Below are 57,671 nucleotides of genomic sequence, written 5' to 3' on the forward strand. Positions count from 1 at the left end.
CGCCGCTTTCCAGCTCCGTACCCACACGGAATCCATTGCCGTCCAAACGTACAGCCTTTTCAAGCTCATCATTGTAAGCATACTGTGGAATCAGGCGCTTCTGCTGCTCATCGTTCAGATTAAATGCTGTATCGTTCATGCCAAGGGGTCCAGTAATTTCGTCCCGCAGATACGTACCAAAGCGTTTGCCACTTACCACTTCCACCAAGGCTCCTAGCACATCATGGCACATGCTGTAATTCCAGTGTGTCCCTGGTTCAAACAGCAACGGTTCTTTCGCAAGCGCTCTCGCGAAGTCACGTGTTGGCAATGTTCCGTCGGTGCTTTTTACAGCTTCTTGAATGCTTGGACTACCCACGTCATACGAGAACCCGGCAGTCATGGTGAACAAATCACGTACTGTAATGGCTCTTGTCGCCTTTTCCAGTCGGAGCTCCCCGTTCGGCATCGTTTTCTTTACCGTCATCTCAGCGTACTCTGGCAGATAATCAGACAAGGGATCGCTTAACAGCATTGCCCCTTTCTCCACCAGTTGCAATCCTGCCACGCAGGTCATGATTTTGGTCATGGAGTATAGATTGAAGATCGCTCCATCACCGATAGGTGTTTTCTCTTCCAGATTGGCGTATCCATTACGATAATGGAAAACGGTATCATTTCGATGCATCACCAGCACCTCTGCCCACGGTATACGCCAGGATGTAATGCGGTCGATAAATGAAGCAAGCGGTTTAAAGTCCATTTTTTCCCGTCCTTCTATGTAAAATCGTTTATCATTTTGCGATGTGGTCCATATTCAATCCCACAATCGACATATTATTAATATACGACCTTTTACAACGATTGACCACCACCTAAATGGCCTCAACCATCCATTTATTGACCGCCGAATTTGTATTTCACTTCGTTCATGATTTGGCAGCAGTGTGAGATAACGTTAATCAGAAACAGTTTGAACTCCTCAATGTCTGATATCCAATCAACATCGATATTCAATTATGCAAAAAAGCCGCTATGTTCGCGGCTTACAATGAGTTCGTTTCACAGCTCGGAACCGTATGAAGTATCACTACTACTGTACTTCCGCTCTTGCCGTGGAGACAAAGGTCATCAATTCTTCTACGGGTGTGCGAGGACGAGGTTTGGGAACCTTGTTTGTATCAAAATACCCCAGATGAAGTGTGCCAATGATTCTCTCCCCTGCTTTTACACCTGTCTTGGCGTAGAAATCAGGGTCAAAATTATATTCATTCGTCTTCCACACTACGCCGATATCCTGCTCCCATGCCAGAAGTTGAATATTTTGAATAAGGGCAGCACTAGCCCCCACAGCATCTTCCCATACCCGTTGTCTCGGATCAGCCTCAATCACAACCAGCAGATGGGCTTGGATAGATTCGCAATAGTCCTTTTGCAGCTTCTCTGTCCAGCGCTCCCGCTCATCTTTGGAAAACGTATGTAGCACCGCATCAGCAAATTGCTTCCGACCTTCTTCTACAAATAATATGAAGCGCCATGGCTCTTTACGGGAATGAACAGGTGCCCACACGGCCGCTTCCAGCAAGTGCATGATCGTTTCTTTCGCCAGCGGTTTGCCATTGAACTGACGAATGGTTCTTCGTTCACGAATAATCTTTTCCATTACAGACGTTTCCATAAGGGGGATCGTCCTCCTGTCTTGTTTTCTTATTGGGTAAGGAAACTCACCGCTTCTTCTATAATCTTGCTCTGTCCAATGGGTCCTCCCGGACCTTGGAACCACAAACCGTAGTCAACGATGTAGACATTGTTGTTTTTAACAGCATTCAGGCTCTTCCACACTGCTGTTTTTTGCAATTCTGTCGTTTCATTATCGTCTGATGACAACAGGAAAATATGATCCGGATTAATCGATGGTAACGACTCCATGGAGATTACTTTCATTGAATCTGTCGGGTCAGGTATGGATACAGGAGGTGTCAGGCCTAGATCGTCGTACAGAACCTCATAGTTTCTTTTACTGTAATAACGCACTTCTTTATCGGATAAACGCAGAAACATCACGGTCTCGTCTCCGATGGATTGCTTGATTTTCTCACGGGCTTCTGCAGCCTTCTTTTCGTATTCTTCAATGACCTGTTTGGCCTGATCCGTCTTCCCTAACATTTCTCCCATATGTAACAGGCTTGTCTTCATACGAATAATACCTTGCTCGTCCTGCAGCTTCTCTGCCAGCAAGGTAGGCGCAATTTTGCTGAGGCTGTCATAGGCATCACTCATGAAATCCTGACCGATAATCAGGTCTGGCTCTGCCGCCAATATGCTTTCGTAGTTGGGATCAACCTGCCAGCCCAGATTCTCTTTTCCTTGTAACTGATCAGAAAGATAGGTAGGAAACTGATCACTCCCCTCCTCATTACTGGATGCTGCTTGAGGTACAATACCGAGTGCTAACAAATAGTCAGTCGCAGCCGGGAACAACGAAATAATATGTTGTGGGTCACCTTGAATGACCGTTTCTCCCCATGGATGTTTAACAACGCGTTCTTTTGCTGCTGGGTCAGCTGATTGCGCCACTTCAGTAGACGGAGTATTATTACCGCTCGTTCCATTACTACTTGTTGCTGAACTGCCCTGAGAAGGGGAACAGGCAGATATCAATAATGTTAGGCTAAGCATCAGAAGCAATGCGACAGGTTTTCTTGATCTCATAGATGTAAGTGAGTCTCCTTTTGAGTTGTATTGATAATAATTATCATCATCAATAGGATCATAACCGCGAAGCACAGTACTGACAATGGACAATTCTGATTCTCGCATAGTATTATTCTGACTAGATGGCAGAGCGATACATTTTTGCTTGAAACGACCTGGTGCAAGCCCAACATGCTTTTTGAATAAACGACTAAAATAGATCACATCCGGAATGCCAATAGATTCGGCGATATTCTGGAGAGAAGCATCTGTTTGTAACAGTAGTTCCTTCGCTCTATCTAGCCGTATCCGAGTTAAATAGGTAATCAGACTGCTGCCTGTCTCTTTCTTGAACGTTCTCGATAGATGCCCGGCACTACAATCAAGAAGTTCTGCGAGCGGATCGACCATAACGGGCAACATGTAGTTCTCTTGAAGATAACGAACGGCTTGAGCTACCAGATCGGGCTTGGCAGTCTCAATCCCTTGTGCACTTAACTGCCTCATTAATTCATTAATAAATTGATAAAATAACGTCTTTACCTGAAATTTCGAGAACGCATCCGTCCGTTCCCATTGTTGCTCTATTCTTTGGACTTTATCATATAAGTCAATGGGATAGCTTGGAGCGAAAGCATATTGCACATGAAACGGGACATGTTGCCTGAGCAGAGCTTGATTCACACGAGTGTTGGATAATGGCATACTAGCCCGGTAGAATATCAAGTAATACTCGAATGGATCTTCGTTCAAGGAGATATTCATCCATACCCCTTTGCCTCCATGCAAGACTTGCATCTGATCAATCACGTACATCGTTTCGTCCAGCTTAATCGTTGCATTGCCTCTTACGGTGTATATAAAACCGCTAACCGGAAATCGGTAGGCATAGATTGGTTCGTCAGCGCGCACGACGACGTGACGCACATCCCATATTTTAATGGTGGCCAAATTCCATAACTTCACATGCTCTTCTACGTGCATTTCTTCCTTCACCTTCCACAACCCATTAAGTTAGCAAAAATCAGCAAAATCAGCGGATATTTTCACTTTTCTCCATTCTATCGATAATCATTCTCAACTACAACATATATCTTCCTGTTCGAGAAAATGCTACGCACGAATAAGCCGATCCATGAAAGGATCGGCTTATGTTGTAACGTTTTAGACTTCGCCGCGTCTGTTCTCAACCGATTTCATACGGTTTTGATCATCTGGTACCCGGTCAACACTGAACTCTTGACCAGCCTCAACCTCACCATGACCAGAAATATTTCGAGAAAAATTAGTGAACTGTCTTTTCTGCTCATCCAGTTCATGTTTTTGCTTCAAAAGCTCTTGCGGGTCCTGCTTTGTCACTATGCTAACCTCCCATAGAAATCATGCATTTATTCACACTACAGAAGTTTTCCATAATAGAGCTGTGCTTATGCATGAAGTACCGATTCCTTTCATAATATGAGTCCATACATTGTCCAAATATTATAAAGAACGTGTGACATAAAGGAGAGAACAACAGATGAAGCGGATCCTCTTGTCCTATCCTCTCAGTGTAAATACTCCCGTTTATAAAGATAACCCTCCTGTTGAGATTCAGCAGCAGTCTAGCATAGATCAAGGAGATCTGTATAACCAATTTATCATCACATCCCTCAACCATAATGGAACTCATATTGACGGGCCTTGGCATTTCAATCCGCAAGGTCTAAAAATAAGCGAGATTCCAATAGACTACTTTATCTTTACTCATCCAACAATCCTCGATATTCCCAAAGGTGATGATGAACTTATTACCAAAGCTGACCTGGAGCCGTATGAACATCAGATCGCTGGCTCTGATCTACTGCTCATACGTACAGGTTTTGGCAAGTTTCGGTCATCTGACCCTGTTCGTTATAGTAATCATAACCCAGGGTTTGCAGCGGATGCTGCAAGTTATCTGATGGTTTTTGATTCATTGCGAGCAGTTGGGATGGATATGATCTCTTCAGGCTCTGTGATTCATGTGGATGAAGCTATCGCTTTTCATCAAATTATACTCGGGAAAGGTCGGGTTGATGGCAAGTTCATTCTACTTATAGAGGATATGAATTTAAACCATGATTTATCTGGAATTGAAAAGGTCTATGCTGTGCCATTGTATATTGAAGGTGTTGACAGTAGCTTCAGTACAGTTTTTACGGAAGCTTGATTTATTTATATACACATGGTACACAAAAACGCGCTGACAAGAGTTTCCTCCTACCAGCGCATTTTTTGTTAGTGAATATCTTTCTTTTTGAAATTGCCGCCTCTTACTTCAGCTACATCGTATACAACTACAAAAGCAGTTGGGTCAATTTCGTGAATGATATCTTTAATTTTACTCTCTTCCATCCGGTTAATGACACAAGTAATTTCCTTGAATTGCTCATTAGAGTAGCCACCGTAAGCCTCGGTATACGTTGCTCCACGGCCTAAGCGGTCCCGAATGGTTTCAACCATAATCTCAGGTTGATTCGTAATAATTTTAAACGTTTTGGAGCCGCTCAAGCCCTCTTCAACAATATGTATTACTTTAGAAGCAATAAAATACGCAAGTCCTGACAAGATCGCGCCTTGCAGACCAAACACGGTAGAAACGACAATAAATACAAACATGTTGAGGAACAGGATGAGATCACTGGTTCCAAAAGGTACTTTTCGCGAAAGGAGTACAGCTAGCATATCTATGCCATCCAATGCCCCGCCATTACGTAATGCAAGTCCCATACCAAAACCGATGATAATCCCGCCGACAACCGTAACAAGCAAGGTATCACCTTCAATGATGGTTGGTATATGGTGCATCAGACTGGTGCTGATTGCGAGTGAAGCAATACCGATGATCGAATATAACGCAAAGCTTTTTCCGATTTGCTTGTACCCGAGCCACACAAATGGAATGTTAATAATCCCGATGAGCATCCCCAGTGGTAATCCGAACAGCTGTGATCCTACGATACTCAGACCTGTGACACCACCATCTGAGACATTATTCGGGATCAATATGGCTTCGAGGCCATATGCCGTTATAAATCCCCCAATGATAATCAATAATACTTTGGAGAGGATCTTTAACTTGTTTGACTTTTGTTTTCTGTTTTGATGCATTGCATTTCCCCCTTGATGAACAACCGATAAAAAACAGTCTATAATAAAAATCACCGTTTTGGCAATAGATCGTCATTTGTGTGTGTTACTTCATTGTCCGATGAGCGCCCGATACGACGAAATTTTATGCTCAAGCATCTCATCTGCTGTGTTAAGTATGTGCATCTGTTTTTGAATCGACTCTTTATGCTCCTCCAGCAGCTTCAAACGATCCGCCGCCGTATGCTCCCCTTCCTGAAACAAGGACGCATATTTCTTAATAATAGCAATGGGCATTTGAGTCTCTTTTAATTTGATCACAAATTGCAGCCACTTCAGGTGTGACTCGTTGTATCGCCTGTCTCCACTGGCATCTCGGAGAGGAGTTACAATCTGTTCCTTCTCATAATAACGCAACGTATGTGCACTGATATGGAGTAATTCTGCCACTTCACCAATGGTATGCATGGTTAACCTCCCCTCCATTTTCCCGCTTGACTTAGAGTAAGCTCTAATCAGTATAATCAACTCGTGGTCACATCACAATAAAAAATGAAATCAGATCCAGGAGGAATTCCCATGAAATATACAGTGATTACCGGTGCCAGTTCAGGCATTGGATATGAAGCGGCTTTAGCTTTTGCAGCTCGTGGCAAAAATATAATCCTGGCAGCACGCAGAACCGATGAATTGGACAAGTTAAAAGCAAAAGTAGCTGAAATCAATCCTGCTCTGGATGTTGTCATTCGTACAGTGGATCTGTCCATTGTCGCTAATGTGTATGAATTCTATGAGAGTCTTCAGGCTTACTCCATTGAGACGTGGATTAACAACGCCGGATTCGGAAATTTTGCTTCCGTGGGCGAACAACATCTGCCCAAGATTGAACAGATGCTTCATCTAAATATAGAAGCTCTTACGATTCTTTCTTCCCTGTATGTACGTGATTATGCAGATGTTGATGGCACACAGATCATTAATATCTCCTCTGGTGGTGGATATACGATTGTAGCCGATGCAGTAACCTACTGCGCAACCAAGTTCTATGTAAGTGCCTTTACGGAAGGACTTGCGCAAGAGTTAAAAGGTAAGAACGCAGCGATGCAAGCCAAAGTTCTCGCACCGGCTGCAACCGAGACCGAGTTTGCGAAACATTCCTTTAATGTAGACGAGTTTGAATATGAAGGCAGAGTTCCCAAATTCCATACGGCGGAACAAATGGCTGGATTTTTGCTGGAGTTGTATGACAGTGAAAGTGTAGTCGGCATTGTTGATGGGTTGACGTATGATTTTGAACTAAGAGAACCGATTTTTCCGTACGCTGCAAGACGTTAAACATCAGTTAACGTTAAAAAGGGAACCTGTCTCCAGGTTCCCTTCTTTGTATTTATTTTCAATTCTATAATATATTAATACTTACTATATAATGAAGTAATTATGCCAGCCTCATTTTGAAATCCTGATATCCGAATTCACGGACAACTTCGCAATCGCCGTCTTTTCTTTTGACTGCAATCGCTGGAAGCGGCATGCCGTTGAACGTGTTGGTTTTCACCATGGAGTAAATCGCCATGTCCTCGAATACCAGACGGTCGCCTTCTTGCAAAGGCTGATCGAATGAATAATCCCCAATCACGTCACCGGATAGACAGGTTTGTCCACCAAGACGATACAGATGCGCCTTCTCGCCCACTTCTCCCGAACCAATCAGCGGCGGGCGATATGGCATTTCCAGCACATCCGGCATATGGCATGTAGCTGAAGTATCCAGAATGGCAATGTCCATACCGTTCTTATGGAAGTCCAGTACAGAGGTCACCAGATAACCCGCATTCAACGCAACAGCTTCTCCCGGCTCCAGATATACTTCCAGGCCATAATCGTTCTGCATACGCTTGATGCATGCTTCCAGTCTTGGAATATCATAATCTTCACGTGTGATATGGTGTCCGCCGCCGAAGTTGATCCATTCCATCTGCGGCAACCATTGTCCGAATTTCTCGACCACTGCATTCAGCGTAGTCTCCAGATCATCGGAATTTTGCTGACACAGCGTGTGGAAGTGTAATCCGGAGACACCTTCCAACATATCTGCATCGAAATCCTCCAGTTTCGCGCCAAAACGCGAACCCGGAGAACACGGATCGTAGATCTCATGTCCTTCTTGGGTAGAGCATTCAGGGTTGACGCGTAAGCCGACCTTACGGCCAGCTTGAAGCGCCTTATCCTTGAATTTTGCAAGCTGCGAAAATGAATTGAAAATAATATGGTCGCAGATGGAGAGAATCTCGTCGATCTCTTCTGCGCGGTATGCTGGAGCAAAGACATGATTCTCTTTGCCCATTTCCTCATGGCCCAGACGCGCTTCATACAAACCGCTCGCCGTTGCACCGCTCAGGTATTCTCCAATCAGCGGATACATCGCAGTCATGGAGAATGCTTTTTGAGCCAGCACGATTTTGGCACCTGTACGCTGCATAACACCGTTCAGGATTTTCAGGTTTTTCTCAATAAGCGCCTCGTCAACAACAAAACATGGTGTCGGTAATTGCTCGAACCGCATTTTAACGAACAAGCTCCGATTCTTTAACTTCTTCTGGCAGCTCATCAACGAGTACCGGGTTGAAGTCTTCTACCCATGGGAGGCCCCATTTGTTCAACTCTTCCATGAATGGATCTGGGTTGAACTCTTCTACATTGTATACGCCTGGTTTGTTCCATTTTCCTGTCATGACCATTGCTGCACCGATCATAGCTGGAACGCCTGTTGTGTACGAGATGGCTTGGGAACCCACTTCTTTGTAGCACTCTTGGTGATCACAGATATTGTACACATAATATGTTTTGTCTTGGCCGTCTTTTTTACCTTTGAAAATACAACCAATGTTTGTTTTACCTACAGTACGTGGTCCAAGGGATGCTGGATCAGGCAGTACTGCTTTCAGGAATTGCAGTGGAATAATCTGTTTACCTTCATATTCAATAGGCTCGATTGAAGTCATGCCTACATTTTCAAGAGCTTTCAAGTGAGTCAGGTAGCTTTGACCAAATGTCATGAAGAAACGAATGCGTTTCAGACCTGGCATGTTTTTCGCCAAAGATTCCAGTTCCTCATGGTACAACAGGTACATGTCTTTCTCGCCAACTTCTTTGAAGTCATAGACACGTTTGATTTCCATCGGTTTCGTTTCGATCCATTCACCATTTTCCCAGTATCTTCCGTTCGCAGATACTTCGCGAATGTTGATCTCAGGGTTAAAGTTAGTTGCAAACGGATAGCCGTGGTCGCCGCCATTGCAATCCAGAATGTCGATGTACTCAATTTCGTCAAAGTAGTGCTTCAGGGCATAAGCGGAAAATACGCCAGTCACTCCTGGGTCAAATCCACTACCGAGCAATGCAGTGATGCCTGCTTGTTCAAAACGCTCTTTGTAATCCCATTGCCAGCTGTATTCAAACTTCGCTGTATCATGTGGCTCATAGTTAGCTGTGTCCATGTAATTTGTTTTAGTTGCAAGGCAAGCATCCATGATTGTCAGATCTTGATACGGCAAAGCAAGGTTCATAACGATATCCGGTTTAACTTCGTTGATCAAAGCGATCAGTTCGTCAACATTGTCAGCATCAACTTGTGCTGTTGTAATTTTTGTTTTTCCGCCGTCCAGCTTGGCTTTGAGTTCATCACATTTGGATTTCGTACGACTCGCGATGCAGATTTCCTCAAAAACTTCGCTGTTTTGAACGCATTTGTGTACTGCCACGGAAGCAACGCCGCCGGCGCCGATGATTAGTGCTTTTCCCATTTTACATTCTCCTATCCCAATATGTATTTTTTTTAATTGGTTTAATACAGTGACAACAACAAGACAACAAAAAAAGCAAGGTGAAAAATGCCCGCAATCGCGCATCATCACACTTGCTTATCGATATACATCATAAAAAAGACGTGAAGTCTCCATGACCAAAAAAGTTCGCAAAAACTCCTTTGGCGGAAAGCTCCTTCATGTATATCAATATTGGATCAGAGTCTATATAGCAAATAATTCGCCTTTACCACTCTTATTGACCGTTTCACAAGTTGATGTGCAATTGCACTGGTTGTAAAGTAACCAACTTATAAAATTTGAGCTTTGAACTCAATCAATAAAGCAACGTAAGTTGCCAATCGGCGTTTGACCCGGCTGTCCGTATGGCCTTAACTTCCTGGTGAAGTGGTCAAAATTATCTGCTGGAAAGCTCTAATTCATATTGATAAGTAAACTTCCCAAAATCACAGGTCTTACACTATCAGACGTTGAAAAAAAAATCAAGCAATTATCAAAAATTATTTTTTGAACGGATAACGACTAGGAATGAAATTGATATCCTTCGAAGACTTTTAAGCCTTCTGCGCCCAGTAATTTCCCTGTTACTTCAGGCTTTTGAGGACTTTTTTCGAATACTTCTTCACACGCGATCATGATGTTGCCTCCAGCAATTTCCGCTAATTGATCATGGGATACGCTATACACCAGCCTACCCAGATTCGACCAAACCATCGCACCGGAACACATCACACACGGTTCACAACTCGTATACAGAGTGTATTCGCTCAGGTCAAACACATGATGTTCGGAACAATACTTTCGGATAAGTCCAATTTCGGCATGATGCGTAGGGTCACTAAAAGTGTTGATTTTATTTTCCCCAATCATGACCACTTCTCCATTTTTCACCAGAATAGCTCCGAATGGTTCGTTTCCTTCTTTGCGAGCTTGCATAGCAATCTCAATGGCTTTATGCATAAAAAATTCATCTTTATTCATATGGTTACCTCCACAATAGAAATTATGTACCCATTTTATCTTTCACATTAAGCTTCGTTCAATCCCTTGACCTGTTTCTTATTCATTCCATTCTATCATCAATACAAATAAAGAGTATGACGAAAATTCGTCATACTCCAATGAGTCATAATAAGTTCATCTATTAAAATTTAACAGGCAACGATGCCAATCCTTGTGATGACAAAGCAGAGTGCCAATGAATCTCTTCCTGAGGAATACTGAGCTGAAGATCCGGTAGTCGACGTAAAAGCGTAGTAAACGCCACGTCCCCCTCCACACGAGCAAGAGGAGCGCCAAGACACATATGGATGCCGTGTCCAAAGGCTAAATGCCGTTTTATTTTCCGTGCAATATCCAATTCTTCCGGATCAGTGAATTGCTGCTCGTCCCGATTCGCTGATTTCAAAAGAGGAATCACAACATCTCCCTTTTGAATCGATTGTCCATCCAGTTCCGTATCCTCCGTTGCATAACGAGGACCTGAAGAAGTGGCGGGTCCGTTATATCGTAGCAACTCCTCCACCGCAGAAGGAACCAGATTCAGATCTTGTTTCAGTTGTTCCAGTTGTTCGGGATGGGTCAGAAGAAGATAAGAACCAGTTGCAATCAGATTGGAAGTTGTCTCATGTCCAGCAAATATCAATAACGTGATCATGGATATTAATTCATCTTCATTCAATCGATCACCCTCCTCCTCAATCGCAATTAATTGACTGATGAGGTCATCTGAAGGTTCCACTCGTTTGTTCGCTACAAGCTGTGCAGTGTACTCTGCGAATGATCGCAAGTGCTGCGCTACGGTAGGGTCCTGTTTACCGAAACCAAGACCTTTTGCAATGGCTTCAGACCATACATGAATCTGAGGTCGGTCTTCCTGAGGTATACCCAACATTTCGGAAATAACGTTGATTGGGAAAGGATAGGCATAGTCTTTTACAAGATCCATCTCTCCTTCTACTTCAAATTGGTCAATCAACTCATCGGCAATTTCCTGGACGCGTGGACGCAGGCTTTCTATATATCTTGGCGTGAACGCTTTGGAAACCAGGCTACGCAGTCTTCGGTGATCCGGTTCATCAACAAAGAGCATCGACTTTCCGGTAAAAAAGGTCTGGGGTTCAGATGACCCAAGCTCGCCTGAGAGATTCTTTCGAATATCATTGCCACTATCAATAGAGTTCATTTCTACCGTAAATCGAGAGTGGTCTTTCAACACTTCCATGGCAACGTCCATCCGAGTTACAATCCAGGTTTGCCCTGCTCCACCCATCGGATTAGGAATAGGGACAACGGAGCCTTTGACACGCATCTGTGCAAACATGGCAAATGGATCTTTGCTATTTTCTTCGCTAAATAAACTGAATTCTGCTTTTTCTGTTGTCTGGTTATTCGAGTTATTCATATAAATCTTCCTTTCGAAGTGAAGTTATTCAAATCTATGGAAATATATGTTCATTCCGATTATATACTACTCGTATATTTAATTTCAAACTCCATAGTTTAAACAGCATAAAAGAACTGTTATAACAACAATTAATGAATATACTAATAGTATATTAATAATAACTACCAGCATAAAAAAGCATAAAAAAGAGGTTGGCTTTGAGCCAACCCCATATTAATTACGTTGCTTCACCAGTTCCAAGTACCACCAACAAGCTTCGGTCAGTCTATTGGCTTCAGATTGAAACGCACTGGACTTGTACTCTTTGTGAAACGCTTGAAGCACCACTTCGATTACAGGAATATTTATATCCTCTTTATCCTGTAATAACGCTAAAAGCCCCTTCGAAAGTTGCTTCAATGATGCAGATTCCTTGGATTTTTGAACACGTTTGTTGAACTCATCAAATTCGATCAATACATTATCGATGTCCAGACCCATATCATGGTTACGCTCATCGGCATTCAGAAAATAGAGAGACTGAAAGTCGAAAATATGTTCATTTCTCTGGTGCATTGTTCTTAGGATCACTTCAATGTACGTTAGTACTTTTGGAACCACTTCGCTCCATACCGGTTTTGGTGTATTTAGACTTCTTGATGTGTTGGCAATCTGATGTAATATGCCATAGCACAATATTGCCCCTTCGTTGGCATATAAACTAATGTCGTTCCCGTACACCTGAATCAAGCGTGTGGACAGCCAGTTTAGGTGAACTGTAGCCAGTTTGGCTGAGTTGATCTCCCCGGAATAAAAACCCGTCCAATATAATTCCCATACTCGCTCTTTATTAGGTAAGGACATTGGAATCGCAATCTGATCTACGAGCAGGTCATAATCCGATGTATAGTGATTTTGTTCAAGCTCTTTGCGAATGAACACATCCTCTTGCATGCGCTGATCAATAATCGAATATAAACAGTCTTCTTTCGAACTGAAGAATTTGTAGAATGTGCCTTTGGATACACCTGATTGATCCAGGATCATCTGGATTGTTGTATTTGCATAGCTATGCTCTAAAAATAGTGCAAGTGCTGTTTCCAATAAACTTTGTTTACGACTACTCATATCTCGTTATCGCCCCAAGTTTTTCTATTGATTTTAACATTCATTCCTCAGGAGTTGAAGCATTGATTCGCAGTATAGCCGTCATATAAAATAATTGCACAATGAGTAAATTTGCACAATGAGCAACTTGTTGTTATGATAAACCTCACAAAGTGCATATTCAGTAAGTCTGCTCTTCTTAAAAAGAATTAAACCATAGTCATTGGTGTTGGAGGTGAACGCATAAGCGGAGAATAATGATCAAACGAAACTTGCGACATTTGAAAAAAGAAGCGACTGAAAAAGCGCTTGCTGGTGCTGCATTTGAACTTACCCTTGAACATGGGCTTGATGGCTTTACGGTCGAAGATATCGTACATCAGGTGGGTTGTTCACGTAGAACATTTGCAAACTACTTCACATGTAAGGAAGAAGCTGTAGCAAGAGGCGCAATATCCGTGCAGAATACAACGGAACTCGAAGAGTTACTTACCGAAATGCCTGATAATGCCTCCTTGCTTGACGTACTGTATAACCTGATCAAGATGCAACTTACAACAGAACTAATTGGAAGGCTTCATCAGCTACTCTCGCTATCCCAGACCTATCCCGTGCTTGAACCGCATTACCTTGGAGCCATGCACCGAATGCAGACGCAGGCACAAGAAACCTTATTAGACTTATCTAACGGAAAGCACGACGAGATTTATACTTATCTTCTAATTAATGCAATGTACGGCACCATACTGCCATTAATTGATGGAAGACTCAATGTGTTGCTGCCCGGACAAGTCATTACTGAAGATACCAAGCCCGGTGCTGTAACGTTCGATCAATTTTTAGAAACCATGTTTGGTCACTTGCGAACAGGATTCGAACAAGCTAACCATCCACATTCATCTTAGAGGGAGTGTAAAATAGAGAAATGTCTACATTATTATACAGAGTGGGGAAAACCGCTTTTAGCAAACCTGTAACCTTCATCATTGGCTGGGTTTTAATTCTGGGAATTGTCATCTCCATGATCAGCATCAATGGTATTCACATCAGTTCCGAAATGAAGATTGAAGGCACAGAGTCACAGAAGGTTCTGGATCAATTGGCAAAAGAACTGCCAGCCGCCTCCGGCGGTCAAGGAAGTGTTGTTTTCAAGGCACCGGACAACGAGCGTTTGGATACGCCTGAACGTTTGGCTGCCATGATGAAAGGTGTCAATGAAGTTTACGGATTAGACAAAGTCATTAACCCTGCGGACTATGCAGCTGAAGCGGGTAATTCGGGTGCTCAGGCGGAGATGGCTCAGAATGCTCAGGCTACTGATATGGCGCAATCCGCAACAACCACGCCTCCTCCCTATGGACCTTTGATGATTGATGGTGTTCCTGTACCTGGAATGCTGATCTCTTCGGACGGCAGCATTGCACTGTTCCAGTTCCAATTTACAATTGAACAGTCTGCCATAACACAGGATGTATTTGATTCCGTTATTCAGTCCGTTATGACGGTAGAGCAAGGAACCAATATTAAGGTGCTGCCGGGCGAAACGCTCAAAACGGTATCGATTGGAGTCGGCTCGGCAGAGATTGTCGGACTGGTCATTGCTGTCATTGTATTGCTGATCACCCTTGGCTCCGTTGTTGCAGCAGGTCTACCTCTGATCACCGCACTCCTCGGAGTTGCCATTGGAGTTGGTGGCGCGTTCTCCATCTCCAAATTCATCGAAATGCCTAGTGTTACTTCCGTCCTGGCTCTCATGGTTGGATTGGCTGTTGGAATCGATTACGCTCTCTTCATTGTCAATCGCCAACGTCGAATGATCATTGATCAAGGCTTGAGCGCAAAAGAAGCAACGGCCAGAGCCATTGGTACATCGGGCAGCGCAGTATTTTTTGCCGGATTAACCGTCATTATTGCACTGTGCGGTATGCTTGTCATTGGTCTAACATTCTTGTCTACGATGGCTTTGGTCGCAGCTGCCACCGTGCTCATCAACGTATTCGTTGCTTTAACCCTGTTGCCAGCTTTACTGGGATTGGTAGGCGAACGCATCTGTTCCTCCAAAGCTCGTGAGAAAAGCACGAAACATCCTAAATCCACTAGCCGCGGAGTCGCGGACAGATGGGTGAAATTCGTTATCAAAAATCGTTGGGCGACCATTATCGCCATCATCGTCATTCTTGGTTTTGCCGCGACACCTATTACGAAAATGGAAATGGGTATCCCTGGCGCTTCCTCAGCGAATCTCGATACGGACGCAAGACAAAGCTATGATGCTATCTCGGAAGGCTTCGGAGAAGGATTCAACGGGCCACTTATTCTGGTCGCAGAGCCTAATCAATCTTCCGCAAAAGTCACGCCGGAACTCTTGGGTGGTCTGGTGATGGAGCTCCAAGGTCAAAACAACGTTGCACAGGTTACACCGCTTGGTATGACAGAGGATTTGGCTATCTTTAGTCTCATTCCAAAAACAGGTCCTAACGATACTCTCACTAAAACACTGGTCAACGATCTGCGCTCGGCTGATTCCGGCATCGCACAGACCTATGATGTGAAGCTTGGGGTTACTGGACTTACAGCTGTTAACATCGATATGTCCGCCAAACTGGCGCAGGTGTTCCCTATTTATGTAGGCATCATAATCCTGCTCTCGCTGATTATCCTGTTACTCGTATTCCGTTCGATCATCGTTCCCATCAAAGCAACAATTGGCTTCCTGCTTAGTATCCTGGCTACATTCGGGATCACAACTGCTGTATTCCAATGGGGCTGGCTGCATTCGCTCTTTGGTTTTGATACCGGCGGCCCGCTGCTGAGCTTTATGCCGATTATCGTGACAGGTATCCTGTATGGCCTTGCGATGGACTATCAAGTCTTCCTTGTTAGCTCCATGCGGGAATCCTATGTGCATGGTCATCGCGGGACCGAATCCGTTGTTCATGGATACAATCAGGTAAGTCGCGTGGTTGTTGCCGCAGCAGTGATTATGGTCTCTGTATTTGCAGGATTTATATTCACTGACGATGTCATGATCAAGCAGATTGGTTTCACTTTGGCGGTAGGCATTCTGATTGATGCTTTCATCATCCGAATGGGCTTGGTCCCTGCCATCATGGCTATTTTCGGAGACAAAGCTTGGGCACTTCCAAAATGGCTGGATCGCATTCTGCCAAACCTGGATGTTGAAGGCGAGAAGCTGATTGCTTCCCTGAATGCTGAAGAGCATGCCAACACGAAGTCTGGATTAAAATAATCCTGACAATAGAATGGTGATACCACGATTACTATTACGACTGCATTCACCAATACTAAGACCTCCTCTGTTTTTATAAACAGGAGGTCTTTTTTTCTACTCCAAATTTATGCGGTGATGTCTTCAATATGGATAGTATAGGGCGGGGATTCAGAAGCATTAACAAACGCCGCAAATAACGTTTGACTATAGTCATCTACGTTGCAGCTGTACTCTGGATGCCACTGCACAGCCAAAACAAATGAACGGTTTGGCATGACCACGGATTCGACAAGTCCATCCCTGCTCCCTCTATGGCGTTCATATAGTCTGGAAGCATCCAGTAACTTTTTTTGTCTGTATCGTACAAAGGCAGAACACCGATCATCGGCTTTTTCATGGGTTCCCCGTCCTATCTTTTCATTCATTTTATCAGATCTCTTCATATACAAATTCACTGAATTATTGCATTTTCCTACCTTTTTAATCTGATCTGCGAACCCGTTTCGTCCGGAATAAAGGAAAACTAAAATACAAAAAAAGCCGCTAATATAGCGACTTGTTTTTGTGCTTTAATTTCTTTAATTGGACTAGAGCGTAAACCGACGAACCAATTCTTGCATATTCTCAGCTGTTTTGGATAGCTGTGCAGATGATGCGGATATCTCCTGCATCGCCGCCATTTGCTCTTGGGCTGCTGCTGAAGTCGTCTGGGCACTGTCAGCCGACACTTTAGAGATATGACTCATCGCGGCAACGGTAGCCGAGACTTCTTCCGTACTGGCTGACAACTGTTCGGAGACAGCGGAAATATCCTGAATTTGATCCACGATGTGAGTTGTATATTGTTCAATGTTGGATATGGTTGCAGAAGCTTCTTGGCTGATCCGCATTCCTTCACCGACTTGATTACGAACTTTATCATTCATAAGAGATGTGGATTTAGCAATCAGATCAAGCATTTTGCCAATGGTAGCGCCAATCTCGTCTGCACTTTGTTTGGATTGCATCGATAACGTTCGTACCTCACCAGCAACGACAGCAAAACCTTTTCCGTGTTCTCCTGCTCTTGATGCTTCAATAGAGGCATTCAGTGATAGAAGATTGGTTTGCCGAGAGATATCAGCAATCGCTTCATTCATTCGATTGGCTTCAGCGGATAGACTGGACAGCTCGTTAATCAATGCCGAGGTTTCTTCAACAGCTCCGAGAATGTGTTCCATTTGTTCTCCGACTTGATTTATCGTTTTCCCGCCATTAGCGACAGCGCGCTCCGTCTCTTCAGCCGAATCCACAATCGCACTCGCAGATTCTGCAATTGTACTGATGCCCCTAGCCATTTCTTCTACGGCATTCGCGGTTTGTTCCGAATTCTCCGCCCCAACGATAGCTGATTCGGCAGTCTGTTGCATGGTTTCAGCCACATGTTGAACCGATTGAGTCGTTTGTTCTGTGCTCTCCTGAATCATTTGTGAAGAGTGGCTCAACAACGATGATGTCTGATGAAGTTCAGCAACCACCGATTGAAGGGAACTGGTCATTTGATCAAAATCATTTGCCAATATACCAAATTCGTTTTCGGTTTTAAGATTAACCCGTTCAGACAGATTCCCTTCGCTTACGCTGCGGGTGGCCTTTCTCAGTTTTTGCATAGGTACAATAAAAGATCTCAGAATGAAGAAAATAATAACACCGGCAATCAATACAGATACAGCAATGACGGTTAGACTCGATACCATAATAGGCTTCGCTGCAGCGATAAAGTCTTCATGGCCCATCAAAGCAATGACATTCCAACCCGTCAAAGCATTAACACCGTTATACACCTCCAAATCATACGCCAGATCCGTTCTAACAAATTGGGAAAATGCCATCGGTTCATCGGAACTTGAAGCCGTATTCGGATGAACTGGAATTCCCTCGATGAGCGCTCCGCCGAGTTCTCCTCCCCCACCTTTTACAATGGCTCCGGACCAAGCTGCGATTGTTCGATTGGAGTCAACCACAATCAGGCTCCCATTACCTCCTACATCCACATAAGATATTTCTTTTGCTAATCGCTCCAGATCAAGTTTGATACTTGCTACACGTTGTTGATTTGAAAGAGCCTTTGAAATTTCTACATAAATCTTCCCGGATACTGGATCTGTCATAATACTCGAAAAATAGAGTGATCCATTGTTACTCATACCATTGGTGTACCATTCTGTGCTGCGTGGATCATATGTTGCATCCTCTATTGCTGGAGATGATATAACACCACCTTGGTCGCTGCCCACAGTTATGGCAAGAATATCAGGATATGTATCAGCTAATTGGTCGATTCCTACTTGTACTGCTTCGTTGTTCGCCTGACTGGGAGCGGAGCCATACATACTGTCGATATAACTCAATAATTCTGCTTTTTCCCCTACCAAATTGTTAATATGCTGCCCTGTCATCGTTAAAATGGTATTGATGGGATCTGTCATTTTTTGTTGCACCTGATCTTTGGCACTATCATATGAAAAATAACCGATAAGTGCTGTCGGGATAATAAGTACCGCAAGGAAAGCTGCAATGAGTCTAGTGCTCATCAATCGTAAAGCGGCTCCTCCTTTCTTATAAAATGACCTTTTTTTCTTTTCCTTTTTCAAGTTCATTCTTCCTCTCTTTATTCATTTTTGGTAGAATCAATCGGCAAGTAAACGCAAAAAAACCCATATATATGCACACCCAAAGAAACGTTGAGCGTGTATATACATAGGTATTGCCTGAATGAATTCAGTAACAAGCCGTATTTGTTTAGTATTATAACATAAATAAAAAGGGATTGTTAGCTATGATTGGGGCTTACTACCAGACATCTGTTGTTTATATTCCGTAGGACTTAACCCCGTATATTCCTTAAACACCTTCGAGAAATAGTGCTGGTCGCTAAATGACAGCAAATCGGATACTTCCTTAAACTTCATGTCCGGTTGACTTTCCATCAGCCTACAGGCCTCCTGAATGCGAAGCCGGGTGTAATACTGAACAAACGTAATTTGAGTTGCATTTTTGATCACTCTGCTGACATACGACGGGCTAACGTGAAACTTCATGGCAATGTCGTTGATAGACAATGAAGAGTATTTATTCAGTTTTACGTAATCGTCAATTTGTTCGAACAGGATCGCCTTGCTTTTTCGGACGTGGGATTGCAGCATATCGAAGCACTGCCCCGTCCATTCCGTCAGTTCCCGGCAAAAATCGGCATAGGACTGTGACTGAGCGAATTGTCTTGACCGAAGCTCCAGACCCAATCTCATTCCCGAACCCTGTTCCTCGTACAGATGAGCAAACGTGTCTACGACCAATCCGATAAACCGCTCCAATTCGGTCATATGTACATTTTCCTCTGCCCATCGATTCAGCAATTCGGATAATTTAAGAGTAAACCTTTCTTTCTGCCGAGCCTGTATCATGTGTACAAAAGCAGATTCCTGCACCGAATCCAGACAGCCTGACTCGGATCTGGCCATCGACACCGGATTCCCCGTATCCAACACTATTCCTTGTTTCAATCGTCGCTGCTCAGACAAAATGGACGACATGCGGTGATAGAGTTCAGGCAGATTACCAGACTCAGCGAATAGGAGTTGTCCTCCAATGATCGCATCGATGTCATACGCAACCAAATGCCGTCGCAACGATTCAAGACATTCATGTACGGAAGAGTACACCTCAAGTGCACTTTTGTTGACAAAAGCAATAATTTGATATGGAGTTTGACTGGTGTACACACGACATGGATGGAATGTAAAAAAATCCTGCAATATAGCCTCAAGTTCCACCTGCACCCATTGTTCATGTCCTGCGGTGAAGGGTTGTTTGCTCATAATGATCATCATCTGGCTGAATAAGGGTGGAAAATCCTCCCCTTGTTTCGGTGTAGTCTCACATTGGGGATGAATGATTTCCTGCAAATCCAGCAGTTCCTTGGACATCTGTTGATCAAGTTGGTCAATTACTCGACCCATAACTTCTTCAAGCGCCTCTCGCTCGACAGGTTTTAACAAATAATCAAACACTTGCAGGTTCAATGCTTTTCTTGTGTATTCAAAATCGCTGTACCCACTAATTAAAATGACCTTCATATCCGGGTTGGCAAGCTTGGCTTGCTCAATCAGGGACAGGCCATCCATTTTCGGCATTCGAATATCTGTCAACAGCAGATCAATCGGTGACTGCTTTATCGCTGCCAAAGCTTCCTCTCCATTCGTTGCCGTAGCCGCTACACGAATCGGGAAGTTGAGCGTCTCCAAGAGCATTTTAATATTACGTAATATCGGTTTGCTATCCTCAACGATCATCGCGTTATACATCACCTATGCCTACGCCTCCTAGTTAGTAAAAATCCTTCGTCAGTGAGCCGATGATCTGAATCGTTGCTCCATGTTGCTCTTCCGCATGATTGTTAAAGATATTAATAAAGAGCCGGTTGTTATACATTAGTTTGAGTCGATTGACACTGTTGATCATCCCCATGTTACCAAGGGCTGTGGCACGATCGGCAGTCTGGTTCATTCCGGTTCCGGATGTCTGAATATTGGTTAAAATCTCCTGGATCTTATCCGGTGGAAACCCCTCTCCGTTATCCTTGATCTCCAAAGCCCATAATCCGTTATATTGCTTCACGGTAATGCGGATATGCCAAGGTGGCGCGGTGTTTGCAAAGGCATGTTCAATGCAGTTTTCCACAAACGGCTGAATGACCAACCGTGGCAACCGGATTTCGTTCGCCAGTTCGTCAGCACAGATGTCCCACTCCAGATCCTCTTCGTACTTTTGTTGTACAAGGGACAGATAATGTCTCGTATGTTGAAGCTCCTCAGCCAAAGTCACATGCGCGTATGGTGAAGAGACAATATAACGCAGACTGTCCGAGAGATGTTTGCACATATCCGATACAACTTTGGTCTTCCCCTCTTGCGCGGCAATACTGATCAGATATAGAACATTATGAATAAAATGAGGTGCGATCTGGGCTTGCAGCGCTGAATTACGCGCCTTTACTTCTTCATGAAGCGCCGATTTTTCCCGGTCAATCGATTGCTGCAGCCTCTCCATCAGATCCTGAAAGGCTTCATTCAGCAATAAGAGATCGTTATTCTTCGGCGTTTCATCCACTTTCAGATTCATATTGCTGTAGTTCATGCGCCAGATCTGACCGCGTAGCTTGCGGATAGGCAGCAGCAGGTTACGTGTCGACAAGAAGATATACACAAACGAAACCAGCATCAGTGCTGTAATCAGCAGGATGGACATCGTCTGAACCGAATGGATCGAGCCTAGAACAGATTTTTTGGGCGTTATGATATACGTGATCCAACCTGTACTGGGTGAAGTGGAATGTGTGATATAATTGTCATCTTTGTCCATATCCAGTCCCTCGTCTGATGCAGGCTTTGTCCAATTGGCAAATGTCACACCCGCTTCCGAACCTGTCATCTGCTCCCCTTGTGTATTCAGAATATAGACATCGCCAGCGGTAATGCCCTCCGTCAGATTCTGTATATAGGCCTGTTCCATCTGGATGCTAAGATAACCGTACACCTTGCCGTTCTGATCATTGATCGTGCGCACAAAGGAGATCGTATCGTCTTGACGCAGCAGAACAAAACCACTTTCCGTCCAATCTCGTCCGATCTGACTACTCTCCATCATGGTGTTCAGGATTGCGGGAGGATTGCCCGAACCCAGATATGATGTCAGGAGAACACCGTGATTGTCGTAGATGGAAATGTCCTTGATATTCATACTCGGCCCGATGGCCTGAAACATAATGTCTTTGATGATCCGAATCTGTTTCAGCCTTTCATAATTACTATGCGCTGAGGAGCTCTTGTCCATGGCTACAAATATATTTTTGCTGGATAATATTCGCTGCGACATCTGGTTCTGTTGTTCTACGTATAGATCAACTTGCTCTCTTACCTTCGTAGCTGTAACGAGCGTATCCTGCTCTGTTTTCAGTTTGAGCGGGCGGACAACGATCACATTCACATAAACGATAAAACAGCCCAGCACGAACAAAAGCAGAGCCAGAAATGTCAGAAACACCTTTGTCTGCAAACTGAATTGAGTTGCTTTATGTATGAGCTTTGCCATTCTCAGAGATGCCCTCCTGTTCTGACATGATGTGAAATCCCTTATATTCATGTCTACTCTATCACGGTATTTCATGAAATGATAGCGATTTCAAGTTCAGGATTTTACACATCAACGTTCAAGCACAGACATGTACCGGGGCTAGAAAAGAATCTATAATCGGACTTGTAAACGGATTCACTACACGTTTTAGAGGGGGATTAGCATTGAAAACAACAAAAAGAAAAAAGGCGTTTTCCATTATTCTGGCCAGTTTATTATCGGTCTCGTTAACCGCTTGTGGATCAGGAGGTACGGATTCCGGAACAGCTGCTGGTGGGGACAGCAAGAGTGGCAAAGTCACATTGGAGCTGGCGATCTCTAAAAGTTCTCAGGACTCTGCCTTCATCCAGCAGGACATTCTCGATGCATTCGAAAAACAAACGAACATTCGTGTCAATTTGCAGCTGATTCCAGCGGAACAAACGACAACTGTACTGCAGACCAAACTGGCTGTAGATGAAACGCCTGACATTATTCAATACAATCTGGCGAGCGCAGTCACAGACCTGAACCTTGAACGTAACTTCGAGATTCTGGATAACGAGCCTTGGGCGAGCAGAATTGTGAACAAAGACGTCCTCTCTTCTGGTGGCCATCTCTACAGCTTCCATGTCAGCCAAGATACAGGGATGCAAGGGGTCGTTTATAACAAACAAATCTTTGAAGAACTCGGGTTGTCGATTCCAACCAACTACGAAGAATTCCTGGCGATCTGTGAAAAAATCAAAGCAAGTGGCATTACACCTGTATTCATGCCGTACAAAGATGCCTGGGCTGCCAACATCTGGCCTGCTGCAGCTTTTGCCGATTTTGTAGCCAAAAATGAACCGACTTTTTTTGATGAGCTGAACAGAAATAAGAAAAAATGGTCTGATATCCCGGAATTCAAAACATTCCTGGAACAACAATATGAGATTTACACCAAAGGTTACACCAACACGGATGTGCTTAGTGACAGCTATGACATGGCCGTAGGTAAATTCCTGAACAAGGAAGTTGCCATGATGTTTATGGGCGATTGGTTAATCGAAGGCGTGGCCGAGCAAGATCCAAATATGGAACTGGGCGTATTCCCGATTCCATCGTCGGATAATGCCAGTCTGGGTGCAAGTCCACTGGGCGGACAACTGTTCATTCCGAAGAAATCCAAACATTTGGATGAAGCCAAACAGTTCCTGGACTATATCGCTTCCAAGGATGTCGCACAACAGATCGTCGATTCCAAAGGATACGTATCCAATTTCAGTGACGTTACTACACCGGAACTGCCAGCTTACAAACAGGATATTGTAGACAATTATATTACCCCGAAGAAAACCGTGCTGACAACGGATGCATACATGCTGGTCGACCGCAGCGAACTGTATCGGTTGTTACAGGATCAATTTGCAGGCGGTTTGTCACCGGAAGAAGTACTGAAATCCTGGGATGAGAAGTTCAGTCAGCTGATGCAGGATAAAGGTGTAGAAGGTTTCTAAAGAGTGAAATATAAGGCAGCATAACAGGATCGACCGTTATGCTGCCTGGCTATAACGGAGTGTGAGACATGAAAAGGACTAAAAATCTGTACTCGTATTACATGATATTTCCCGCACTGATTATCTACTCCATCTTCTTCGTCGTGCCTGCTCTCGCTGCTTTCTATTATTCATTCACCGATTGGCGGCTGGACCGGCTAGAGCTGAAGTTCATCGGGTGGGATAATTTCCAGAAAATTTTCTCAGACAAAACGCTTATTCTGGCGTTGAAAAACACGGCGATATTTGCAATTGTCACCGTCGTTGGCAAGAATGTCATCGGCCTATTGCTGGCCGTAGGACTTAACATGCGATTAAGAACCAAGAACCTGCTGCGCGCCATCTTCTACTCCCCTTCCATACTCAGCATTCTTGTGATCAGCATTCTGTTTACTCCCATGTTGCGTACCGAAGGTACAATCAACAATTTGTTGGAAGCTGTAGGATTACATTCGTTAAGCCAAGCTTGGCTGACCAACCCATCGATTGTGATCTGGACGATTGCCATCGTCTCGATCTGGCAGAGTGCCGGGTTCCAGATGGCCATCTATCTGGCGGGCCTGCAGTCCATTTCTCAAGAGTATTACGAAGCAGCCAAGATTGATGGCGCAAGTTCGTGGAGAAGTTTTTTCAAAATTACACTGCCACTCTTATTGCCCGCCATTAACATTAACCTGATGCTGACATTAATCGGTGGACTCAAAGTATTTTCCGAAGTATATGTCATGACCGGTGGTGGCCCCGGTAACGCTTCCCAGGTCGTAGGTACGATCATTCTGCGATCTTTCGGCGAAGGCAACTGGGGACTTGGTACCGCGGTCAACACCCTTCTGTTCGTGGTCGTTACTATTATCGCTATACCGCTATTGATCTTCATGCGGCGTAAGGAGGTTACGGAATAACATGGGCTATACACGCAAACTCGCCATCCGCAACTATATCGTGGAAGGTTTCCTGATTCTGGCCTCTCTTATCGTTCTGTTGCCGCTTGTCATTCTGATCTTTGGTTCATTCAAAACCAGCGCCGAAGTGCTCAGCTTCTCCCTGAGTTTCCCGGAAACATGGCAGTTCTCGAACTATGTTCGTGTCTTCCAGGAAGGCGGTCTGTCGCGAGCGTTCTTCAACAGCATTTTGATTACTGGTGTATCTTCCATTATTAATATCGTTGCCTCTTCGGCAGCGGCATTCATTCTGGCACGTCGGGAAACCAAACTATCCGGCACGATCTACATGTATTTCTTCATGGGACTGATTGCACCAATGTCGATTATTACGACCATACGGGTTGTACAGGGATTGGGATTCTACGGCAGCATCACAAGTGTTATCCTGATCTACGCCGCGTTAAATACAGCCTTCAGTGTATTCTTATATAGTGGATTCATTAAAACCATTCCACGAGCGCTGGACGAAGTGGCATTTCTGGAAGGAGCAAGTGTGTTCGGCGTGTTCTTCCGCATCGTCACACCGCTCATCCTGCCCGTTAACGCAACGGTAGCCATCATGGTGTTCATGTCCGTCTGGAATGATATCACAATTCCGGTATACTTCCTGACAGACAGTTCCACTTGGACGATGCCACTATCGATCTACAATTTCTATGGCAAATATAGCCGGGACTGGAACCTGATCTTCGCCAATCTTGTGCTTACTTCGCTGCCTGTATTCATCCTGTATCTATTCGGGCAAAAATATATCGTCAGCGGCCTTACTGCCGGTGCAGTTAAAGGTTAAACCTTATGTTCTCGCATAACTCTGATGCGTTGTGAGGGATCTGAGGGAATTCTTAAGCATTTTAAAAATGCTTCATGATAGACTGAAAGACCCACCTTAGTCGTGGGTCTTTTTCATTGTCTGTTTTGCAATAAGATCTGCAATAAAGTTTTACAACACCGTTTAACGCTTAATGATTACTCGTGTTCATATGTGTCATATAGATTCGCGGGTAACGCCTGCACAAACGGTGACCAGTCACTCACTGTATATAGATGAAGTCGGTGCATGGCCCGTGTGCAGGCCGTATAGAGGAGCTTGCGATCATATTCTTGGCTATAAGCAACGGGTGAAGCATCATAGACCAGGACAGCATCGAACTCAACACCTTTGGCGAGATACACAGGAATAACCATGATTCCTTTTTCAAAAATCTGTGTGTCCTTTGTTATGATCTGTAACCCTTCGCCGCCTTGACTTCGTAAACTTTCATGGGCTTTCCGGCTTTCAACCGCGGTCTTCGTAATCACAGCGATGGAATCGAACCCCTCCGCCTTAAGCGCGGCGATGTCTGCGAGAATCTGCGCACCACGCAGCTTTTCGTCCTTCAATCTTGTTAAAAGAGGCTTCTGATCTCCCCTTTCAAACGGCCTGATCTCTTCTCCCCCTGGTAGCATGCATTTCGTGAATTCAACAATCTCTCTGGTTGAACGATAACTGCGTACCAGGCGTATTAATGTGGTTTCAGCTTCTCCGTAAAGGTGAACCAGTGGCGAGTTGGATGCTGCTAACTCCGTGGCCTGCATAAAGATCGCTTGCCCGAAATCCCCCAGCACCGTCATGCGGGCACGAGGAAACAGTTTCTTGAGATATTCGTATTGAAACGCCGAATAATCCTGGCCTTCATCGACAAAGACATAACGAATCTCTGTGTTCGTCCGTACGCCTTCGATCATCTCTTTTACATATAAATAGGGAGTAGCATCCTCATGGAACAGCTTGTTCTGAAGGATCATTGCGTTGGTCTGTTTACAAATCTCAGGCCAGTGCTGTGGGGGGATTGCACCATTCGTTTGTTCCCGATAAGCGGCTTCATCTACAAATAGTTGTTCGTATATCCCTTTCACATCCACGAACTGGAATTTCCGCACACTCTTTCTTAAAGGTTTAAACATGTCTTTCACCAATTTCTGACGAAGCAACTCTTCTTCCCGCACTGCAAAGTTAAAGGCACCCTCATCTTGCACTGCCTTGTTATTTCCGTTCTCACGGGCTGCATATTTTTCCGCCACATCAAACACAGGCTTTTCTTTGTGCAACATGCGGAAAGCTTCCACATACTCATCCGTGTCCAGATAATTCAATTCCTCCTGAACCCAGTCTGCTTCCCGCTCCAGACGTTCCAGCGAAACGAGTTCTCTCAGCAACCATTCCTGCAAAAGAAGAATACGGTTGGACAAGGTAAGATTTTGATCCAAACTGTAAAATTGAGTCTTAATTCGGTCCGAAGTGATGAATTCACGTCCCCGAAATTGAATCCCGTTAAACCGCATCCCCTCTCTTCCTAACCACTTACCGTAGTTTTGGAGCACTTGCAGGAATGTCTCGGAAGTTTTGTACTTAATCGCCTCCAGACGAGCTTCATATCCCGGATCATTCTGAGCTGTAAGCACATATTCAATCTGATCAAAGGCATCCTCTGGTCGTACGGAGGAATCCAGCCAATAATTCAGATATTCCTGGAAAGTTGTCTGCTGCATGTTCTCTTCGCCAAGTTCCGGAAGTACGGTCGAGATATAACTGGTAAACATCGGATTCGGCGAGAAAAGTACAATCTGATCTGCTTTAACGGTCTGGCGGTGTTTATATAGTAAGTAGGCCACTCGCTGTAACGCAGCGGACGTCTTGCCACTGCCAGCTGCCCCCTGAACGATAAGCATTCGGCTTCGGTCATCACGGATAATGGCGTTTTGTTCCTTCTGGATAGTTGCTACAATGCTCTTCATTTGTGAGTCTGCACCCTTGGCGAGCACTTGCTGCAACAACTCGTCACCAATCGTCTCAGTTGAATCAAACATGCTATGAAGTTGCCCATGTTGAATCTGGAATTGACGCTTGAGCTCCATCTTTCCGTCGATTCGTCCTGAAGGTGTGTCATAACTTGCTGGCCCGGGAGAGTAATCATAGTACAGACTCGCAATTGGTGTACGCCAGTCATAGATTAGAAAGTTCAATCCATCTTCATCCATGAAGGATGATACGCCGATGTAGATCTGTTCAGTCCATGTCATGCCTTTTTCCTTATAGTCGAAACGGCCAAAATACGGCGTTGGAAGCAGTCTCTTTGTATTTTTCCATTGTTGTGTTAACAGCTTGTGTCCGCGCTCCCTCTCGGCCAACACTCTGGACTGCTGATTAATGGTATAGAATGCATCTTCAAAATCCGTGTACGAAGCAGTATTAATCGTCACTTCTTCCCAGAACCGTTTACGAATTTCGGCAGCCTGTTCATGCAGTCCTGCAACCTTCGGCTCCAGCTCGTCGAGTCGTGCCTGAAGTTTGTTCCTCACCTGCACTAGTCTTTCCTCTTCCAACTTCCATTCGTTTGTTTTATCCATGAATAAGTCCACTCCCTTTTCCATTTATTGGGACCAAAAAAAGAGCATTGACAAATCGGAATGTCGGATGTAAAATTAAATTAGGGAAATAATGATTCATCCTTTTCATTCAATATAAATGTCAATTGCGCTATAGATTATATCATGGCTTTTTTTCACGTTCAATGCTTTTTTTCTGTTCTGCCTGAGTTGAAAAATAATTTATATTAAATAGATGTCTCTTGAGCTACACTGAGGGCATCTTTTTTTGTGTCCTGGGCATGGTTCATACCCTGAATGCGCTGTAAGCTATACACCCCTTTATAAATTCGATAAAATGAACGAAACATGAGTTGATGCTTTTGGGAGGGATACATAAACATGAATATAGAACCTGTGGAGGACCGTTGTCCTGTTGAGTTTGCAGTCAATATGATTGGTGGGAAATGGAAGCTATTAATTATAAATCGGCTCATCCGCCATTCAACAATTCGATTCAATGAATTGCAGAAAATGCTTGACCCCATTACGCATCGCACGTTAACCAGGCAATTACGAGAACTTGAAGAAGCTGGTTTGATAAACCGTGTTACCCACCCTGTAGTTCCGCCTAAAGTCGAATATTCCCTTACAGAAAAAGGACAAAGCCTGACTTCGATCTTGTTTCAGCTAGGTGATTGGGGATCGAAACATATGTAAAACGCCTTCCCATAGTATCCCAAGGGATACTTTATATCATTAATGTGCGTACTTACGCTCCTATTCTAAATCCGTTATGCTGAGGTCAATGCTGAGTGTTAACTCATTCATTCCAATCACATATTGAAAGGAAGTTATTGACCACTATGACACAGAATGATCGATTTTTAGTATATGGGGCATCGGGCTCCCAAGGCGGCGCTGTCGCTCAATTACTCGTTCAACACGGTTGTGAGGTTCGCACGATTACTCGAAATGAGGCAACAGCCAAAACACTAAAGGAACAAAACATTGAAGCTTTCATCGGGGATCTATCAGATGTGGAACAGCTCCATACGGCGCATGAAGGTGTAAGTAAAGTATTCCTGAACCTGCCGGTGGAGTTCAATCCGGATAAGATCAGACAATATACCAAAAATGCAATTGATGCTGCTATACAGGCAAACGTTAAATTGATTGTAGTTAACACGGGTACCTATGTTCCTGACCCTATCACCCATTCCAAAGGAATTGAATTGAAACGTGAAGTTATCCATGAATTGCAGCAAAGTGGTCTTCCATATATCATTGTGGAACCCATTGTATACTTGGAAAACTTCCTGATTCCCGGAATACTGAACAATGGCGTTTTGGCCTACCCGGTACCAGCAGACAAGCCGATCTCCTGGATTAGCTTAAACGATGCAGCTCAATTCCACTATTATGCCTTGACTCATTCGGAATTGGCAGGAAGCATTATCCCAGCACCCGGATTAGAAGCCCTGACAGGTGCACAATTAGCGGAACAATTCAGTGCTGTATTAGGTGAAAAGATCAGCTTCATCTCTCTACCTTTTGATCATTTTGAAGCAGCGATTCAGCCTTTGTTGGGAAGTGAGACAGCAGCAGGTCTTAAAGGATTGTACCAATGGATTGATGGGCATACAGATCTTCTTCCACGGTATCAAGAGTTGGATGATAACATCAAAGCCAATCTTAAATTAACCAAAATAAGCGATTGGATTCATCAAACAATGATTAAATAATATTTTTTATTTAAAATCCCCTCTCGCCTGCTATTTATGAGCAAGCCATTTGAATCTCCAACGGAGAAACGAATGGCTTGTTTTTTATACGAGAACCTCAATAGGCTCAACTGATTCAGATTCAAAGATTCTGATAGGATGAGGTTGTCATTGCTACCAAAGTACACGGACAAATGCATAAAGGACCCAACGGTTCTGGCCTTTCCAGAAAAGCCATCCTGAGTGAGATTGATAAAAGCCTGAAACGATTGGAAACCGATTATGTGGATCTGTATATCATTCATCGTTGGGACTACAATACGCCTATTGAAGAAACCATGGAAGCCTTACATGATGTGGTGAAGTCCGGTAAAGTTAGATATATTGGCGCTTCAGCCATGTTTGCTTGGCAGTTCCAAAAAGCATTACATGTAGCAGAGAAAAATGGTTGGACCAAGTTTGTCTCCATGCAAAACCACCTGAATCTCATCTACCGTGAAGAGGAACGAGAAATGCTGCCTTTATGCAAGGAAGAAAAGATTGGTGTTACTCCCTACAGTCCTCTTGCTTCAGGCAGGTTAACCCGTGATTGGTCCGTATCAACACTGCGATCCGAGACAGACAAAATTCAGAAATCCAAGTACAATGCGACTAGCGATGCGGATCGGCTTGTTGTTGAGCGAGTTGCATCCATCGCAGAAAAATACGGTGTCCCTCGTACACACATTGCACTTGCCTGGTTACTGCAAAAAGACACTGTAGCGTCTCCCATTATCGGTGCCACCAAAATATCGCATCTGGAAGATGCGGTAGGCGCTCTTTCTGTTAAGTTGACCTCAGAAGACGTCTCATTCCTTGAAGAGCCCTATGTCCCTCACCCTGTTGTAGGTGCTCAATAGTGGATTTGGCTTAAAATATAGAAGACCTCCTCTTTCCGTATCCGGAAGTTGGGGGTCTTCTTTTTATATCGCGATTTATTTTCGCCAGAATGTTGAACATTCTGCCTTATCCTTTATATTGAACTCAATCATTCTCTCAAGTAACGAAAAATCAATCTCCTGTTTCCACTTCATCCGCACCAACTCTTTGGTGTGATCATACCCAGCCTGAGTGATCTCTTCTGAAAAACGATTAATTCCTGCCTTCTCGGGAGCAACAGCCAAATGTTGCTTCGATACACTAAAGCCAATAATAAAGGTCTCATGGTCGGTAAACATCGGTTGATTCCAGGCTATTTTTTGTTTTAAATTCGGAAATTTTTCAGTGACCCAGTTCAAAACTTCTTCCGTTCGTGCCTGATGTTCCGGGTTATCGATGCGTGCTATAAATTCTGCAAAGGTCTCCATTGATTCCCCCCTATATCATGAAATATACTATTTAATTTGCCCCATTCAAACTCATTCTATCATGAATATCAAATTCAAAACCCCTTATCTGCCCGATAACTCAACAAAAAATGAGCAGCCTGCTAGACTTTAGATGTTTTCCTTTATCCAAGAACGCAACTTATCCGCATAGAGCTCGCGCTCATCTGGTTCGGATTGAGAACCATTTGTCAGATAGAGTTGATCATTCACGTATCTAGGATAAACATGCAGATGATAATGCCACACGTCTTGATTACCAGCAGCTTCATTATGTTGCCGTGTAGAAATTCCGTCACATCCATATGTACTTTTCATTGCAAATGCTGTAAGCTGAGTCGCGCGGTGAATTTCAACAGCGTATTCCGCGGGGAGTTCAAAGATGTTCTCGAAATGTTGATTCGGAACAATAAGAACATGTCCTTTATTATTTGGCCACCATTTGCCTGCTATAAATGCCGTAACCTTTTCATTCTGATAGATGATATCCCTTTGTTTTGTTCCCTGATCAGGTCGCTCGATACCCCAAATTCGACAAAATGGACATTCGTACCCTTCAGGCTGATGTGAAAATGATGCCTTCATCTTTCTCATTCCACTCCTTTCATGTTTTCTTCAACTAGTTATTAGACGCAGGTATCTTCTGTTCGTTGCGATAAGAGTGCGGGTTGTAGAACGATCAGCAATTAACAAACTGAAAAGCAAAAAGCAGCTGACCTTGGCGGCAGCTGCTTTCTTCTATCTTTAACTATCACTATTGCACAGTTCACACTTACATAGTGCTAATATCAATAACAAAGCGATATTTCACGTCAGAAGCCAATACACGTTTGTAAGCTTCGTCAATCTGGTCAGCAGAGATGACCTCAATATTAGGTGCAATATCATGTTCTGCACAGAAATCAAGCATTTCCTGCGTCTCACGAATGCCACCAATCATGGAACCTGCGAATGAACGACGATGACCGATGAGAGAGAATACGTTAACAGCTAAAGGCTCTGGAGGAGCACCCACGTTCACGAGTGTACCATCCAGCGTGAGCAGTGAGAAATAAGCGTTAATATCAATATTCGCACTTACTGTGTTAATCATCAGATCAAATGTGCCTGCAAGTTTCTCGAATGTTTCCGGTTCGCTTGTGGCAAAGTAGTGATCTGCGCCAAATTGCAGTCCATCTTCTTTTTTGCTCAAGGATTGGGAAAGAACCGTTACTTCGGCACCCATCGCATGGGCAATTTTGACAGCCATATGACCAAGACCACCCATACCTACAACGGCAACTTTCTTACCTGGGCCAGCTCCCCAGTGATGCAGTGGCGAATATGTCGTAATACCGGCACAGAGCAAAGGTGCAGCAGCATCAAGTGCAATGTTATCAGGGATGCGAACAATAAAATCCTCTACGACAACAATGTGAGTTGAATATCCACCTTGCGTAGGCTCACCGTATTTGTCTACCCCAGCATAAGTGGGGATATTTCCTTTGAGACAGTATTGCTCTTCCCCTTTGCGGCAGTTATCACATTCACCACAGGAGTCAACCATACATCCGACCCCTACTCGGTCACCGACCTTGTATTTGGAGACCCCAGTTCCTACATCAGTCACTATTCCGGCAATTTCGTGTCCAGGAACGAGTGGATAATTCACAGGTCCCCATTCACCGTGGGCAGTATGGATGTCAGAATGGCAGATACCGGCATATTTAATCTCGATTAATACATCATTGGTATCCAGATCACGTCGTTTAATTTCAGCACTTCTGAATTGTTGGTCTGGTCCGTCAACGGCTCTGGCTTTAGCTATAATCAATGGTATAACCTCCTAGTAATTTAAAGTTCAAAATAATCTTACCCCCTCTAGTTAACTCTAGGTCAAATGTTTATCTTATTTTTTTATCTCCAACGTACTTTGACATCCAGTAATCCAACATGTTAGAATTCACTCGGATCATCCTAGAGTTAACTCGAAGTCTACCCCCAGTAGAAAGGAATTCATTCAAAATGACCTATTCAATCGGTGAAGTTGCCAAAAAATTAGACCTTACGGTATATACATTGCGTTACTACGACAAAGAAGGACTCATGCCTTTTGTAGAACGAACCACAAGCGGAACACGTTTGTTCAAAGACTCCGACATTGACTTTTTAAAGATCATCCAATGTCTGAAGCTGACCGGCATGCCTATTAAAGACATTAAGGACTTTATTGAATGGTGCTCTGAGGGGGACTCCTCGCTGAAGCAAAGATATGACATGTTTACGGAGCGAAAAGCTATTGTGGAAGCACAAATGGAGGAACTAAGAAGAACCATGGAAGTCATCGAGCACAAACGCTCCTACTACGAAACAGCTTTGGAGGCTGGGACCGAAGAGATTCACAAAATTAAACCGATGGAAAATGCCATCACCAATTGATGGTTCATGCTTTCTATTCTAAAAATTTAGCGAACAAAAAAAGTAGCTTGAAGTCCTCTAACGGATTTCAAGCTACTTTTTGTGGTACGTCTCTGCTCACCATATTGAGTAGCCATTCAGGAATGCTCATTCTATTACATGTAGAGATACCCGTGTCATTTTTCCAAAAGTTGCATTGATACATTCATAATCCGGTTTAATTTTTTCTTATCCGTCGAGGTTCTTGCCATGGCTCTGATGCCGACAGAAATATTGTGCAGGTACTCTGCCATTTCCTTCGCATCATGATCAGAAGATAATTCTCCCTCCCGCTGCCCCCATTGAATAATCTGCTCGAACATTCGCTCAGCTTCGTTAAACGATTCAAGAGATCGGTTGTCCACTTCCTGATCACGTGTGCCTAGTTCCACAGCCGAGTTCACGATCAAACAACCCGATGGTGTCTCCTCTGCTTCACTGATCATAACATCGAAAATTTTATGCAGTGCTTCCACTGCCGTCTTGGATGCCTTGATTTCTGCAAGTAATGTGGTGCTGACCTTACCTCTGTAACGATCCATTGCCTGCAAAAACAGCGAATGTTTGTCGTCAAATGTATCATATATACTTCTGCGATGAATTCCCATATGCTCAACCAGGTCACTCATCGACGTTTTCTCGTAACCTTGTTCCCAGAAGATCTTCATTGCTTTATCCAATACTTCGTTCACTTCAAACTCTTTACTTCTAGCCATTCGACTTCCCTCCCAAAATCAATCTAACACATCGGGAACGATCAGTAAATAAAAGATGCAGATACCCTTTTCATTCTCTTATCATGTATTAGCTGAACCGTAAGTGTATATCTTCTGTACTTGTTGTATATCATGACCTGTGTACTTGTGATTATGTAACCAGCAATCAGAATGTCTTATCCATTCACATCAAATGTTTGCCTATTCCTATCTGTTTTCTATCGCCTTCGGTCAATATACGATAGAATGTGATTATTATGTTGTGAGGAAAAAAGGAGAACTTTGCATGTCTGATCAAATACACGAACAACAAAACGAATTAGCCACACTCATTGACCGTTCTTCTGACAAGGACGGGGTGCATCCCACGGCAATCCCTTCATTATTTCTAATCCGTGAATCGGTCGTTACTGAACCTATATTTAGAGTGAATGAACCATCCTTCTGCATTATCGTTCAGGGTGAGAAAGAAGTCCCGCTGGGACAGGATCGTTTCCGGTATGGTCCAGGAAGTTATATCGTGGCAACCGTTGACTTGCCGGTTAGTGGACAAGTGATTCAAGCCTCGTCTGAGGCTCCCTATCTGGCTCTGAAACTTGAATTCACATCCAGTGAGATTCTGGAGGTATTGAACCATTCCGATTTCCCAGCAAGACCGCGAAAAACGACGAGACGTGCCATGTTTGTCAGCCAAGCTGAACCGTCTCTGCTGGATGCAGTCGTCAGGTTAACCCGTTTGTTGGAAGATCATTCGGAAGATATCCCACTACTCGCACCTTTGTTCAACAAAGAAATTCTCTATAAAGTTCTGAAAGGTCCTCATGGGATTGCCCTGGAACAAGCTACCATGGAGGGCAGCCATACCTATCGAATCAGAGACGTTATTGAATATATTATGAATCACTCTGAGCAAAATTTTCGGGTTGAGGATCTGGCGGATTTGGCAAATATGAGTACTGCCTCGCTGCACAGACACTTTAAAGAAGTGACTGCCATGAGCCCAATTCAGTTTCAAAAACAACTTAGACTACAAGAAGCTCGCCGCTTGTTATTATCCAAGTCCACCGATGCAGCAGATGTAGCTTTTCAGGTAGGTTACGAGAGCCCTTCCCAATTCAGCCGTGAATATTCTCGCATGTTCGGATTTCCGCCCAGAGAAGATATTAAACGCTTGAGAGGCAGAGCCGATGAAACAACTACCATCTCTTGACTGGTTACTGGCTAGTATCGTTCCTTTACATCGTTTAGTTTAATCCCAAAAAGGACTCCTTCTGTTTTGCCAGTCGGAGTCCTTCCCTTATGCAAGGATTAATGAAGATCATTAATCGTTAAATCAGTAATACATTAAAAACCAGTCGTATATTGTTTTGGAACGTCCGTTGTCTTGCGCAAAACAGTCGCAGCTTCCAAGGCCCAGTAAGGATTTCTTAACAGCCCTCTGCCAACTGCAACGAGATCAGCTTCTTCATTTCCGATGACTGCATTTGCCAATTTCGGGTCGTCCAGCCTTCCAACAGCAATCACAGGCACATTAAGAGCTTCTTTGATTGCTTTAGCGAGAGGTACTTGATAAGCTGCGTGAGTTCCTGGTCTGCCCCATGCAGCAATAGGTCCCTCGCCACCAGATGAGATGTCAAATACGTCAACGCCTGCCTCTTTATAAGCCTTGGCAAACTCGGAACTTTCGTTAATGCCATAGCCACCTTCGACGTATTCTTTGGCTGAAATACGCATCATCAAGGGCATATCCTCGGGCAACTCTGCCTTTGCAGCCTGAATGATCTCCCGGCCAAATAACGTTAAATCTTGACCATATTCGTCTTCTCGCTTGTTTGTTAGTGGAGAATGGAACTGATGAATCAGATATCCATGTGCGCCATGAAGCTCAATCGCATCAAAACCAGCTTTCACAGCACGCGCTACAGCACTCCGGAATTTTTCAACCATTCCTTTTACTTCGTCCGTTGTAAGCGCTCGAGGTTGCTTGGAATTCTCATCAAAGGCGATCGCGGATGGAGCAACTGGAACTTCGGCATCTTCTGCTTTGCGGCCCGCATGAGCAATCTGAATGCCAACCTTGGCCCCATAACTGTGACACGCATCTACGATCCGCTTCAGAGCTGGGATCTGTTCATCTGACCATAACCCAAGATCATAATCTGAGATCCGGCCATCCGGTTCCACATCTGTCATTTCAATGATAATGAGACCTGTTCCTCCCACAGCACGACTAACGTAGTGCATATAATGCCAATCGGTTGCAATACCATCTTTTTGCTCAACTGAATATTGGCACATTGGAGCCATTACAACACGGTTTTTAAGCTCTAGGCTTTTAAAAGAATATGGACTAAACAAATCTGTCATCAAAATAAAACTCCCCTTTTCATGAATCATGAATAATAAAATGCATGCGCAAGCATCGAATAAATGCCTACAATTAATAACTCCGTATGATTTAGAACTCACATATATCTTTTACTTCATCACATAAAGACATTCAAATCCATGCTTTCGCAAAATACGAACCGCCTTTTTGGATTGAAGCATACCAGGTGACATTATAATTACGTTATCTTCTCGAAGAAGGTATTTTTCCCATGTGAAAGCAAGACGCCCCAATGAGATGTTAATCGTATCCGGAGTAGGATTAGCCATATAATCCGTCGCATCTCGAATATCAATCACTTTATACTGCCGAAAATCACGCTCTTGTCTGAGAAATACTTGATAATCTATATATTCAAGATTGCGTACTGGCCAAAATTGACGTACAACGATGAAGATACCTAATATGAAGGTCAAAAGCATCAACATAATCATTGTATAGCCCTCTCTTAACTCATCTGATATCGTTGAAAATTTTGTTTCGGATCAGAGCCCACTCAATGCCTCAGATATTGTATCCTTACCAGCGATTAGATCAAATGAACGCTTGTAGGTATTCTTCTCACTCAAACTGGCCAAAATTACATGAGCTACATCTTCACGAGCAATCTGTCCATTTGATCCTACAACGAAGACCTTCATGTTCAATACCTCCTTTATACAAAATCACCGCATCCATATTAAATTCATGCGCATGCATTTAATTTAACGGATATATTAATGAGTGTCAAGTCTTCTTATAGGGTAAATGACTACATTACCCTATATTCACCCTAGCCTTAGAACAATTCTTTAGTGAGGTTCTCTAATCGAGTCTCAAATCCATCCTGTTCCAATTCAGTTTGCAAGACCTGATTAAACGTTTGAAGTGCTTTCTTGTATTTATTCTCTCCAAGCTCCGTAATACGAGTGTATATGCCACGTCGGTCATCTTCACATGCATGTCTTTCCAGAGCCCCACAGTCTTTGGCTTCCATCCTAACGACGAGCCTGGAAGTAGCACTTTGGCTCAACCCTACTAGCTCTTGAAGTTGCTGTAGGCGTAATTCCTTACCCTCCGCATTATATATGAAGTTTAACACATAAAATTCCTTCAAAGATAAGTCATATTGTTGAAGCAGAGCTTGTTCCAGCTTCTCGTTCAGATGGGTATGAATGTTAGAGAAAGCCAACCAAACATTCAAACGTTCACTCTTTTGCTGCAATCTAGATCACCCCACTTGATATTTAATGTTCATCAGCTGTTATCCTATTGTATCAAGCTTAATTACATTGGTCAAAATCCATCCAAGTTCGACGTATATAACATTCTAAGCTCATAAGAAGAGCATTTCCCCGTCTTGTAACGACGTTTGGAAATGCTCCAGTGTTACCATTTATGCAGTCTAATCTTACTTCGCGGTAAGCAGGCTATCGGAAATAAATTGCAGCTGACCTTCCAATGTTAACGGATCGTTGTACGAGTCTGAAGTCGGATCAAGCTGGAACACATGATTTGCCTTCACCGCAGGCAAGTTCTCCCACAAGGTATTATCATATACGATCTTGGGATCGGTTGTATCTCCCGACCACGGGCTGGTGAAGATGATATCCCCCGCATACTCCGGTAATAGTTCCATGGAGATCGAAGCCCATCCAGTTCCGCTGTCAATCGCTTCAGCTTGGGCCTTGGCTGGTGCCTTGAGATCAAACTCCCCGTAAATAATCTCACCGCCTCGACCATAGTTATGACCGAATACAAATAATCCTTTGGCGTATGGATTCAGTATGGAAACGGTACGATCGCCTACAGCTTCCTGAACCTTGGGCTTCAGTTCGTTGATCTTCGCTTCCCATTTAGCATTCCAAGCTTTCGCTGCGTCTTCTCTATTGGTGAGCTTACCCATTTCAAGCATTAGATCCTTGAAATTGCGCTTACCATATGCAATCTGTACAACAGGCGCAATCTGCTCCAGCTTGTCGATGCCCTCTGTTCCAGTGTACACGATAAATAAGTCAGGTTTTAAACTGATTAGTTTCTCTGGTGTAGGCTCTTGACCCAGATCACTGGTGCCCGCTGCTGCAAGTTGATCCTTGATATATTTGTTGTTCATCGCTCCTGATAAAGCGCCGACTACCGGTGCATCCAGGGCAACAAAGTAGCCTGTCGAAAATGATGTCAAATCAATAATACGCTTAGGATTCTTCGGTACCTGTACTTCGCCTGCATCCGATTGATATGTAACAAGTTCCTCTTCGGCAGTTGCCGTTGATTCAGCGGAAGAAGCTGAATCCGAGTCCGTCTTGGTTTCTGTCTCCGTAGCCGCATTCGTGCTGTCCCCGTTTGTACTATTGGTCGTCGCAGACTGACCACATGCACTAAGTACAATCAGCAAGATAAGTGCCATCATGATCCATATTGATTTTATCTGTTTACGCAAAATAAACCCACCTTTTCGTTGATATTGATAATCGTTATCAACGATATCATGCTATGCAGGATTTGACAAGTTATGTTTACTTCACCCCCTCTATGAACTCTAACTTGCAAGTCACCAAGTTAAACAGCTATCATCAATAGAGTAAACCATTCACTTTTTTAAAAAAAGAGAGTTTTGAAAAGCCAATGAAACGTAATCAAGGAGGACAACATGGAAGAGATTATATTGTGGTTAAAGTATTTGTTTTTAGGTATTGTTCAAGGTGCGACGGAGCCAATCCCCGTCTCCTCAAGCGGTCATCTGATCATCGCCCAGAAACTTATGGGCATCAAGCAGAATGGATTGTCATTTGAGATTTTAACAAACACAGCATCACTTATCGCTATTATTTTTATTTTCCGGGAAGATATCAAAAAGTTGATTATTGGTGCATTAGGTTACCTGCGTACTCGTAAAGAAGAATATCGAGCAGACTTCATGTTTTGCTTATACATAATTATTGGTACGATTCCTGCTGCTGTCGTTGCAGTCCTGTTCAAGGACCGGATTGAAGAAATTTTCTCGTCCGTATATACCGTTTCCATCGCACTATTGATCACTGGGGTCGCCTTGTGGCTGATTCGTAATCTTCGTGGTCGTAAGCAAGATGGTGATCTGTCTACGAAAGATGCACTGTTGGTAGGTCTGGCTCAGGCGGTCGCTCTTATTCCGGGCATTAGCCGCTCAGGGGCAACTGTAATTGCATCCATCGCTGTTGGCATGAAACAGGAAACAGCTTTGAAGTTCTCCTTTATGCTGTACATTCCCATAAGTATTGGTGGACTCATTATGGGTGTATCCGACATCGCCAATGATCCGAATCGAACACAGCTGGCTATCCCTTATCTGATCGCATTCATCACGACGCTCTTCGTCACGTATTTCTCCATGAGATGGTTTATGGGCATTATGGCCAAAGGCAATCTGAAATACTTTTCGTATTACTGTTTTGCCGCAGGTACATTGTTACTGATCTTCTTATAAAAAATAGTCCACACACCAAAAGGAACAACCAGCGATGGTTGTTCCTTTGTCGTATAGTGGCAGTGCCATATGAGTTACCTCCTCAGTTCCGGCGGAGTTTGATCATTGTCAGGTGCGAGCCATGCAAGCAGCTCCGCTCCAAAAGAGTAGTTTGGATTATCTCCACCTTGCCATTGTGGCATAAGCAGGCGTATTGTTTTTTGAGTCATCGTAAATCCCCTTTACTTCAAAGTAAGGTTAGTATAAACTGAGCCCAAACAAATAAATAGTACGGTCTTTTATGATAGGTACTACCCGGAAGGATAGTGTAAATGATGAGTATGGCTGAATACCACGGTAAAGTTAAAAACATTCAAGATACCCCTTTTGGATATACGTTGTCTGTCATTGGTGGCAAATGGAAAATGGTGATTATGTATCTTCTGGCTGATAACCAGCCTGTCCGCTTCAATGAACTAAAAAGACAGATCGGCGCCATCACGTATAAAACGCTGAGTTCACAGCTTAAAGAATTGGAAGCAGATGGTATGGTGGAGCGGAAAGAATATCCCCAAGTCCCTCCTAAAGTCGAGTACCGTCTGACAGCCAAAGCTGAAACGTTATTGCCCGTTTTGGAAGGACTATGCGAATGGGGTGTTCAACATCAAGAACCTTCGATCAATAATAGCGCAACGGATTGAACGCTTTTGTCTATATTTTCAGATGAGATAATTGGAGTAAATGGAGTATGTTAAAAATGCAAAAAATCGCCAATCGGCGACTTTTTTACTTTTATCTTGTGTTCCTCTGTCCGTTCAGCAAATAAAAGCTGTGATTCGTAGAATTATACTTTTTCGTGTACCAGATCTTTCTGGTAGGCCAATACTCTGTCCCAATTGCCACTGAAAACAGGAATTCGATAATACCCTACACGCTCATACAGCGCTGCAGCTTCTGGTTGCAAGGGGCCTGTTTGCAGTTTCAGATTGGTATAACCAAGTTCGTTCGCAAGACGCTCTGCCTCGGCCAATATAGCCTGAGCAATCCCCTTACGGCGGTAACCACTGCGTGTATACATGCGTTTAACCTCTACAGATGTTTCATCAAGGGGTCTAAGTGCTCCGCAACCAACCGGATTCCCGTCGATCCTGGCAACGATAAAAGCCGCACGGGGCACCTCAACGTCTGACAGTTGAAATCCCGCAGTTCCATCACCGCCATATAACAAACCGAGTTCTTCACTCAGTTCTTTGATCAATAGCAGCGAATCCTCGCTCCGAATATCTTCAGCTGCTGCATGCACGATATGTGTCATCCCACATACCCCCTTTATCTTATTGGACTTATTGGTTTTGATGATATATCTAAATTATCATTCCCAACAGCAAGCGTCAATTCCCCCATCCATTGAATATTTCTATAAGTATCCGCGTATCTTTTTGCCGTCTTTATTCGTTTACATAAGAAATGTAATGAGCAACGATGTATATGAATTTAAATTCTGGGAGGTCTGATATTATGGAAATTTCAAAGGGAATAGCAATGCTTCAGCTTGATTTTGAGGGGAATATAATTCACCCTGTTCTGATATGGGATGAAGAAATGGTTGTGTTAATTGATACCGGATTCCCTGGACAATATGACGATTTGTGTATCGCACTCGAAAAGATTGGTGTGCCGATCAGCCAACTTAAAGCAGTGATTTTGACGCATCAGGATGTGGACCATATCGGGTGTCTTCCCGAGATTTTGCAGGAGTGTGGCTCACAAGTCAAGATATATGCGCATGAGCTGGATAAGCCATATATTGAGGGGCAGCTCCCTCTTCTGAAAGACAGTCACCTTGAGCATCCTCCAATGGGCAAAGTAAATGAAACGGTGACTGATGGTCAGGAACTGCCGTTTTGCGGTGGAATTCGCGTTATTCATACACCTGGTCATACGCCAGGTCATATCAGTCTATATTTGATGGACAGCAAGACGCTCATCGCCGGAGATTCAATGTACAGTGTAGACGGCATGCTTGGAGGCATTCATGAGCCTACTACGCTGGATACAGAGACAGCTCGATTCTCTTTGAAAAAGTATATCGAACTCGACATTACATCTGTGATTTGTTACCACGGTGGACGAAGTCATATGAATGTGAATGAACAGATCTCAAGGCTAGTTAAAATGAACTAACGAATATTCACACTGGACACTCCGGTGACAGAACAACCTTCCGATCGCTGTTATCCCCAGATTTTTTGATTCTTTTTATAAAGGGTAAATCCGGGGATAGCGTATGCTTCCGATGTAGCTTTCTTGCAGAAAGCTTGTAGGCGAACGCTCCGCTTCTTCAGGTTCTTTCTGTCCTCTCCGTTTTGTGTAAATGTTTAGTTCAATTTATATAGTTAAGGGTTTATTGTTTGGCATACTGCAAAATGGCTGTAGCCGCACGAATTCGCAGCTCTTCTTCTTCACTGTGCAACGCTTCTCTCAGCACCTGGAGAGCTGTTTGAATCGTGGCTTCATCTACCCCTGCTGAGAGAGAGTTGGTTGCTTCGGCTGCTATACTGACTGCAAGACCTCGATCCAGTTGTGCTTGTGATATAGGATACTCAAATTTCGCAAGGATGGCTGAATCATTTTGCAGTGCCTGCACTTTGTCATTTAGCTCAGCGAGAGGAATACGACCCAACCATGTAACTCCGCGACGGTGACAGATCAAGTCGTTTTCTGTGCCAGCGGAATCATCGTAATAATAATCCCCGATATCCCCAACATACGTCCATTCATCATCGCTAATTAAGACATAATCTCCATCCTGCATGAGGTTAGCAAACATATGTAGTGTCGCGAGTATGCTCGCCAATTCTGACTCATCCAAGCTATAGTATTGAACCAATTTTTCCTTCCACAGCTCCGGGGGCGTTTGCTCCAGATCTCCCGTACCGGACCAAGTGATTCCAATATAATTTTCTTCCAGAAATGATGCTACTCTGTTGACTCCGTGCACGGTGGACTGAATATGATGCAGATTCATGTGTACCGTCTTCCTTTCTTTCAATCATTCGTATGAACATAGTTAACCATTGTAACATTAGTGGGGTCTATTTCAAACGTAATGATCTCTTCAAGTTCTATACTTCATGCTGAACATACTTTTTGATATAGCCCTAGGCTATAACTAGGTATAATTTAATGGAATTACATTATAACTCCGGATCTGTGATAAATTTTGTGTAACATAAAAGCAGAGGGGTTTTAAACGATGACAAAGAGTAGTGTATTGGGATATCCGCGTATTGGTGCTGATCGGGAATGGAAGAAAGCGTTGGAAGCGTTCTGGGCAGGTAAGCTGGAGGAATCAGAATTTCACGCACGTTTGCAGGAGATCCGTATCGATCATTTGCGCAAGCAACAAGCAAAAGGCATAGACATCATTCCGGTTAATGACTTTAGCTATTATGATCATATCCTGGATACGGCCGTGATGTTTGGCATTATTCCCAAACGATTTGCTTATGATGGTGGCTCGGTTCCGTTGTCCGTATATTATGGCATTGCCCGGGGAACGAAAGATGCCGCAGCAAGTGAAATGACAAAATGGTTTAACACCAACTATCACTACATAGTACCTGAACTGGACGGGGCTTCCCCAACTCTGACGGAGAACAAACCACTTCTCGCTTATCGTGAAGCAAAAGAAAACCTCGGCATTGAAGGAAAACCGGTTATTGTTGGACCGCTAACCTTCCTGAAGCTCTCCAAAGGATATGATAAATCCGAGACAGACGCTTGGCTGGATCGCTTGCTTCCACTCTACACTCAATTGCTTCAGGAACTTGCAAGCGAAGGCGTTCAGTGGGTGCAGGTCGACGAACCTATTCTGGTAACCAAATTAAGCGATGAAGATGTACAGCGTCTGAATAAAATATATAAAACATTTGCCACAGCCGTTCCAGGCCTGAATATCATGCTGCAAACGTACTTTGAATCTGTCGAAAACTACAACGATATTGTTGCACTGCCAGTTCAAGGTGTAGGACTTGATTTTGTACACGGACTCTCTGGTAACACACAATCCATTCAGACATCAGGTTTCCCGGCAGACAAAGTACTGGGAGCAGGTATTATTGATGGGCGTGGAATCTGGAAAGCTTCCCTTCAAGGAAAACTGCAGTTGCTGAATGAACTGGCTGAATTTGTGACACCTGAACGTATCATCGTGCAATCATCCTGCAGCCTGCTGCATGTGCCAGTTACGACAGAACGCGAGGCAAAACTTACATCTGAACTGAAAAATGCTCTTGCATTTGCAGATGAAAAGCTGGATGAGATTGTTCTTTTGACTACAGCCTTATCTTCACCAAGTGCAGAGATTACTGCCAAAATAGACGAAGCAGAGCTTCCACTTCAGGCGCTTCAGCAATCCGAAGACCGGAACCGTACCGCTGTACAGAAAGCCGTTGCTTCCATCAGTGTTCAACAGCCAGAGCGCTCCCGTCCTTTTGCCGAGCGTCATGAAGCCCAACAGGCCAAATGGCAATTGCCGCTCTTCCCGACTACAACGATTGGTAGTTTCCCGCAATCTGCTGAAGTCAGAAAAGCACGTCAGCTGTGGCGCAAGGGTGAGTTGAACAACGAACAGTATGCTGCCTTCATCCGGGAGCAGATTGACATCTGGATTAAGATTCAGGAAGAGATCGGAATTGACGTGTTGGTGCATGGTGAGTTTGAGCGTACCGACATGGTTGAATTCTTTGGCGAGAAACTGGCCGGCTTTGCCTTTACACAGTTCGGCTGGGTACAATCGTACGGTTCACGTTGCGTGAAGCCACCTATTATCTTCGGCGATGTTGCATTCACGGGTGAAATGACAGTGGAAGAAACGAAATATGCTCAATCGCAGACTGAGCGTCCTGTCAAAGGCATGCTGACTGGCCCGATTACCATCATGAACTGGTCATTCGTCCGCGAAGACATTGCTCGTGAGCAGATTGCCTATCAATTGGCGTATGCGTTGAGACAGGAAGTCGAGGCACTTGAACAGGCAGGTATTGGCATGATCCAGGTTGACGAGCCGGCTGTTCGTGAAGGGCTTCCGCTGAAAGAAAATGAACAAGCCGATTACCTGGCTTGGGCAGTCAAAGCGTTCCGTATCTCCACGTGCACGGTGCATGAAACGACTCAAATTCATACACATATGTGCTATTGCGAATTCCATGACATGATTGATTCCATCGAAGCTATGGATGCAGATGTTATCTCCATTGAGACATCCCGTAGTCACGGTGAACTGATTCATAGTTTTGAAGAAAATACGTATGAGCTGGGTATCGGTCTTGGCGTATATGATATCCATAGTCCACGGGTTCCAAGTGTGGATGAAATGAGCAGCATGATTGAACGTGCCCTGCGTGTTCTTGATCCGAAGCTGTTCTGGATTAACCCGGACTGCGGATTAAAAACCCGTGGACAGGAAGAAACGGTAGCTTCTCTGCGTAACATGGTTGACGCAACCAGAATCGCTCGTAACAATCACGCTTCAGCTGCTGTATTGTAATCGGCTGCGAAGCAGCATAGCTTCAAAAGTAAAGCCGGACACCTCTTCGTTAAATGGGTGTCCGGCTTTTTATATGGTTACTTTTAACGTACATTCATTTCACTTGTAACATGGAAATCTCTGGCGTTCCCGCCCCTTTTCTCACCATCCAACGCCTTACGACTAGATACTCTCTTCCAGCCATTGCTGCAACGGTGTATCTTCGGTCAGTTCACCGAGCAGTATGTGACGGAACTCTCCATCCCTATCAATAACCATCGTTGCGGGCAAACCTGTAATACGATACATACCTGATATGCTGCCCGTCACATCAATGATCACCGGGAAATCAAACGCCTGCTTATCCATAAACTCACGGATCGTACCCTTCGATTCCCCCACGTTAACAAACAGCGTCTCCACATCGTTCTGATAGTCCTGAGCAATCTGGTGAACGAGCGGCATCTCCCTGACACAAGGTGTGCACCATGAAGCCCAAAAGTTAATCATGACGGCTTTGCCCCGATAATCCGACAGCTTGACTTGTTCGCCTGCTGAATTAACCGCTGTGAACTCAGGAGCCACGGCACCAGCTTCAATAGCGTTACCTCGCCCAGACTCGGGTGTCGATACATTTTCGAAAATGGCCCATGTACCTGCTAACAATGCGATCACACCAATCAAAATTGTAAGTGTACGTCTGCTTTTAAAACTCTTCTTCTGCAATAAACTCGCCTTCACTTTAAACCAAGACTTTGATGAAATGCTGCATGGAGCGAACCGTATTGATCACGAAAGTCATGGGTGGAACCCTCTCCCACATTACGTCCATGGTTCATGAATATCACCTGGTCCGCAATATCGTCTGCAATCTCCAGCTGATGGGTCGAGAATACGACCATATGGCCATCCTGCTTGATGCCCTTGAGCAGCTGAGTTAATTCCTGCATCCAGAAGGGGTCCAATCCATTCGTTGGCTCATCCATGATGAGCAGTGGAGGTTTGGACAGTACAGCCTGGGCAAATAACACACGTTGGCGCATGCCTTTGGAGAAGGTCGTAACCCGGTTTTTCTTTTGATCCGCCAACCCGACCATGGTTAGCACTTCCTGTACTCTCTCCTTGGGAACTTTCCTCAGAGAAGCCCAGAACAGAAGTACTTCCTCTGCGGTCAGTCCCTGATTAAATTGATAATCATCCGGCATATATCCAATCTGCTGCGAATAACGCTTGCGCTCCTTCAACCAACGAACATTATTCACGACAACTTCACCGGAGGTCGGCCGAAGAATTCCGGCGATCATACGCAGCACCGTACTTTTCCCTGCACCATTCCCTCCACAGAGGGCAAGCACTTGGCCTGAAGTAATGCGAAAGGAGATATCCTCAACAATCGGTTGCTTTTTAATGGATTTGCACAATCCCATCACTTCGAGTCCCACCTTATCCATGAGAACGCCCCCTCTCCCAGATCGCGTAAACAGCCAGGACAGAGCAGGTGATCCAGAACAGGCATATCCCGATAAAGATCCAACTGCCACTTGGTTGCTGCACCCACTCCACCCATCGATAATATTCTGGTCCCAGAATGGAGCCGCCCCCAAGTTTGATCACGACATACAAACGCACCAGCTCTGCCGGATTGATGAGCGTTAGCATAACCAACAGCGGTTTCACCCACAGATAAGGCATCAGTCCCAGAACAGAGAGCAATAAGGTCGGCCACCCAATGACAGCGAAAAACCATACGGTCACCGAGATGGTTAACGCCTGCCACCGATTGCGCGACAACGAACCGATAAATAGAGCCAGCGTCAGGAATAACAACACCAGTCCACAGGAAAATGCCAGAAAAAGAAGATATGTCACGGCATTCAGTGGATTCCCGATTACTCCGCTAATGACCCCCATCAGGCCGTATCCAAACGCAACAATGGTGATTAAAACAATCGACAACCCAAGATACTTGCCCACAATAAAAGACATCGTGCCAATGGGATACGTGGATAGCAGTTGCCAACTGCCGTCTTCCTTTTCGGATGTTAATGAGAAGGAACCCAAGAACAGCGTCATTAATGGTAAAAGATAGAGAATGAGATTCAACATCGAACCTGTGGTGCCCGAATATCCTTCAACCAGATTCTGTGAATTCAGGAGTAACAAACTTAAGCTAAATGTGCAAAAAAGGATCAGAAACGAATACGCCCAAGGATTGCGAAATCCCATTTTCACTTCTCGTCTTGCAACCTGTATCATATCTGACATCATTGATCACCATTTTCTATTGTCATTCCTAGTGGCCTGACTCTTCTTTCATCTCACCTTCCTGATGCATCTCATTACCGTCTCCTTCTTCACCATGCCCATGTTCACCCATCATGTCCATATTCTCTGTGTTCTGTTTCCAGTCATGAGAGGCAAGATCCTCAGCGGTCATAATGGTTCCGACACCTTGCTCTGCAATGAAAGCTTCAGCGGAGGGCTTGTCCTTAAAGTTAAGAATTCCATAGGCCATAGGCGTACGCAATGAAGCATCGTATACATACGTGGCTTTGCTGTATTCAATCCATTCCTTGTCATTATAATCACGTACATAGTCCATGCCGATGTTATCTGTGCCATTTTCTGTTTTCCACTGGTTCATGCAACCGATGTCATCGAACTTGTAATTTTGGCCGTCTTTCGTAGTGAGCTGTGTTGCATATGCATCGTCCTTCACCTGCATTTTACAGATCGCACAGATATCCACGTCTTCATTGATCGGCAATGCCGCGTATTTTGTTCCGCAAGCGGTTAACAATACCATGCCAAACATAAGTACCATAACCATGGACCATCTTCTGTTCAAGCTTTTGTTCATTTTCGTAATACCCCCATATAGATGATTATAAAAGTTGCCATACCCAACAGAACTAGCCCGAACATCCACACCAGATTGGAACCTGCTACCCTTTCCACTGACATGTTCAGATCAGATCCTGTATCCATGCTCATTCGTGGCGAATTGTCGGTAGTCCATTGTTCTCTGCCCTCTGTAAATAAGTCACTCAGAAAGACCATACCCGGCGATTGAAAAAAGAGCTGATACGCTGAATTTCGACTGACCAGTTGCTCATAAAAAGGATTGATGGCATAGGATATTTCACTGATCCCATCCTGATTCAGATCGAGCCCCTGAAAGGAGTCCCAGTAATTCTCCATCATGACATTATTCGGGCTATCCAGCGCTGAAGCTTCAATAACATTAGATACCAATTGGTTACCTGTAAACTCATTAGCTTCTGCCAGAACAAGCTGGATGCCAACAAAATTCCGGAGCACCGCATTTCCACGGATTTCATTGCCCGATGACTCTGCAATATTCATGCCGACACGATTACCCTCCACCACATTGTTGTGAATTGAAGATTGATGCACGTCATACAATAAAATCCCTTGGGAATGAACATTAGTACTTTGTTTGCGAAAAGAATTGCCCGAGATTACCGTATTCTTGACGCCCATAATCATGGCACCTGTCATGTTCTCTTCTCCGGTATTGTCCATGACAGAAGAGCCGTCAATGTACATACAGTGGATGCCATACCTTGTATGTAACAGCCTGTTATTTTGCACGATAGACTTGCGACTGTTCTCCAGATAGATTCCATCCCTCATGCCGGTGATCTCATTGGCTTCAATGTAGCTATCATGGGCGTTGTACAGATCAATGCCATTGCCCTTCTGGCCACTGGAAGCAGAATCAGACCCGACCCAAGTAATGTTGTTCCGCTGAATCGTTGCATGACTCGAATTCCGGATGATCATCCCATACCCCTGGGTCTGAATATGCAGATCCGTGATTTCACTGTTTTTCCCTTCAACCTGAATTGCTGCAGTCTTTTCATTCATATCATGTTCAATTGTAAAACCGCTCAATTTCACCCCATCCGAGCGAATCATTATCGTAGATGTGGCTTCCGCATTAACAACTATGACCGTAGGATCACCCTGAATGGTGACGTTTTTGTCAATCGTCACGGGTCCAGAATAACGACCTGACGCAAGTTCGATGACTTCTCCAGGTGCAGATCGGTCAATCATAGGCTGAAGGGGAATGAGATCACGATGTCCGGAGGAGGCCATGATTGCACCGTGCGGAAGAGATATTAGGAGCATCATCATTCCGATTAGAAAAATTAAACCCGTACCCCGACTCTTCTTACAACTGTTGAATGCACTCAATCCTGCCCAAGGATTACTCATGATTCAAACCGCGCAATTCCGGCTTCTTGTTACAGTTGCTTATTGCTGTGGCAATGTATTCAACGGGTCTTACGTTAATCCAAAATATACGTTGGTTGTACACACCATCCCTCCATTCCACTTAAAATCAACTATTCATGACTCTAATCCATTAAAACTAAGCAAAAAATGAAGCGTTATCACAATCCTGATCACAGTGTACTTAAAATGATATTTTTTCCATATAGCTCAATTAGGCTATAGACACTACATTTTTGTGTCTATATTGTGATGTAAATCAAAAAAAGCCGCCATATTGGCGACTTCTAAGTGATCCTATTATTCAAATGGGTAGGTCCAAAATGTTTCTCTGCCAAAACGTTTCTTGATTTCTTCATTATTCAGCTCACGATTTCCTACAAGCTCTGCTGCCTGGAATTGTGAACGATGGGCACGAATGGACGCCATTTTTTGATCCAAAAACTCGGTTACATCAACGAATACATCCGCTTTCCCAATGTACTGTTCCTGATTATTAGCGAACGCAACGCAGTGAACAATCGGACGTTCATCCACAGAAAGTTTAGCGATTGTACGTATAACAGCGGCTCCCGTTGCATCATGATCGGGATGAACACTGTACCCCGGATAGAACGTAATGACCAGCGTAGGGTTCAACTCTTTAAGTAGCGACATGATGGTGTCTTCCAGTAACTGTGGGTCTTCGAACTCCAGCATTTTATCGTGGAAACCCAGCATTCTCAGGTCCTGAATACCAATCGCTTCAGAAGCTTCGATGAGTTCCTGTTTACGGATGGCAGGCAACGTCACTCGGTTGGCAAATGGAGGAATCCCCATATTGCGCCCCATCTCGCCAAGTGTTAGACAAGCATAGGTTACATGGGCACCGCCATCTATGTATTTGGCTAACGTTCCCGATACAGAGAAAGCTTCATCATCTGGATGTGGATATACCACCAAGATGCGCTCATGCTCATTGTGTGTAGTATTCATATTTATTCAATCCTCCGCTTTCATCAGAACATCTCTCGGCTTAATTGTAACGCCACAACTAGTTTACCTTGGCTGTCGTGACCGGCGAGAATCAGTCTCTCTTGTTCCTGCTCATCAATATGTGTAAGTCCTTCGGCGTAAAGCCATCCCTGCGTCGTTTTCAGACCAACACGGTATGGACCTGTACCTGAAATGGATCCCTGCGTATATCGTATGGCCGCATTAGTAATGAATGCCGATGCTGGATGTTTTGTACTGTCCATGTGTTGTGCGTAAGCACCTGACGTAAGTTCTAGATGTACGTATAAGTCCTGATCAGCAAGATTATTGATCCGGAGCTGAATATCTTGAGGTTTAATCGGTTGCATAGCGGCCTCCTTGTCTAATGTAATTGTACGATTCTCATTTTAACATAACCACAAGAGAATATACATGGAGTGACCCTGTCGCCTCTCATAGAGCGTTCTCATGATGATTCCAGTTTGTTGAAAACAAGAACAGATTTGCGCGTTTTTTTCTCTTTTTATTCATGGATCATATCTATATTATGAAGTGTAGGCAAAAACGCCCGTGAAGAAGAACCTTAAATCTTAAGTGAATCTTGCTCCAACGTGTTTGGAAAGGAGTTTAACTCGACTTGAAATCTCTAATACAACTACTTCATTTTGGCTATCATCAGGCAATGAGCTGCATATTTCCCGTAGCGATCTTTGGAACACTGGCCCTGTCCAGCGTAATTCCTATTCCTTTCCTTCATCGGTATGATGCCATTCTGCTCGTATTGCTTGCTGTGCAGTACCTGATGTATCGAAGCGGCTTGGAGACCCGAGATGAAATCAAAGTCATCTGTGTATTTCACATGATTGGCCTGGTGCTGGAAATCTATAAAGTATGGATGGGATCATGGTCATACCCTGAGCAAGCTTACAGCAAAATCCTAGGTGTCCCTCTTTATAGCGGATTCATGTATGCAAGTGTAGCCAGTTTTATGTGTCAGGTGTGGCGAAGACTGCGAATGGACATGACCGGATGGCCTGGTTTTGCACCTTCGATGCTGCTCGGAGCAGCCATCTATATTAACTTTTTCACTCATCATTTTATGCCCGATTTTCGCTGGTGGCTGACGGCGCTTGTATTTATTGTCTTCTGGAAAACCTGGATTATTTACCGGGTACGAGCAACGACCTATCGAATGCCCTTATCGCTTGCTTTTATCATTGTTGGTTTCTTCATTTGGACTGCTGAGAACATCGCTACATTCTTCAATGCCTGGAAATATCCTGATCAGCATGATGCCTGGCAACTGGTTAGCTTTAGCAAAATTAGTTCGTGGTTCCTGCTGGTCATCATCAGTGTCATCATTGTTGCGCAGCTCAAATATGTGAAGGCCAATCGAACCGCAGATGATCCAAAGTCCAGGTAACTATTTATTCTCTAACCGTAAAACAGCAGCAATCTTAGACTCGTACCTAAAGTCTTCGAATGCCGCTGTTTTTTGCGTGGTTCTATTTGAGATTATTCAACAAATAATGAGCCAAAGCCATCTGCCTCTTCAATGTCTTTGTTGATTAAGAGGTTCTCCTTTTCATCGTATGCTTTGATTGTATAAGGAGGAGTCGCTGATGAAGGCAGGAATGCGTACCAGATTTGTTGGTTCTCACCTGCCTCAACCAGCTTCGCATCGAAAGTTTCGGGCTTTCCATTTTCTTTGATTTCAACAGTTACACGTTTGATAGTGGAGTCTATGATGTCACCAAACAGCATGGGAAACGGGGCCGATACTTTTTCTAATTTCGGTATGCTCATATAATTCAACGCAAACTTGGATTCAACTGATCCATTAATGGAATATCCTCCACCCCATACCCATTTCCATCCGAAAATGTTCTTGCGGGTATACTCCATCTGAAGATTACTGTTGTTTTCCCGACCCTTTTTGTGCGTAAACAAAATCATGCCACCGTCTATAGCCTCCTGATGAAGAAATTGGGAGGTATAAAACTCACCTCTAAATTCCTGAACTGCCCTCTCAGGACTGTTCGCTATAGGAATATGTATAGGTTCACTTAATCCCCAAACCTTGGATATCCGTTGATCGGCTAGCCCACCAGCTCGTTCATTCATATACATATATGTCAGGACTGACAAGGGCGATAGTAAAATTACCAATGCAGTGATTAGCAGAATCCTCCTGTTACGCTTGAACATCTCCATGTACACTCCTTATGATAACGATGAAATATTAAATACAATCACTCTGATATTACCATAATTAGCATATGAATTCTTTGCTCAGTATAATTCGGACAATCAAAAAAGGCCGCCAAAGGCGACCTTTCAAGTCATTCATCGAAGCTATTCTCCCAGAAAGATTACTTCGGTTTCCAATTCAACTTGGAACGTATCATGTACTTTCTTCTGAATAAATTGGATCAGATCCATATAATCCTGGGCAGTAGCGTGATCCACATTTACGATAAAACCTGCATGTTTCATGGAGATTTCAGCACCTCCGATGCGAGTGCCCTGCAAGTTACAATCCTGAATCAGTTTACCGGCAAAATGCCCTTCGGGTCGTTTAAATACACTTCCACAAGAAGGGAATTCAAGCGGCTGCTTGGATTCTCTCAGTAACGTTAATTCCTTCATTTTACTTGCAATATCTTCCTTGTTTCCTTTTTTGAGCCCGAATTCGGCCTCCAGTATGATATAGTGATCCATTTTGAAGAGACTATTTCGATAACCAAATTTCATCTCTTCTCGCGGGATCTCCAACACTGCGCCGTCTTTGGTGATCACAGTCGCACGTTCAACAACATCGGCAATCTGACCGCCATAAGCACCCGCATTCATGTAAAGTGCGCCCCCCGTGCTGCCGGGAATGCCACAAGCAAACTCCAAACCGGTCAAGCTATGCTCCAAAGCAAGTCTGGATACATCAATGATATCAACGCCGCTTTGCGCAATCATGCTGTCCTCACTCACTTTAACTTGATCAAAGTCGCTAAGAGAAATCGTTACTCCCCGGATGCCGCCATCTTTAATGATGACGTTCGACCCTTTGCCAATAACCGTCAGAGGCAATTGATGTATGTTGGCAATCTCTATGATTTTTGTGATTTCGTCTATCGTTGTTGGATGGATGAGAATATCTGCGTTACCACCAATTTTAATAAACGTGTGATTTTTTAGCGGTTCATTGAATTTCACTTTTTCCAAAGGTATCTGATGTTCAAAAATATTCATGATTTTCTCTCCCTGAATTCATAAAGAAATGATTGCACCATCGCGAAAATGAGATGCTCCTTCTTTATTATATGCTAAATAGGAGATTTTGTTTGAATTTATGTTGTTTTCATAATAATTAATCGCATTCTCTTTAGATTTTGAACTTTTCCGTGAGTTCCTGAAGACGTGATGCCATGCGGGCCAGATAAGAAGAAGATGAGCTAATCTCCTGCATAGAAGCAAGCTGTTGTTCGGTTGCCGCAGATACCGTTTGCGCTCCTTCCGCCGTTTCCCGGGAAACATGAGAAATGTCCTCGATTTTTGCCACCACATGGGAGGTTTCTTGAACGATATCATCGGCCATGGTGGACACTTCGTTGGCTTTGCTGTTCACCGTATCCACGGACAAGGTGATTTCGTCAAAGAGCCGGCCCGCCGTATTCATTACGTTCATCCCTTTGGAGACTTCACTAATCGCCTCAACCATAGATTGATCTGCATGCTGGATTCCTTCGTTGATGCTGCCAATTAGTGTGGTGACTTGCTTCGCTGAATCAGCTGCCTGCTCCGCGAGTGCGCCTACTTCTCTGGCTACAACAGCAAAGCCTTTACCATGCTCACCTGCCCGTGCAGCCTCAATGGACGCATTCAAAGCCAGTAAATTGGTCTGACGGGAGATGTCGGAGATCACCTTGATGATTTGCCCGATCTCCAACGAAGTCTGAACCAGATGGTTAATGCCATCCGACACACGGTTGACGGAATGGTGGATGGTTCCCATTTGCGTCACAGCGCCATTGATAGCCTGTCCACCTTCCTTGGATTTCTCCGCAACCTGTTCTGTAGCTATAGCTGTTGCTGAGGCGTTATTGGCGATATGACCGATTTGCTCAGCCACATGATGAATAGTACGCAGACTTTCTTCAACCAGCACGACCTGTCTATCAGTGCCTTCCGCCATCTGTTCAATCGTTTCAGCAATATGCCCTGTTGCCGTAGCACTTTGACCGGCATTAGCAGATAACTGTTCCGAAGCGGCGACCAGTTGATTAGACGAATTTTTCACCTCGGATACAATGGAATTCAGGGAACCGACCATAAGGTTGAAGGCATCCCCCAACTGGCCCAATTCGTCATTGGAATGAATGGCTGCGCTTCGGCTCAAATCTCCCCGACTGACTTCCCCGGATACATCATTTAATGTTTTGAGCGGTTTGGTGATCGAACGCACGATCAAAATCGTCATGCCTATACCTAGCAGGGCAAACACGGCGATGACCATTAATGTATTGTTCCAGATGGGTTTGGCTGCTTGCACGACCTCGATCGGTGAGCGATCCCCTGCGATTTTCCAGCCCGTAAGCTGATTGGTAATATAGACAAGCTTACGTGTCTCTCCTTCTCCTTCAGGAGAGCTTTGCTCAATTTGCCCGGAGTCACCCTCAAACATCGTTGTCCCGGGTCCTCCGTCACCTTGAGAGTTGTCTTGTTCTGCATCGGAAGAAGAGTTGAGCGGTGCTGCATCAACGATTTTCGCATCCTCACCCTGAGAACCTTCAGTACCCCACGGCGGATTTACAATCATGGAGCCATTCGCACTAAAAATGATAACAAAACCGTTATCTCCAATTTTGATCTTGCCTACAGTCTCTTGCAAAGCGCTTAAATCTAGGGTTACGGCGACGACTGACTTGCTGTCACTGGACGCTTTCGCTAAAGTCATTACCGTGTTACCCGACTGCTTCGAAGTGAACGGCTCTGTCAGAACAACCTGTCCTGGAACAGCAATCGCCTTCGTATAAAATTCGCTCTCCAGAGGTTTATCGTTGTCTGGCTGGCTCTGACTGGAAGAAGCATACACATGCTGTCCGTCGCTCTTAACGAAAATAGCTGATTCGACCTCCGAATGGTTATTGGTATAGGCTTTTAATGCGGCTTCAGGATTCGTAGATGTAATGGATTCGGCTAAGAGACCCACATCTGATTGTTTAGCTTGTATGTACTGGTTGACCATGCTGCTAACGAGTGATATGTCTGTGTCGGCCATGTTGGCTAGTTGTGTATCTACTTGCTGTTTGGCGGTAAGATAGGCGAATCCTCCGATAACCAGACTGGGAAGCAACAATACGATTAAAAATGATGCTACCAGACGGTTCCTGACCGTACCGATTTTTTTCTTGAATTTCATAGGCGTTTCTCCTTATGTATGATGTATCGTAGCTTATCCTCTATTAAACATGAAATAGATGAGAGTAGGATTAATTTCAACTTAAAGATATATGAAAATTTTTCATGAAAATAAATATTTCCTTTCAAAAAATATACAAAAAAAACGCCTTACGAACCAGCATCTGGGCTGGATGAACACCGCAAGGCGTTTCTCATGCAATATCGTTATCTCGTGGACAAGTAACTACATGATTATGAGAGTTCTATGTCTGTTTGAGTCAGTTTGGCCGATAGCTCCCATAAACGAATAGCTTGCTCGGGGTCGATAGCATACTTCTTGACCCCATAGAAACCTCCATCCTCGGGAGCCAATTCACTAATGTCACAATCCTCACAATAGACACCGCCTTTTCTCTCAAGCTGAGGTGAAGTTGCTGCCCAGACTTGCGTCGCTGCACCCTGCTCAGGTGTTTTGAACGCAGGATTGGCCACTTGTCCAGATTCATCAATCCAGCCCAGAGCAATCATTTCCTCTTTGGGCATATGACGCTGTAGTGGTGTCATAATTCCGCCTGGATGAACGGAGAAAGCCCGTATTCCGTGCTCTGCACCTCGACGATCCAGCTCAAGGCTGAATAAAATAGTTGCTGTTTTGGACTGTCCATAGGCAGGGAATTTTTCATAGCCATGTTCAAATTGGATGTCATCCCAACGAATCGGTGAGAAATGATGTCCCGCTGATGCCAAGGAAACAACACGTGCTCCCCCCTGACTAGTGAGTGCTGGCCATAACAGATTAGTCAGGGCAAAGTGGCCCAGATGATTGGTTGCAAATTGAGCTTCCCAGCCAGGACCAACCCGCGTTTCCGGGCAAGCCATGATGCCCGCATTAAGAATCAACATGTCAATGTTCCGATCACTCGCCAGAAACCGCTCGGCAAAAGCACGAACGCTGGATAAATCAGCGAGGTCCAATGCATCTATTTCAACACCTTCCAGACCAGAAAGTGCTTCCTTCGCAACCGCTGGACGACGTGCAGTCACCACTACACGGGCTCCCGCATTAACAAGCGCACGTGTCGTCTCCAACCCGAGGCCGGAATATCCACCCGTTACAATAGCAAGCTGTCCTGACAAGTCCAGATC

Annotated in this window: 54 protein-coding genes and 2 pseudogenes (1 of these 56 running past the window's edge); 17 read left to right on the forward strand and 39 right to left on the reverse strand. The window is 44.2% G+C overall.

All coding sequences use genetic code 11. From position 1 onward, the window contains the following. The 4 genes from D829_RS0108870 to D829_RS0108885 form a co-directional block, all read right to left on the reverse strand. The coding region (locus tag D829_RS0108870; protein ID WP_017688521.1) for a serine hydrolase domain-containing protein at window positions 1-742 on the reverse strand (742 nt) is incomplete at its 3' end. Window positions 743-1,072: 330 nt separating this feature from the next. Further along, window positions 1,073-1,657, reverse strand: a complete 585-nt coding sequence (locus D829_RS0108875) for a nitroreductase (RefSeq protein ID WP_017688522.1) — start codon at window positions 1,655-1,657, stop codon at window positions 1,073-1,075. 29 nt (window positions 1,658-1,686) lie between these two features. Then, window positions 1,687-3,657: an AraC family transcriptional regulator gene (locus D829_RS0108880; RefSeq protein ID WP_017688523.1), complete on the reverse strand. Its 1,971-nt coding sequence runs from the start codon at window positions 3,655-3,657 to the stop codon at window positions 1,687-1,689. A gap of 180 nt (window positions 3,658-3,837) precedes the next feature. After that, the gene (locus tag D829_RS0108885; protein WP_017688524.1) at window positions 3,838-4,032 is read right to left on the reverse strand and encodes a hypothetical protein; all 195 of its coding nucleotides are present in this window, start codon (window positions 4,030-4,032) and stop codon (window positions 3,838-3,840) included. A gap of 160 nt (window positions 4,033-4,192) precedes the next feature. Here D829_RS0108885 and D829_RS0108890 point away from each other — a divergent pair, with 160 nt between their 5' ends. Beyond that, window positions 4,193-4,864, forward strand: coding sequence for a cyclase family protein (locus D829_RS0108890; RefSeq protein WP_017688525.1), 672 nt, complete (start codon window positions 4,193-4,195; stop codon window positions 4,862-4,864). 68 nt (window positions 4,865-4,932) lie between these two features. Here the strand turns inward: D829_RS0108890 and D829_RS0108895 are convergent, their stop codons facing one another. Both D829_RS0108895 and D829_RS0108900 read right to left on the reverse strand, forming a co-directional pair. Continuing rightward, complete coding sequence (locus D829_RS0108895) at window positions 4,933-5,805, reverse strand: YitT family protein (RefSeq protein ID WP_017688526.1); 873 nt, start codon at window positions 5,803-5,805, stop codon at window positions 4,933-4,935. 90 nt (window positions 5,806-5,895) lie between these two features. Then, window positions 5,896-6,252 carry a MerR family transcriptional regulator gene (locus tag D829_RS0108900; RefSeq protein ID WP_017688527.1) on the reverse strand — a complete coding sequence of 119 codons (357 nt, stop codon included), beginning with the start codon at window positions 6,250-6,252 and terminating at the stop codon, window positions 5,896-5,898. A gap of 111 nt (window positions 6,253-6,363) precedes the next feature. On the opposite strand from D829_RS0108900, the gene D829_RS0108905 reads away from it, so the two are divergent. Next, entirely contained in the window at window positions 6,364-7,119 is a 756-nt protein-coding gene (locus tag D829_RS0108905; protein WP_017688528.1) for an SDR family NAD(P)-dependent oxidoreductase, read from the forward strand. 100 nt (window positions 7,120-7,219) lie between these two features. On the opposite strand, the gene nspC is transcribed toward D829_RS0108905, so the two are convergent. The 5 genes from nspC to D829_RS0108930 all read right to left on the reverse strand — a co-directional run bounded on the left by nspC (window position 7,220) and on the right by D829_RS0108930 (window position 13,122). Continuing rightward, window positions 7,220-8,347 carry a carboxynorspermidine decarboxylase gene (gene nspC / locus D829_RS0108910; protein WP_017688529.1) on the reverse strand — a complete coding sequence of 376 codons (1,128 nt, stop codon included), beginning with the start codon at window positions 8,345-8,347 and terminating at the stop codon, window positions 7,220-7,222. 1 nt (window position 8,348) lies between these two features. Then, the gene (locus tag D829_RS0108915; RefSeq protein WP_017688530.1) at window positions 8,349-9,587 is read right to left on the reverse strand and encodes a saccharopine dehydrogenase family protein; all 1,239 of its coding nucleotides are present in this window, start codon (window positions 9,585-9,587) and stop codon (window positions 8,349-8,351) included. Between the two features lie 543 nt (window positions 9,588-10,130). Further along, complete coding sequence (locus tag D829_RS0108920) at window positions 10,131-10,589, reverse strand: nucleoside deaminase (protein ID WP_017688531.1); 459 nt, start codon at window positions 10,587-10,589, stop codon at window positions 10,131-10,133. A gap of 163 nt (window positions 10,590-10,752) precedes the next feature. Beyond that, on the reverse strand, window positions 10,753-12,012 hold the full coding sequence (locus tag D829_RS0108925) for a cytochrome P450 (RefSeq protein WP_017688532.1): 1,260 nt from the start codon (window positions 12,010-12,012) through the stop codon (window positions 10,753-10,755). A gap of 216 nt (window positions 12,013-12,228) precedes the next feature. Further along, window positions 12,229-13,122 carry a TetR/AcrR family transcriptional regulator gene (locus D829_RS0108930; RefSeq protein WP_017688533.1) on the reverse strand — a complete coding sequence of 298 codons (894 nt, stop codon included), beginning with the start codon at window positions 13,120-13,122 and terminating at the stop codon, window positions 12,229-12,231. Window positions 13,123-13,358: 236 nt separating this feature from the next. Here D829_RS0108930 and D829_RS0108935 point away from each other — a divergent pair, with 236 nt between their 5' ends. Both D829_RS0108935 and D829_RS0108940 read left to right on the forward strand, forming a co-directional pair. After that, entirely contained in the window at window positions 13,359-14,006 is a 648-nt protein-coding gene (locus tag D829_RS0108935) for a TetR/AcrR family transcriptional regulator (RefSeq protein WP_017688534.1), read from the forward strand. Between the two features lie 20 nt (window positions 14,007-14,026). Next, window positions 14,027-16,351: an MMPL family transporter gene (locus D829_RS0108940; RefSeq protein ID WP_017688535.1), complete on the forward strand. Its 2,325-nt coding sequence runs from the start codon at window positions 14,027-14,029 to the stop codon at window positions 16,349-16,351. A gap of 196 nt (window positions 16,352-16,547) precedes the next feature. Here the strand turns inward: D829_RS0108940 and D829_RS34010 are convergent, their stop codons facing one another. The 4 genes from D829_RS34010 to D829_RS0108960 all read right to left on the reverse strand — a co-directional run bounded on the left by D829_RS34010 (window position 16,548) and on the right by D829_RS0108960 (window position 22,462). Further along, the gene (locus tag D829_RS34010) at window positions 16,548-16,730 is read right to left on the reverse strand and encodes a hypothetical protein (RefSeq protein ID WP_241230753.1); all 183 of its coding nucleotides are present in this window, start codon (window positions 16,728-16,730) and stop codon (window positions 16,548-16,550) included. 190 nt (window positions 16,731-16,920) lie between these two features. Then, complete coding sequence (locus D829_RS0108950; protein WP_051153912.1) at window positions 16,921-18,906, reverse strand: methyl-accepting chemotaxis protein; 1,986 nt, start codon at window positions 18,904-18,906, stop codon at window positions 16,921-16,923. 243 nt (window positions 18,907-19,149) lie between these two features. Then, on the reverse strand, window positions 19,150-20,676 hold the full coding sequence (locus D829_RS0108955; protein ID WP_017688538.1) for a response regulator: 1,527 nt from the start codon (window positions 20,674-20,676) through the stop codon (window positions 19,150-19,152). 22 nt (window positions 20,677-20,698) lie between these two features. After that, entirely contained in the window at window positions 20,699-22,462 is a 1,764-nt protein-coding gene (locus D829_RS0108960) for a histidine kinase (RefSeq protein ID WP_017688539.1), read from the reverse strand. Between the two features lie 206 nt (window positions 22,463-22,668). Between D829_RS0108960 and D829_RS0108965 the strand changes: the two genes are divergently transcribed. The 3 genes from D829_RS0108965 (at window position 22,669) to D829_RS0108975 (ending at window position 25,755) form a co-directional block, all read left to right on the forward strand. Further along, window positions 22,669-23,982, forward strand: a complete 1,314-nt coding sequence (locus D829_RS0108965; RefSeq protein WP_017688540.1) for an ABC transporter substrate-binding protein — start codon at window positions 22,669-22,671, stop codon at window positions 23,980-23,982. Window positions 23,983-24,050: 68 nt separating this feature from the next. Further along, the gene (locus D829_RS0108970; RefSeq protein ID WP_017688541.1) at window positions 24,051-24,923 is read left to right on the forward strand and encodes a sugar ABC transporter permease; all 873 of its coding nucleotides are present in this window, start codon (window positions 24,051-24,053) and stop codon (window positions 24,921-24,923) included. Window position 24,924: 1 nt separating this feature from the next. Then, window positions 24,925-25,755: a carbohydrate ABC transporter permease gene (locus tag D829_RS0108975; protein ID WP_017688542.1), complete on the forward strand. Its 831-nt coding sequence runs from the start codon at window positions 24,925-24,927 to the stop codon at window positions 25,753-25,755. A 176-nt stretch (window positions 25,756-25,931) separates the two neighbouring features. Here the strand turns inward: D829_RS0108975 and helD are convergent, their stop codons facing one another. After that, window positions 25,932-28,352 carry an RNA polymerase recycling motor HelD gene (gene helD, locus D829_RS0108980; RefSeq protein ID WP_017688543.1) on the reverse strand — a complete coding sequence of 807 codons (2,421 nt, stop codon included), beginning with the start codon at window positions 28,350-28,352 and terminating at the stop codon, window positions 25,932-25,934. Between the two features lie 360 nt (window positions 28,353-28,712). Between helD and D829_RS0108985 the strand changes: the two genes are divergently transcribed. The 3 genes and pseudogenes from D829_RS0108985 to D829_RS30730 all read left to right on the forward strand — a co-directional run. Next, complete coding sequence (locus D829_RS0108985) at window positions 28,713-29,030, forward strand: helix-turn-helix domain-containing protein (RefSeq protein ID WP_017688544.1); 318 nt, start codon at window positions 28,713-28,715, stop codon at window positions 29,028-29,030. A gap of 146 nt (window positions 29,031-29,176) precedes the next feature. Further along, window positions 29,177-30,055 (forward strand): NmrA family NAD(P)-binding protein, encoded by an 879-nt coding sequence (locus D829_RS0108990; protein WP_017688545.1) that lies wholly within the window; start codon window positions 29,177-29,179, stop codon window positions 30,053-30,055. Window positions 30,056-30,192: 137 nt separating this feature from the next. Further along, window positions 30,193-30,933, forward strand: a pseudogene (locus D829_RS30730) (aldo/keto reductase); the annotation flags it as partial. A 75-nt stretch (window positions 30,934-31,008) separates the two neighbouring features. Here D829_RS30730 and D829_RS0109000 read toward each other — a convergent pair. The 3 genes from D829_RS0109000 to D829_RS0109010 all read right to left on the reverse strand — a co-directional run bounded on the left by D829_RS0109000 (window position 31,009) and on the right by D829_RS0109010 (window position 33,211). Next, entirely contained in the window at window positions 31,009-31,380 is a 372-nt protein-coding gene (locus D829_RS0109000) for an iron chaperone (RefSeq protein WP_017688547.1), read from the reverse strand. A gap of 129 nt (window positions 31,381-31,509) precedes the next feature. Then, a complete protein-coding gene (locus D829_RS0109005) occupies window positions 31,510-31,983 on the reverse strand; it encodes an HIT family protein (RefSeq protein ID WP_017688548.1) in 474 nt (157 codons plus the stop codon). Window positions 31,984-32,170: 187 nt separating this feature from the next. Further along, on the reverse strand, window positions 32,171-33,211 hold the full coding sequence (locus D829_RS0109010) for an NAD(P)-dependent alcohol dehydrogenase (protein ID WP_017688549.1): 1,041 nt from the start codon (window positions 33,209-33,211) through the stop codon (window positions 32,171-32,173). 191 nt (window positions 33,212-33,402) lie between these two features. Here D829_RS0109010 and D829_RS0109015 point away from each other — a divergent pair, with 191 nt between their 5' ends. Further along, complete coding sequence (locus D829_RS0109015) at window positions 33,403-33,816, forward strand: MerR family transcriptional regulator (protein WP_017688550.1); 414 nt, start codon at window positions 33,403-33,405, stop codon at window positions 33,814-33,816. Window positions 33,817-33,971: 155 nt separating this feature from the next. Here D829_RS0109015 and D829_RS0109020 read toward each other — a convergent pair whose 3' ends face one another. Continuing rightward, entirely contained in the window at window positions 33,972-34,550 is a 579-nt protein-coding gene (locus D829_RS0109020) for a TetR/AcrR family transcriptional regulator (RefSeq protein ID WP_017688551.1), read from the reverse strand. Between the two features lie 286 nt (window positions 34,551-34,836). Between D829_RS0109020 and D829_RS0109025 the strand changes: the two genes are divergently transcribed. Then, complete coding sequence (locus D829_RS0109025) at window positions 34,837-35,760, forward strand: AraC family transcriptional regulator (RefSeq protein WP_017688552.1); 924 nt, start codon at window positions 34,837-34,839, stop codon at window positions 35,758-35,760. Window positions 35,761-35,894: 134 nt separating this feature from the next. Here the strand turns inward: D829_RS0109025 and D829_RS0109030 are convergent, their stop codons facing one another. The 5 genes from D829_RS0109030 to D829_RS0109050 form a co-directional block, all read right to left on the reverse strand. Next, complete coding sequence (locus D829_RS0109030; protein ID WP_017688553.1) at window positions 35,895-36,917, reverse strand: NADH:flavin oxidoreductase/NADH oxidase; 1,023 nt, start codon at window positions 36,915-36,917, stop codon at window positions 35,895-35,897. 111 nt (window positions 36,918-37,028) lie between these two features. Further along, window positions 37,029-37,373 (reverse strand): rhodanese-like domain-containing protein, encoded by a 345-nt coding sequence (locus tag D829_RS0109035; protein ID WP_017688554.1) that lies wholly within the window; start codon window positions 37,371-37,373, stop codon window positions 37,029-37,031. Between the two features lie 51 nt (window positions 37,374-37,424). Then, window positions 37,425-37,580: a hypothetical protein gene (locus D829_RS33665; protein WP_017688555.1), complete on the reverse strand. Its 156-nt coding sequence runs from the start codon at window positions 37,578-37,580 to the stop codon at window positions 37,425-37,427. Window positions 37,581-37,717: 137 nt separating this feature from the next. Further along, window positions 37,718-38,143, reverse strand: a complete 426-nt coding sequence (locus D829_RS0109045; RefSeq protein WP_017688556.1) for a MarR family transcriptional regulator — start codon at window positions 38,141-38,143, stop codon at window positions 37,718-37,720. A gap of 186 nt (window positions 38,144-38,329) precedes the next feature. After that, window positions 38,330-39,358, reverse strand: a complete 1,029-nt coding sequence (locus D829_RS0109050) for an ABC transporter substrate-binding protein (protein ID WP_017688557.1) — start codon at window positions 39,356-39,358, stop codon at window positions 38,330-38,332. Window positions 39,359-39,568: 210 nt separating this feature from the next. Between D829_RS0109050 and D829_RS0109055 the strand changes: the two genes are divergently transcribed. Further along, complete coding sequence (locus D829_RS0109055; RefSeq protein ID WP_017688558.1) at window positions 39,569-40,381, forward strand: undecaprenyl-diphosphate phosphatase; 813 nt, start codon at window positions 39,569-39,571, stop codon at window positions 40,379-40,381. A gap of 98 nt (window positions 40,382-40,479) precedes the next feature. Here D829_RS0109055 and D829_RS33370 read toward each other — a convergent pair. Then, window positions 40,480-40,590: pseudogene (locus D829_RS33370) on the reverse strand (arginase family protein); the annotation flags it as partial. Between the two features lie 105 nt (window positions 40,591-40,695). On the opposite strand from D829_RS33370, the gene D829_RS0109065 reads away from it, so the two are divergent. Next, window positions 40,696-41,061 carry a helix-turn-helix domain-containing protein gene (locus D829_RS0109065; protein ID WP_026081085.1) on the forward strand — a complete coding sequence of 122 codons (366 nt, stop codon included), beginning with the start codon at window positions 40,696-40,698 and terminating at the stop codon, window positions 41,059-41,061. A gap of 143 nt (window positions 41,062-41,204) precedes the next feature. On the opposite strand, the gene D829_RS30735 is transcribed toward D829_RS0109065, so the two are convergent. Continuing rightward, on the reverse strand, window positions 41,205-41,675 hold the full coding sequence (locus D829_RS30735; protein ID WP_017688561.1) for a GNAT family N-acetyltransferase: 471 nt from the start codon (window positions 41,673-41,675) through the stop codon (window positions 41,205-41,207). Between the two features lie 203 nt (window positions 41,676-41,878). On the opposite strand from D829_RS30735, the gene D829_RS0109075 reads away from it, so the two are divergent. Continuing rightward, the gene (locus D829_RS0109075) at window positions 41,879-42,544 is read left to right on the forward strand and encodes an MBL fold metallo-hydrolase (protein ID WP_017688562.1); all 666 of its coding nucleotides are present in this window, start codon (window positions 41,879-41,881) and stop codon (window positions 42,542-42,544) included. A 220-nt stretch (window positions 42,545-42,764) separates the two neighbouring features. Here the strand turns inward: D829_RS0109075 and D829_RS0109080 are convergent, their stop codons facing one another. After that, window positions 42,765-43,388, reverse strand: a complete 624-nt coding sequence (locus D829_RS0109080; RefSeq protein ID WP_017688563.1) for a hypothetical protein — start codon at window positions 43,386-43,388, stop codon at window positions 42,765-42,767. Between the two features lie 228 nt (window positions 43,389-43,616). Between D829_RS0109080 and metE the strand changes: the two genes are divergently transcribed. Further along, window positions 43,617-45,911, forward strand: a complete 2,295-nt coding sequence (gene metE / locus D829_RS0109085) for a 5-methyltetrahydropteroyltriglutamate--homocysteine S-methyltransferase (protein ID WP_017688564.1) — start codon at window positions 43,617-43,619, stop codon at window positions 45,909-45,911. Between the two features lie 162 nt (window positions 45,912-46,073). Here metE and D829_RS0109090 read toward each other — a convergent pair whose 3' ends face one another. The 7 genes from D829_RS0109090 to D829_RS0109120 form a co-directional block, all read right to left on the reverse strand. Continuing rightward, window positions 46,074-46,616: a redoxin domain-containing protein gene (locus D829_RS0109090; RefSeq protein WP_017688565.1), complete on the reverse strand. Its 543-nt coding sequence runs from the start codon at window positions 46,614-46,616 to the stop codon at window positions 46,074-46,076. A gap of 11 nt (window positions 46,617-46,627) precedes the next feature. Continuing rightward, the gene (locus D829_RS0109095; RefSeq protein ID WP_017688566.1) at window positions 46,628-47,341 is read right to left on the reverse strand and encodes an ABC transporter ATP-binding protein; all 714 of its coding nucleotides are present in this window, start codon (window positions 47,339-47,341) and stop codon (window positions 46,628-46,630) included. Next, window positions 47,334-48,155, reverse strand: a complete 822-nt coding sequence (locus D829_RS0109100; protein ID WP_017688567.1) for an ABC transporter permease — start codon at window positions 48,153-48,155, stop codon at window positions 47,334-47,336. Before D829_RS0109100 ends, D829_RS0109095 begins: the two co-directional genes overlap by 8 nt. 28 nt (window positions 48,156-48,183) lie before the next feature. After that, a complete protein-coding gene (locus D829_RS0109105; protein ID WP_017688568.1) occupies window positions 48,184-48,750 on the reverse strand; it encodes a nitrous oxide reductase accessory protein NosL in 567 nt (188 codons plus the stop codon). Then, window positions 48,747-50,135 (reverse strand): NosD domain-containing protein, encoded by a 1,389-nt coding sequence (locus D829_RS0109110; RefSeq protein WP_152416993.1) that lies wholly within the window; start codon window positions 50,133-50,135, stop codon window positions 48,747-48,749. The genes D829_RS0109105 and D829_RS0109110 overlap by 4 nt, the downstream gene beginning before the upstream one ends. A gap of 318 nt (window positions 50,136-50,453) precedes the next feature. Then, complete coding sequence (bshB2, locus tag D829_RS0109115; protein ID WP_017688571.1) at window positions 50,454-51,128, reverse strand: bacillithiol biosynthesis deacetylase BshB2; 675 nt, start codon at window positions 51,126-51,128, stop codon at window positions 50,454-50,456. Between the two features lie 23 nt (window positions 51,129-51,151). Then, window positions 51,152-51,496 (reverse strand): YojF family protein, encoded by a 345-nt coding sequence (locus tag D829_RS0109120; protein ID WP_017688572.1) that lies wholly within the window; start codon window positions 51,494-51,496, stop codon window positions 51,152-51,154. 269 nt (window positions 51,497-51,765) lie between these two features. Between D829_RS0109120 and D829_RS0109125 the strand changes: the two genes are divergently transcribed. Continuing rightward, window positions 51,766-52,551 (forward strand): DUF817 domain-containing protein, encoded by a 786-nt coding sequence (locus D829_RS0109125; RefSeq protein WP_017688573.1) that lies wholly within the window; start codon window positions 51,766-51,768, stop codon window positions 52,549-52,551. A 92-nt stretch (window positions 52,552-52,643) separates the two neighbouring features. Here D829_RS0109125 and D829_RS0109130 read toward each other — a convergent pair whose 3' ends face one another. From D829_RS0109130 to D829_RS0109145, 4 genes are all read right to left on the reverse strand, one after another. After that, on the reverse strand, window positions 52,644-53,336 hold the full coding sequence (locus D829_RS0109130) for a hypothetical protein (RefSeq protein ID WP_017688574.1): 693 nt from the start codon (window positions 53,334-53,336) through the stop codon (window positions 52,644-52,646). Window positions 53,337-53,483: 147 nt separating this feature from the next. Beyond that, window positions 53,484-54,374, reverse strand: a complete 891-nt coding sequence (gene murB, locus D829_RS0109135; RefSeq protein ID WP_017688575.1) for a UDP-N-acetylmuramate dehydrogenase — start codon at window positions 54,372-54,374, stop codon at window positions 53,484-53,486. A gap of 133 nt (window positions 54,375-54,507) precedes the next feature. Continuing rightward, window positions 54,508-56,544, reverse strand: a complete 2,037-nt coding sequence (locus D829_RS0109140) for a methyl-accepting chemotaxis protein (protein WP_017688576.1) — start codon at window positions 56,542-56,544, stop codon at window positions 54,508-54,510. Between the two features lie 233 nt (window positions 56,545-56,777). Then, window positions 56,778-57,671: the 3' portion of an SDR family NAD(P)-dependent oxidoreductase gene (locus D829_RS0109145; protein WP_017688577.1), read on the reverse strand. The gene runs 87 nt beyond the window's last position; only the last 894 of its 981 coding nucleotides appear in the window; its start codon lies off the right edge, out of view — the gene reads right to left on this strand; its stop codon occupies window positions 56,778-56,780.

Origin of the sequence: Paenibacillus sp. PAMC 26794 (assembly GCF_000316035.1) — a bacterium.
Classification (GTDB): Bacteria; Bacillota; Bacilli; order Paenibacillales; family Paenibacillaceae; genus Paenibacillus.

What these genes read in the sequence shown, in the direction of transcription:
- D829_RS0108905 (WP_017688528.1), top strand. Translation starts at nt 6,364, where the DNA reads ATGAAATATACAGTGATTACCGGTGCCAGTTCAGGCATTGGATATGAA.
- D829_RS0109100 (WP_017688567.1), bottom strand. Translation starts at nt 48,155, where the DNA reads ATGTCAGATATGATACAGGTTGCAAGACGAGAAGTGAAAATGGGATTT.
- D829_RS33665 (WP_017688555.1), bottom strand. Translation starts at nt 37,580, where the DNA reads ATGAAGGTCTTCGTTGTAGGATCAAATGGACAGATTGCTCGTGAAGAT.
- D829_RS0108940 (WP_017688535.1), top strand. Translation starts at nt 14,027, where the DNA reads ATGTCTACATTATTATACAGAGTGGGGAAAACCGCTTTTAGCAAACCT.
- nspC (WP_017688529.1), bottom strand. Translation starts at nt 8,347, where the DNA reads ATGCGGTTCGAGCAATTACCGACACCATGTTTTGTTGTTGACGAGGCG.
- D829_RS0109025 (WP_017688552.1), top strand. Translation starts at nt 34,837, where the DNA reads ATGTCTGATCAAATACACGAACAACAAAACGAATTAGCCACACTCATT.
- D829_RS0108960 (WP_017688539.1), bottom strand. Translation starts at nt 22,462, where the DNA reads ATGGCAAAGCTCATACATAAAGCAACTCAATTCAGTTTGCAGACAAAG.
- D829_RS0109000 (WP_017688547.1), bottom strand. Translation starts at nt 31,380, where the DNA reads ATGGAGACCTTTGCAGAATTTATAGCACGCATCGATAACCCGGAACAT.
- helD (WP_017688543.1), bottom strand. Translation starts at nt 28,352, where the DNA reads ATGGATAAAACAAACGAATGGAAGTTGGAAGAGGAAAGACTAGTGCAG.
- D829_RS0109080 (WP_017688563.1), bottom strand. Translation starts at nt 43,388, where the DNA reads ATGAATCTGCATCATATTCAGTCCACCGTGCACGGAGTCAACAGAGTA.
- D829_RS0109015 (WP_017688550.1), top strand. Translation starts at nt 33,403, where the DNA reads ATGACCTATTCAATCGGTGAAGTTGCCAAAAAATTAGACCTTACGGTA.
- D829_RS0108920 (WP_017688531.1), bottom strand. Translation starts at nt 10,589, where the DNA reads ATGAATAAAGATGAATTTTTTATGCATAAAGCCATTGAGATTGCTATG.
- D829_RS0109140 (WP_017688576.1), bottom strand. Translation starts at nt 56,544, where the DNA reads ATGAAATTCAAGAAAAAAATCGGTACGGTCAGGAACCGTCTGGTAGCA.
- D829_RS0109120 (WP_017688572.1), bottom strand. Translation starts at nt 51,496, where the DNA reads ATGCAACCGATTAAACCTCAAGATATTCAGCTCCGGATCAATAATCTT.
- D829_RS0109095 (WP_017688566.1), bottom strand. Translation starts at nt 47,341, where the DNA reads ATGGATAAGGTGGGACTCGAAGTGATGGGATTGTGCAAATCCATTAAA.
- D829_RS0108970 (WP_017688541.1), top strand. Translation starts at nt 24,051, where the DNA reads ATGAAAAGGACTAAAAATCTGTACTCGTATTACATGATATTTCCCGCA.
- D829_RS0109075 (WP_017688562.1), top strand. Translation starts at nt 41,879, where the DNA reads ATGGAAATTTCAAAGGGAATAGCAATGCTTCAGCTTGATTTTGAGGGG.
- D829_RS0108875 (WP_017688522.1), bottom strand. Translation starts at nt 1,657, where the DNA reads ATGGAAACGTCTGTAATGGAAAAGATTATTCGTGAACGAAGAACCATT.
- D829_RS0108990 (WP_017688545.1), top strand. Translation starts at nt 29,177, where the DNA reads ATGACACAGAATGATCGATTTTTAGTATATGGGGCATCGGGCTCCCAA.
- D829_RS0108890 (WP_017688525.1), top strand. Translation starts at nt 4,193, where the DNA reads ATGAAGCGGATCCTCTTGTCCTATCCTCTCAGTGTAAATACTCCCGTT.
- D829_RS0109105 (WP_017688568.1), bottom strand. Translation starts at nt 48,750, where the DNA reads ATGAACAAAAGCTTGAACAGAAGATGGTCCATGGTTATGGTACTTATG.
- D829_RS0109130 (WP_017688574.1), bottom strand. Translation starts at nt 53,336, where the DNA reads ATGTTCAAGCGTAACAGGAGGATTCTGCTAATCACTGCATTGGTAATT.
- murB (WP_017688575.1), bottom strand. Translation starts at nt 54,374, where the DNA reads ATGAATATTTTTGAACATCAGATACCTTTGGAAAAAGTGAAATTCAAT.
- D829_RS0109005 (WP_017688548.1), bottom strand. Translation starts at nt 31,983, where the DNA reads ATGAAGGCATCATTTTCACATCAGCCTGAAGGGTACGAATGTCCATTT.
- D829_RS0108915 (WP_017688530.1), bottom strand. Translation starts at nt 9,587, where the DNA reads ATGGGAAAAGCACTAATCATCGGCGCCGGCGGCGTTGCTTCCGTGGCA.
- metE (WP_017688564.1), top strand. Translation starts at nt 43,617, where the DNA reads ATGACAAAGAGTAGTGTATTGGGATATCCGCGTATTGGTGCTGATCGG.
- D829_RS0108925 (WP_017688532.1), bottom strand. Translation starts at nt 12,012, where the DNA reads ATGAATAACTCGAATAACCAGACAACAGAAAAAGCAGAATTCAGTTTA.
- D829_RS0108985 (WP_017688544.1), top strand. Translation starts at nt 28,713, where the DNA reads ATGAATATAGAACCTGTGGAGGACCGTTGTCCTGTTGAGTTTGCAGTC.
- bshB2 (WP_017688571.1), bottom strand. Translation starts at nt 51,128, where the DNA reads ATGAATACTACACACAATGAGCATGAGCGCATCTTGGTGGTATATCCA.
- D829_RS34010 (WP_241230753.1), bottom strand. Translation starts at nt 16,730, where the DNA reads ATGAAAAAGCCGATGATCGGTGTTCTGCCTTTGTACGATACAGACAAA.
- D829_RS30735 (WP_017688561.1), bottom strand. Translation starts at nt 41,675, where the DNA reads ATGACACATATCGTGCATGCAGCAGCTGAAGATATTCGGAGCGAGGAT.
- D829_RS0109110 (WP_152416993.1), bottom strand. Translation starts at nt 50,135, where the DNA reads ATGAGTAATCCTTGGGCAGGATTGAGTGCATTCAACAGTTGTAAGAAG.
- D829_RS0108955 (WP_017688538.1), bottom strand. Translation starts at nt 20,676, where the DNA reads ATGTATAACGCGATGATCGTTGAGGATAGCAAACCGATATTACGTAAT.
- D829_RS0108935 (WP_017688534.1), top strand. Translation starts at nt 13,359, where the DNA reads ATGATCAAACGAAACTTGCGACATTTGAAAAAAGAAGCGACTGAAAAA.
- D829_RS0108900 (WP_017688527.1), bottom strand. Translation starts at nt 6,252, where the DNA reads ATGCATACCATTGGTGAAGTGGCAGAATTACTCCATATCAGTGCACAT.
- D829_RS0109035 (WP_017688554.1), bottom strand. Translation starts at nt 37,373, where the DNA reads ATGATTATGTTGATGCTTTTGACCTTCATATTAGGTATCTTCATCGTT.
- D829_RS0109055 (WP_017688558.1), top strand. Translation starts at nt 39,569, where the DNA reads ATGGAAGAGATTATATTGTGGTTAAAGTATTTGTTTTTAGGTATTGTT.
- D829_RS0109030 (WP_017688553.1), bottom strand. Translation starts at nt 36,917, where the DNA reads ATGACAGATTTGTTTAGTCCATATTCTTTTAAAAGCCTAGAGCTTAAA.
- D829_RS0109020 (WP_017688551.1), bottom strand. Translation starts at nt 34,550, where the DNA reads ATGGCTAGAAGTAAAGAGTTTGAAGTGAACGAAGTATTGGATAAAGCA.
- D829_RS0108975 (WP_017688542.1), top strand. Translation starts at nt 24,925, where the DNA reads ATGGGCTATACACGCAAACTCGCCATCCGCAACTATATCGTGGAAGGT.
- D829_RS0108930 (WP_017688533.1), bottom strand. Translation starts at nt 13,122, where the DNA reads ATGAGTAGTCGTAAACAAAGTTTATTGGAAACAGCACTTGCACTATTT.
- D829_RS0108880 (WP_017688523.1), bottom strand. Translation starts at nt 3,657, where the DNA reads ATGCACGTAGAAGAGCATGTGAAGTTATGGAATTTGGCCACCATTAAA.
- D829_RS0109065 (WP_026081085.1), top strand. Translation starts at nt 40,696, where the DNA reads ATGAGTATGGCTGAATACCACGGTAAAGTTAAAAACATTCAAGATACC.
- D829_RS0108895 (WP_017688526.1), bottom strand. Translation starts at nt 5,805, where the DNA reads ATGCATCAAAACAGAAAACAAAAGTCAAACAAGTTAAAGATCCTCTCC.
- D829_RS0108950 (WP_051153912.1), bottom strand. Translation starts at nt 18,906, where the DNA reads ATGAGCACTAGACTCATTGCAGCTTTCCTTGCGGTACTTATTATCCCG.